Below are 57,671 nucleotides of genomic sequence, written 5' to 3' on the forward strand. Positions count from 1 at the left end.
ACGCAATATCGCCCGCATCAAACGTTTTTCCGGTACGGAAATGACGCCATGGCCACGCACCGATGCCAACCTCATCCTCATTGCCGAAATCATGCTGATGGGGGCTTTCCTCACCATGAACGCGGCCGACCACAAACTGCAGCTCCTAGGCGCCGCCCAATACCCCCGGGCCGGAGCGTTTCCGGTAAGTGCGTGGCTGCTGCCGCTGCTTCCCGATAATACGACATCGCTCATCGCGATTGAACGGGCCTGTTGGTGGTTCCATATCGTCGGGGTGCTGGTTTTCCTCAACTACCTCCCCTACTCCAAGCACCTCCATATCCTACTAGCATTTCCCAATACGTACTTTTCGAACCTGTATCCCAAGGGCCGCTTTACCAATATGGACAGCGTAACCAACGAGGTGAAGGCCATGCTCGACCCGGCCTACACACCCAGCGAGGCGGATGTTCCCGCGCGCTTCGGTGCTAAAGACGTGCAAGACCTGACATGGAAAAACCTGTTGGACGCTTATACCTGTACGGAATGTGGGCGATGTACATCCGTGTGCCCCGCAAACTTGACCGGCAAGCTACTATCGCCCCGGAAAATCATGATGGATACGCGCGATCGGATGGTGGAAGTGGGTAAAAACATCCGTAAGGGCAAAGGTGCGGCCGACGATAGCAAGTCCCTGATCGACGATTACATCACCCGCGAGGAAATCTGGGCTTGCACCACGTGCAATGCCTGCGTGGAAGCCTGCCCCGTAAACATCAACCCGCTGGAAATCATTGTAGAACTACGGCGCTATGCCGTGATGGAGGAATCAAAAGCGCCTGCTAGCTTGAATACGATGTTTGGGAACGTAGAAAACAATGGGGCGCCCTGGAAATATGCGCAGGCCGACCGTGGAAATTGGAGGGATTTATGAAAGAACTGCACATACCAACGATGGCCGAACTGGTGGCCAAAGGCGAGACGGCCGAAATCCTTTTTTGGGTGGGCTGCGCAGGTAGTTTCGACGAGCGCGCGCAACGGATTATGCGTGACATCTGCAAAATATTGCAACACGTGGGCATGCGATATGCTGTTCTGGGTGTAGAGGAGAGCTGCACGGGTGATCCGACCAAGCGGGCGGGCAATGAATTCCTTTTCCAAATGCAGGCGATGGCCAACATCCAGGTGCTCGACGGTTATGAAGTGAAGAAAATCGTTACCGCCTGCCCCCATTGCTTCAACATCATCAAGAACGAATACCCCGATGTGGGTGGTCACTACGAGGTCATCCACCATACGCAGCTGATACAGCAATTGATCGACGACGGGAAGCTGAAAGCCGCCGGAGGAGAATCCTTTAAGGGCCGGCGTATCACATACCATGATCCCTGCTACCTCGGGCGGGGCAACGATGTCTACGAAGCACCGCGGAAGGCACTCGAAAGCCTAGATGCACAACTGGTGGAGATGAAACGTTGCCGCAGCAATGGCCTCTGCTGCGGGGCAGGCGGGGCACAGCTATTCAAAGAGCCCGAGAAGGGCAACAAGGACATCAACGTGGAGCGTGTGGAAGAGGCGCTCGAAACCCAACCCGAGATTATCGCTGCCGCTTGCCCTTTCTGCATGACCATGCTGCGCGACGGCGTGAAGGCCAAAGAGAAAGAGCAGGAGGTGGAAGTGCTCGATATCGCCGAAATAACGGCGAGGGCGAATGGGTTGTGACCTCCTAATGCAACAACCAGAACATGACGTAGACCGTAATCATCGCGGTGCAACCGATGATGAACGTACCCATCGTGTGCAATTTATAACCCGTTTTCACCTCCATTTTAGTGATTTGGGTAAGTACCCAGAAGAAACTATCATTGACATGGGAGACGACCAGTGAGCCTGCCCCAATGGCAATGACGACCAGCGCCTTATCGAGCTCGCTTACGAAGCCCAATGCACCCATCAGTGGAGCCGTCACCGATGCCGCAGTGATTAACGCCACGGTAGACGATCCTTGCGCACTCTTCAAAGCGGCCGCCAACAAGAAAGGAAGTAGAATGCCGAGGTTAGACGATGTGAGCATATCGCCCAACGTGGTTGCTATTCCCGAATTTTGCAGCACTGCCCCGAAAATGCCGCCGGCACCGGTCACCATAATAATCGTCGCTGAATCCGTCAATGCGTCATTGACCCAACCATCCGTAGATAACATGTTTTTATCTAATTTCTTCGGCAAAACGAGGCAGCAGCCAAAACCGACCAGCAACGCAATTACCGGTTCGCCGAAAAAATCGAGGAAGCGGCCCAAATACACCTGCCATCCTTCTGCCGCCATATAGACCGAAAGTGACTTCCCGACGATTAGTAAAATGGGAACGAAAATCGGAAGCGAGGCGCTGAAAAGGCTAGGCCGATGGGTATCCACTTGGTCGGGTTCCTCCTCGATTTCGCCCGGATCGAGGTCTACCTTTGCCGCTACCTTGTGGGCAAACAGCAAAGCTGCGACCAAGGCCACACCGGCCGCAATCATACCGAGGCCCATCACAATGCCCAAATCGGCATCGAGTATTCCCGCAGCCGCAATCGGCCCGGGGGTTGGTGGCACCAGCGCGTGTGTACATGACAACCCCAGCCCCAGGGCAATCGCCGTACCCGCCAAAGAAAGGCCGGCCTTTTTGGTCAGACTCTTATTCAACGATGATAGCAAAACGAAAGCGCTGTCGGAGAAGACCGGGATGGAAATGATGTACCCGATGACCCCCATGGCGGTAATCACCCGCTTTCTTCCGATGATCGCCAACATGTTATTGGCAAGTACCATGGCACCGCCGGATTTTTCCAGGAATGCCCCGATCAAAATCCCCAAGATGATGACCAAGCCTATTTTACCGATGGTGCCGCCAAAACCATCTTGGATGGCGTCGACGACGCCGACAGGCTCCATACCACTGGCCAGCCCGGTGACGATACTGACAAGCAACAGGGCTAAGAACGGATGTAATTTCAATTTGGTGATGAGCAGCACGATGGCGGCAATGCTTAATAGAATGGTGATAATGGCCATAAAACTGGTCTATATTTACGCTACACTGGGTATCTCCCGCAAAATACAGAAAAGAATCATTGGTTCTTTGCAAAATTTGCAAAAAAGGGCCCACTGATCCGCGGGAATCGAAGTAGCTAGGGCCACCCCTAGCGGCATGTATCCGTTGGGTTGCGTGACTGGAGTGGTGGATTACGGTGCTTTTTTGGTATCGATGATCTTGAAGAAAGCTTCCTTGGGCCGATTATCGCGGTCGAATACCAGCGGATAGTTTGTCCGCCCGCGAACCGGCCAGTGATTGAGCCATGAGTGCCCATCGTTCACGCCCCAGAAAGTTACCCGGCTGATGTGTTCTCTATGTTTCAGGAAAAGGCGAAACAAACGCCCGTAATCAGCGGCCAATTGCTGTTGCACGCTATCGGGCAGGCCATTTACATAGGGATTTAATGCCGGGTCGTTGGCCACCATTCGTCGGTTTATATCGGCTCCTTGGAAGTTGCGCGGCAATACTTCCAGGTCGAGTTCCGTAATAGCCACCTCGAGGCCTAGGGCCGAATATTCAAGGATACTCTGCTCAATGTCATCCAGCGGTATTTTACCGATATGCCAATGTCCCTGTATACCCACCCCGTCTATACGTACGCCGGCAGCTTGTAACTTCTTGATCAACCGGATGGCACCGGCACGCTTCCGTGGCCGTTCGATATTAAAATCGTTATAATATAGCTTGGCTTTGGGAGCAGCTTCGGCCGCCATTCGAAAAGCTTCTATGATGTAATCCTCACCCAGGACGTTGTAAAACACGGATTCGCGCCATGAACCGTCTTCATTAAGGGCCTCGTTGACAACGTCCCAGCTGTCAATCGATGACGTATAACGTTGCGCGACGGTGCGAATATGCAGCTCCATAAACTGCCGGAGGGAGTCCGCCTGCGTAATTGCCTGAACGAAGGCCGGTAGCTGGCTGTGCCAGATTAACGTATGGCCTACCGTATACATACCCGCTCGGTTTCCGTATGCTACAAACCTATCGGCTGCATCAAAATCAAACTGTCCCCACCGTGGATGGATGACCTGGGCTTTCATGGCATTTTCGGCTGTGATAGCATTGAACTGCTGTTTGATTAGCTCGTCGGTCGAACCGTCGGTTGCATTGATTTGACGGGTATTCAATGCGGTACCGATTAAAAAATCACCTCGGAAGACATTTTTCAATGAATCGTTCGGTAGGGATTGCTGCCCATTGAGTGGGCCACTTAGGGATACCGACACAAGTATGGCCACCAAACCTAACCAACACTTCCTTTCTTTTTGCATATCGGTATACTCCGGTAAACTGATCCGAGGCTCACGTTCTGATAAACAGCGACGGGACCGTTGGGTAATTGGCGATGGCTTTGGTGAGGCTGGGCCTGAAGATTTTCTCGAAGAATGATTTATGGGGCCTCGCAAATACCAGTAGGTCCAACCCATCCGCCTTCGCCTCCTGCGTTACGGCGTTGATATCGACTTTTTCGACAAGCATCGCTTTGCAAGAAACTGCCCAATGGGGGAATGCCGCTTCCACCTTACGTTGCCAGCGGGCAAGTTCCTTTTCGGGCCTAGCCTCATCTTCCGTATAAAAATGCAGCATAGATAAGTGGGGTTTGAGATTGATCGCTTGCTGCAACGCCATCAAGGCATCGAGTTCATGGTCATCATAGGCCGTAAAAAAACCCACCCGCCGGAAGGAAAAATCGGGCGTATCGATCGGAACCACCAATACGGGCACCGGTGACTTCTTGATTACTTCAAAAGTGGTACTACCCAGAATGCTTTCCGTAATGTTGGTAGCCCCTTTGGTGCCCATGACCACCAACGAATGCTCATTCCGTTTGAGTTTGTCGGTCACCACATCGATCATGAACCCTTTGACACACTCGCCTTCGATGTCGATTCCGGGGAACTGGCTAGTCAGACTTTCCAGTAGGTTCTTCATCGCCGTTGTGGATTCGGTTTCCGCTAATTTAATCTGCTTCACACTGTTGCCATCTTCGCCAAAGCCCGAATACAACGCAATATAAACATGCAGCAATCGTACCTTTTGCTTTGAGGCGTTGGCCAATGCACATGCATATGCAGCAGCAACAAATGCATTTTCCGAAAAATCGGTGGGGACTAATATCGAGTTCATCAACTTTATACCTATTAATGATAATAAAACGCAATCAAACTTAGATAAAGTTGGGCTGATATGCAAACGCAAAAATTATCCCCAAGCGCTCTTGAATCCGTGTGCTTCAAGGACATCTTTGGGCACACCGTCCCAAACACCGGGTTTGTTGCCAACGTAGCCGATATCTTTCACCCCGATCTCGCTGGTGAAGAAACCCGATGCGGTGAGGTTACGCATTAAACTGAAAAACGATACGCCTGGGGCCATCTCCGGTTTGGCTTTTGCCGGATAGGCAATCTCGTCTACCATTTGCAATTGGCGTTCCGGGTCGCAGTTCACAAAAGCGTTGCCATAGCGCCGCTGGCACTGCATGTCGAGCCATTTGAGGCCGCCCCGCATGGGGACCTTGTAACTAGGGATATCTTTCACCATGAATTCGATAAAGTCGGGTACCCCCGCATCGGTGGCACTGCCCGAAACGTCGTCGGCCGGTATGATGATATCGGCCAGCACCCCCAGGGTGGCCAACTCATGGGCTGAAAAAAACTGTTCTTCGGCCAGCTTCATGTTGCGCTCATGCTCGACATCCGTTACGCCCGGCAGTTGCTCGCCCACTTTCGTTGCACCTTTCTTTGCCGTTTTAGGACCACAGGAATCAAGCATCAATGCCCCACCCGCCGCTGCCGCTAAGCCAAGTGCCTTTAAGGTGTCTCTTCTGTTCATATCTGTATCTTTGGTTATCCGATATTCAGTTTATTACGTTGTTCTAAAATATAATCCGCCGTGCGCATAGACAGGGCAAGGATAGTCCACGTGAGGTTTTTGTCGCCCTGCTGCACAAACGGACCCGCGTCGACCACGAACACGTTCTTGCAATCGTGCGACTGCCCCCATTTGTTCAGCACCGATTTCTTTGGGTCGTCGCCCATGCGTGTGGTGCCACCCTCATGGATGATCTTACCCGGTGCTTCCAAACCATACGAGGTTTCCGGTCCCGGCATCGAGGATATGCCCTCTGCTCCCATCTCATGCAGGATTTCGCGGAAGGTTTCCTGCATATGCTTAGCCTGTTCAACCTCCTCATTGGCCCATTTGTAATGGAAGCGAAGCACGGGGATACCGTATTTATCGACGCGTGTGGGGTCGATCTCGCAATAATTATCATACCGGGCCAATGCCGTACCCCGGCCAGCCATGCCCACGCCAGCGCCGTAAAAACGCCGGTAGTCGTCTTTCAGCTCTGCACCGTATCCGCCCTGTTCGCGCTGGCTACCATCTCGGGCGGGCACGAGGTGGCGCATACCGGGCACCCCGTTCGTAAAGCCGTACGACGGCATATGCAATCCCCCACCGTATTCGATGTGGTATCCACGGGGGAAGCTGAGTTTTCGGTTATCCCCCCACCAAGGCGAATAAATATGCACACTGCCCACCCCATCTTCATTGTAACGTTTTCTATCGAGCAGCTGCGGAAGGAAGCCACCTGCACTGGCGCCGGTGGAGTCGTGCAAATACCGCCCTACCAGCCCACTGCTGTTGCCCAGACCGCCGGGATGAGCGGCCGATTTTGAGTTCAGCATGAGCCGTGCACTTTCGCATGCGCTCGCTCCCAAAACCACCAACTTGCCCTGCACGGCATGCTCCTGGAGATCGCGGGTATCCACATAGGAAACACCGGTGGCCCGTCCTTCGTCGTCGGTAAGCACCTCACGGACCATCGCATTGTCCACCACCGTCAGCTTACCCGTTTTCATTGCCGGTATGACCAGGCACGACGACGATGAGAAGTCGCCATACACCCGGCAGGAGCGGCCACATTGCCCGCAGAAAAAGCAGGTGCCGCGGCCTTCCACCCCCGGCAGGGCTTCGGTGAGCACCGAACCGCGGCCCGCGATAACCGGCACGCCGGCCTTCTGCGCTCCTTGTTTGATATACAATTCATTGAGCCGCGGTTTGGGTGGTTTCAGGAAAATGCCATCAGGCTCGTTCCGGATCCCTTCAACCGTACCATAGATGCCAATCATCCGATCGACACGGTCGTAATAAGGTTTGATTTCGTCATATGTAATGGGCCATTCCTCGGTAACGCCATCGGTCGGTTTGAAATCGTCGGGACCCATACGCAGCGAGATGCGACCCCAGTGGTTGGTACGGCCACCGAGCATCCGTGCCCTGAACCAATCGAACGACGTACCCGGCACATGGGTGTAGGGCTCTCCATCCAGCTCCCAACCGCCATAGGCCGCGTCGAAGTCGCCAAAGGGCCTCACCGTACTCGCACCTCTACGAGGCGACTCCCACGGCCATCGCATTTGAAGTGCATCTTTCGCCGGGTCGAAAAAGGGGCCCGCCTCCAGCATCAACACATTTAGCCCGGCATTGGCCAATACGTAACCGGTCATCCCGCCGCCTGCACCGGAACCCACTACAATCGCATCGTATACGGTCGGGTTCGTTTTGATCTGATATGAAATCATTACAATAGGGTCTATTTAACTGCTTATGTTTAGTTCTTTGCCCGTGCCCTGCCGGCACGTCATTATTTGTGACCAAATATAAAATTAATTGGCAATAAACCCCAAGAAAAGCTAAAACGATTATGCTTTTTTAAGGTAAGCAACGGTATTTGAAATGCGAATCAATAATTCGCTTTTAGGAAATCAGCCAGTTTAGCCACGGCCAACGCACGGTGACTGATGGCATTTTTCTCTTCCGGTGCCATCTGGGCAAATGTTTTTCGGTAGCCTGTCGGCGTGAACAGTGGGTCGTAACCAAAACCACTATCGCCTTGACGTTCATAACCGATCGTCCCCTCGACCATCCCTTCGAAAAAATGCTCTTCATCCCCTATCCGGAGTGATATGACGGTACGGAACCGCGCCGTGCGGTCGGATCGGTATCCCAGCCGTTGCAGTAACAGGTCGATATTTTTTTCCATATCGCGCGTGCCGGAATACCGGGCGGAATACACACCGGGTTCATTGCCCAATGCGGTTACTTCAAGACCGGAATCGTCCGCGAAACAGTTGCATCCGTAACGCTCGTATAGGTAGGTGCTCTTTTGAGACGCATTCGCTTCAAATGTATCGCCTGTCTCGGGGATATCGTCCGTACATCCAAGATCGGCAAGTGTACGGATGTCGAATTTATCGCCCACCACGGCACGTACTTCTTCCAGCTTGTGGGCATTATTGGTAGCAAAAACCAGTTGGATCATATCAACAATCGTTTAATGGCGGTCCAAAAAGCGCGCTTCTTCTCGGCATCGGCCAGCATTTCGCCAAACGCGTATGTATGGAATATGTTTAGACCCTCTTGTTCGGGCCAGGCAAACGGGGTACCGAGATTAATGACCACTTTGGGTTTAAAAAAGAGTGTCAGTTGCTCAACCGATGGTGGCCCCGCCAAGGTGGCGAGGTTCAACAACGCCACATCGTCTTCGGCCAGGTTCAGGGCCGCCAAGGTTTTGATGAACGCCGCCATAGCGGCTTCGGGCATCCAATCGTGTTGCTGTTCGTGCGTCAAAAACAGGTAGTTGCGCTTATTTTGGCCAAAATAATCGAACGACGGCACGGCTTGCCGTGGCTCGGGCTCGGACGTCGCTTTTTGTACGGCCGCCAGGGCTTCGGCTGCGTTTCCATCGACCGCAAAAAGCGCCTCCGTCATCAAATAACGGAGTGCGATGGGATCAACGGTATTGATTGTCGACTGCGACATTCTTTTGCTTTTTTGCCGTTTGCTAATCTGCGTTAATCTGAGTCATCTGCGCTCCATCCTCAAGCCAACTACTGCCCCAATACCCAGGCGAAGATAAGTGGTGCAACAATGGTGGCATCGGACTCAACGATGAATTTCGGCGTGTTGATATCCAACTTGCCCCACGTGATTTTCTCGTTGGGCACCGCTCCGGAGTACGAGCCGTACGACGTGGTCGAATCGGAGATCTGGCAGAAATAACTCCAGAAAGGGATATTTTCCATCTCCAAGTCCTGGTACAGCATGGGCACCACGCATATCGGGAAATCGCCCGCGATGCCGCCACCAATCTGGAAGAAGCCTACGCCCTTGCCACCGGAGTTCTTGATATACCAATCGGAAAGGTACGCCATGTATTCGATACCGCTTTTCATGGTCGAGGCTTTCAGTGCACCCTTAACGACATAAGAAGCGAAGATATTCCCCATGGTGCTGTCTTCCCAACCGGGCACGACGATGGGCAAGTTCTTCTCGGCGGCCGCCAGCATCCAGGAGTTTTTTGGATCGATCTCGTAATATTGCTGCAACACACCGCTATTGAGCAATTTATACATGTATTCGTGCGGGAAATACCGCTCACCGGCCTGCTCGGCATCCGCCCAGATCTTGTGGATATGCTGCTGGATACGCCGAAAGGCTTCTTCTTCGGGGATACAGGGATCGGTAACGCGGTTATAGTGGTTTTCCAACAGCTCCCATTCGTCCTGCGGACTAAGGTCGCGGTAATGGGGCACGCGTTTGTAGTGCGAATGGGCAACAAGGTTCATGATATCCTCTTCGAGGTTAGCGCCGGTGCAGCTGATGATGGATACCTTATCCTGCCGGATCATCTCAGCCAGTGAAATGCCCAACTCGGCGGTACTCATCGCCCCGGCTAGGGTAATCATCATTTTACCGCCCGCATCGAGGTGGGCTTCGTAACCTTTGGCGGCGTCAACCAATGCTGCGGCATTGAAGTGCAGGTAATTCGTTTCGATAAATCGGGAAATCGGCCCTTTCGCTTTGCTCATATCGTGTTTGTTGGTATACATGTTTATTCTCCGGCACAAAGGTAGGACTTTCGGCATGAAGTTAGAAGTCCGAAGGTGACTAACCCATTAGACTTCCCAGCGCTCGCATTTACGGAGGAACGCCGGGTCGATATCGGCGCCGATGCCCGGCTGCTCGGGCAACGATAGCTGATAACCACTAAACTGCACGCCCCCGGTCACCGGGTCTTCGAGGTGACCGAGCATGCAAGTATCCATATCGAAGAACTGCACATTGGGCGCGGCATACGCAAAATGTACCTTGGCCGACAGGGCCAAACGGCTTTCCAGCATACCGCCGATCATGCACGGGATGTGGTGGTTTGCCGCAGCCTGCTGGATACGCAGCGCCTCGGCGATGCCGCCGGATTTGGAAAACTTAATGTTGATGTAGTCGCAGGCATCTTGCGTAGCCAAGCGGACGGCATCCCGGTGGTCATAGCAACTTTCATCGGCCATGACAGGGATGGTGGTTTGCGCACGCAGTTGGGGTAGCAGGTGGTCGTTATAGCTCCGCATGGGCTGTTCGCAAAACTGGATATTGAACGGCTGCAACCCTTGAAGTGCAACAACGGCGTCTTCATAGGTCCACCCTTGGTTAGCGTCTATCCGGATGGGCAAGGCCATCCCCACCTGTTCCCTAATTGCGCGGATGCGCTCGATATCCTCCACCGGCCCTTTCCCTAACTTCACTTTTAGCACCGCTGCTCCCTGTTCTTTAAAGGCCGATGCCTTGGCTGCCATTTCCGGGGGGCTGGCAATACCCACCGTGATATCGGTAATGATATCGCGCACGCTGCCCCCCAGGAAACGGTATAGTGGCATACCTGCATGCTTGGCCGCAATGTCATACAACGCCATATCAAAGGCACTCTTGATGGTCGTGTTGCGCGCAATGAAGGCATCAAGTTCGGCTAACCGCTCGCCGATAACCAGCGGATCCTTCCCCTCCCACAGCTGGGCGAAATCGCGCGCGAGCACCACGCAGGTATCCTGCGTTTCGCCAACGATCATCGGGAAGGCCGAACATTCGCCAACGCCGTAGACACCTTGGTCGGTATGGATACGGATAAATGTATTCTGTGCATAATCCATGGTACCTGTAGCGATAACGAAAGGCTCCATAGGAATACTGAGTCGATAAATTTCGGTGTGGGTGATCTTCATTTTCTTTCCAATTGCGAGCGTCGAAAATAATGTTTTTATCTGATATAACACGAGGTGTCGCAATCCGTTCGCTTTTGTCGTAAACATCCCCCTACTATGTCGCAACAACCACCTACGTGTTATGGTTGACTTTCGTTATTTTTGAACCAAACAAAACAAAACGAGTATGAAAAAGCTACTGTTATTAGGTGCGGCGTTTATCGCGTTATCATTTACGCACCCAACGATGACGACCAACACGGTAAAACCACTGGAGCGTGGGGCTACCTCCGTGCAGAACGACAAGGCGTTTTTACTGGATTACTACCGTAAAACGGAAAACCGGCTAGAAGAACAGTTGAAGGGGCTAAGTAGTGCACAGTTGCAGTTTAAGCCTTCGGCCGATAAATGGTCCATCAGCCAATGTGTGGAACATATTATCAAAACGGAAAAAATGCTTTTCGACATGGCCAAGGAAGCGCTGGCTAAGCCGGCAACCCCCGAACGGAAAGCCGAAGTGACCGTAACGGACCAACAGCTCATGGATGGCATCACCGATAGGAGCCAGAAGGCCGAAGCGCCGGAAGCGTTGCGCGGTGAGGGGATCTATAAAGATGTAAAGACGGCGATGGCCGACTTCCGCGCACAGCGTAAAGTGATACTTTCGTACCTCAAAGGTGTTTCGGTCGACGAACTGCGCAACCACATCAGCGACTCGCCGTTCGGGTCGATCGATGGTTACCATTCCATGTTGTTCATCGCTGGCCATACTGCACGGCATACCCTCCAGATTGAAGAAGTGAAGGCAAATGCCGCTTTCCCGAAATAAGCGACCCTACCCCTGAGGGCAGATGTGGAAAACCTAACCCACATCATCTACAATCACTTGGAACCCTAATGCCGCCACTGGTGTCGTAGGCATTAGGGTTTCCCGTCAAAAAAACATAAGTTTGTTTGGGTTTTTTGAGGCAAGCGATGTATTTGATTTTTGACACCGAAACGACCGGTCTTCCCAAACGATGGGATGCACCGATTACCGACACAGATAACTGGCCCCGTTGCATACAGATCGCCTGGCAGTTGCACGACGCCATGGGCGGGTTGGTTGAGCATCAGAGCTACCTCGTTAAACCCGACGGTTTTAACATTCCGTTTGATGCCGAGCGGATACACGGCATCAGCACCGAACTGGCGGAAGAGCAGGGACAACCGTTGATCGACGTGCTCCACAAATTTAACGAGGCCTTGGCCAAGGCGAAATTCGTGGTTGGCCAGAACATCGGCTTCGACATCAACATCATGGGGTGCGAGTTCTACCGGATGGCTATCGATTCGCCGATGGCACAGTTGCCCGTGCTCGATACCTGTACCGAGGTGACGGCCGAATTGCTGCGGATACCGGGTGGCCGTGGCGGTAAATTCAAGTTACCTAACCTTACGGAGCTACACCAGTACCTTTTCGGGACACCCTTTGCCGAAGCGCATAACGCGACGGCCGACGTGGAGGCGACCTCCCGCTGTTTCCTCGAATTGGTAAAACAAGAGGTTTTCACGCCTGCCGAATTGCAGGTAGACACAGGCTATTTCGTCGAGTTCCGCGACCGGAATCCGCAGCCCATAGCACCCATCGGCCTCACCCACGTAAACCTCAAGGCGGCTTCGGATGAAATCCGCAAGCGGCAGCAACGTGAGCAGCAAACAGCTATACCCACGCACGACCTGGAAGCCAACAAGCGCGATATGGCGGCGGTGGATTTTGTGCACCTACACAACCACACCCAATTTTCCGTGTTGCAGTCCACCATTTCCGTGAGCAGTTTGGTCAAAGCAGCGGCGACCCACAAAATGCCGGCCGTGGCGATTACCGACCACGGCAACATGATGGGTGCATTCCAGTTTGTCAGTGCCGTCCTCAACCACAACAAAGCTGCCGAGGCCAAAAACAAGGCCGCAACGGAGGCGGGCGAAACGCCCACCGAAACGATCATCAAGCCGATTGTTGGTTGTGAGTTCTTTGTCTGCGAAGACCACGCCGACAAATCCCGGAAAGACAACGGCTACCAGGTTGTTTTCCTGGCCAAGAACAAAGCGGGCTATCACAACCTGGCAAAAATGGCCTCCATCGCTTATACCAAGGGGTTCTATTACGTACCCCGCATCGACCGCGCCATCGTGGAGCAATACAGGGAAAACCTCATCGTCTTGTCGGGCAACCTGTACGGCGAAATCCCCAACAAATTGCTCAACATGGGCGAGAACCAGGCCGAGGAGGCGTTGGTTTGGTGGAAAAATACCTTCGGCGACGATTTCTACATCGAAGTGATGCGGCATGGCCAGGAAGACGAAGACCGGGTGAATGAAGCCTTGGTTGGTTTGGCATCCAAATATGCCGTGAAAATCGTAGCCACGAACAACACGTATTACATCAACAAGGCGGATGCCCATGCGCACGACATCCTGCTCTGTGTGAAAGATGGTGAAAAGCTCGCCACGCCCAAAGGCCGCGGCCGCGGCTTCCGCTACGGGCTCCCCAATGAAGAGTATTACTTTAAACCGGGCGAGGAAATGAAGCAAGCATTTGCGGATCTTCCGGAAGCTATCCTCAATATCCAGGAGCTTGTCGACAAAGTCGAACCTTACTCCCTGTACCGTGATGTATTACTTCCCAAATTTGAAATACCGGAAGAATTCCAGGTGGCCGAAGACGAGGGGGACGGTGGCAAGCGGGGAGAAAACAAGTACCTGCGGCACCTCACGTACGTGGGGGCCGAAAAGCGATATCCCGAAATTACGCCGACAATCCGTGAACGCCTCGACTTTGAGCTGGCTACGATTGAGCGCACCGGATACCCGGGGTACTTCTTGATTGTGCAGGACTTCATTGCCGCTGCCCGCGATATGGGTGTATCGGTCGGTCCGGGCCGCGGCTCGGCCGCCGGGTCGGCGGTAGCGTACTGCCTAGGCATCACCAACATAGACCCCGTTGCTTACGACCTGCTGTTCGAACGGTTCCTCAACCCCGACCGTATATCGATGCCCGATATCGATATCGATTTCGATGATGAGGGACGGAGCCGTGTGATGGATTACGTCATCGGGAAATACGGCGCCAACCAAGTTGCCCAGATTATCACGTATGGTACCATGGCGGCGAAATCGTCCATCCGCGACACCGCCCGGGTACTGGACCTCCCGTTGTTTGAAGCGGATAAAATCGCGAAACTCATCCCCAACCTGAAGCTCAATAAAATCTTCAACATGGATGCGAAAGCACTTAAGGGTGCACTCCGCGGGGATGAAATGGAAAATGTACAGCAATTGGTATCCATGGCCGAAGGGACTGGATTGGAGGCCGAAACGATCCGACAAGCAAAAGTACTGGAAGGTTCCCTCCGGAATACCGGTATCCATGCCTGCGGAGTCATCATCACGCCTGACGACATCACCAATTTCGTTCCCGTAGCGACGGCAAAGGATTCGCAGCTATATGTCACCCAATTTGACAATGCCGTGGTGGAGAGCGCCGGATTGCTCAAGATGGACTTCCTGGGCCTGAAGACCCTCACGCTCATTAAAGATACCGTGAAGATCGTCAAGCATCGGCACGGTATTGAGCTCCATCCCGATGAATTTCCCATTGACGACCCGCAGACGTATGAGTTATTCCAGCGCGGCGAGACGGTTGGCATCTTCCAATATGAGTCGCCCGGCATGCAGAAATACATGAAGGAACTGAAGCCCACGGTATTTGGCGACCTGATAGCAATGAACGCGCTATACCGTCCCGGCCCTATGGAGTATATACCCAGCTTCATCCGGCGGAAGCACGGCAGCGAGCCCATTACATATGATTTAGATGCATGCGAGGAATATCTTAAGGAAACCTACGGCATTACGGTATACCAAGAGCAGGTGATGCTCCTTTCACAGAAACTCGCCGGATTTACGAAGGGCGAAGCGGACGTACTCCGCAAGGCAATGGGCAAAAAGCAGCGCGACGTACTGGATAAAATGAAACCGAAGTTCGTTGAGCAGGCGGCCGCCAACGGCCACGCTGCGAAGGTGTTGGAGAAGATATGGAAAGACTGGGAAGCGTTCGCCAGCTACGCATTCAATAAGTCGCACTCTACATGCTACGCCTGGGTGGCCTACCAAACCGCCTATTTAAAAGCCCATTACCCGGCAGAGTACATGGCGGCAGTGCTTTCGAATAACATGAACGACATCAAGCAGGTGACGTTTTTCATGGAAGAGTGCAAGCGGATGGAGCTTCAGGTGCTTGGACCGGATGTCAACGAATCTTACTACAAATTCACGGTAAACAATCAAGGGGCTATCCGTTTCGGTATGGGGGCTGTGAAAGGGGTGGGTGCTGGGGCCGTAGACACCATTGTAGAAAGCCGTAAAGGCAAACCCTATTTATCTATATTCGATCTGGCGCGCCGGGTAGACCTACGCGCGGCCAATAAAAAGGCTTTTGAAAGCCTCACTTATGCCGGCGGATTCGACTGCTTCACGGATACCCATCGGGCACAGTATTTCTACGCCGACGATGGGAGCACGATTCTTGAGAAAGCGTTGAAATATGGTGCGAAGCACCGGGAAAGTGAAAATTCGGCGCAGGTGAGCCTGTTCGGTGGTGGCAGCAACGTGGAAATACCGGAACCGACGCTACCTAGTTGCCCGCAATGGGGTTTGATTGAAAAACTCAAATACGAGAAAGATGTCATCGGCATCTACCTCACCAGCCATCCCCTCGATACTTACCGATTTGAAATCACGCATTTCTGCCAACATCAGGTCAAGTTTCTTACCCTCATCGACAAAGCGAAGCAGGCGGAGGTGGCCGACGAGGTCCGGGAAGAGTTTAACAAAATCAAGAACCGCGAACTCACGATCGGCGGGATGATTACGGCGGCTAGCCACCGGATCACAAAGAACGGCAAACCGTTCGGCGTCATGGTTGTTGAAGATTATTCAGACGCTTACGAAATAGCGCTCTTCGGCGAGGAATACGTAAAAATGAAGGGCTACCTCAACGAAGGCTATTTCGTACAGATACGGGGTATGGTTGCCGAGCGTTACCGCCAGGTTGGCAACTGGGGGTTCGAAATCAAGAGCATGCAATTGCTTTCGGATTTACGCGATAAACTCGCCAAAAGCCTCACCATACAGGTGCCACTCCATGAATTGAACGATGGCTTCGTTGAACGCATACAACAGCTTGTGCACACGAATATCGAACAGCATGAGAGTAAAACCTGCCAATTGCGGTTTGCCATCCGCGACATGGAGTCGGAAATCAGCATTGAAATGCCTTCTAAAGGACTGAAAATCAACCTAAGCAATGATTTCATTGATACGCTTACAAAAATAAATGGGGTGCATTACAAGTTAAATTAATGTCAGATTGTCGCGGTTTATGCTCTGGCAACGATTTTGATCGCTACCTTTGTCGGGTATCGTAAAGCTATTAGCGAACAGCAACAAAGAGCAAATAACAAAAAAGCAAATATAACGAGTAAGCATTATGGCATTAGAAATCACAGACAGCAACTTCGATGAGGTTGTACTTCAATCAGACAAGCCTGTATTAGTAGATTTTTGGGCGGAATGGTGCGGCCCCTGCCGCATGGTGGGGCCCATTGTGGAAGAACTGGCCAAGGAATACGATGGCAAAGCGGTGGTTGGCAAAGTAAATGTCGACTACAACCCCGATATATCCGTCAAATACGGCATCCGCAATATCCCTGCGCTTCTGTTTTTTAAGGATGGCCAGATTGTGGACAAGCAAATCGGTGCAGTACCCAAATCAGTATTGGCAGACAAGTTGGTTAAACAACTTTGATATAAGGTACGGACCCTATGGTATAGCCCGTGGTTGAATAACCACGGGCTATGTTTTTTTCATGAATGGCACCGCATGCAGGTTTCCTGTATTTTCTGTATGTTTGTGAAGTATTTAAGTTATGCTAAAACAGACTTTACAACAGAAGCTACTACAGAAACTTTCACCGCAGCAAATCCAATTCATCAAATTGCTGCAGGTGCCTACCGTATCATTGGATACGCGTATCAAAGAAGAGCTGGAAGAGAACCCCGCATTGGAAGATATCAGCCTAGCCAATATGAACGATCCGGTTGAAGAATATCCGGACAAGGACCCCGACGACGACAACTTCAATGACGACGACCAATCGGGCGAACTCGATGAATTCAATGTAGATGACTACCTGCAAGCAGACGATATAAACGACTATGGATCAAGCCAAAGCAACGGCGGCGATGACGAAGACGACCGTAAGGAAATACCCATTGCCATCCAAAACTCTTTCTTCGAGAACTTACAACAGCAGCTCGACCTGTTGGCCCTGTCGGACAAGGATTTTCTTATCGGACAGCAGATCATCGGTAGTTTGGACGACGATGGTTACCTACGGCGACCGATATCTTCCTTGATAGACGACTTGGCGTTCGCCCAGAATGTCATCGCGGAAGAGGAGGAAGTGGCCGAAATACTGAAAATCATCCAAGGGTTCGATCCAGCGGGAATCGGCGCCCGCGACTTACAGGAATGTTTATTGATTCAGCTCCGGAAAAAAGACTTGGAAAATCCGGTGATCAAAAAAGCGGTTAACATTGTTGAAGACCACCTCGACGAATTCACCAAAAAACATTACGATAAGTTGGAGCGGGCGCTTAATATCGATTCGGAAGAACTCAAGGAAATTGTTAACGAGATCCTAAAACTCAATCCGAAACCGGGAGACTCCGGTGCAGTGGCTGGCAAGCAGCTGCATATCATTCCCGACTTCCACATCGCCAACAACGATGGCGTACTACATCTCACCCTGAACGCCCGCAATGCGCCTGAACTCCGCGTGAGCCGCTCATATCAGGAGATGTTTGACCATTACGACAAGGCGGCCCAGAAAGATAAGAAAATGAAAGAGGCCGTTCAGTTTGTGAAACAGAAGCTCGACTCGGCGAAGTGGTTTATCGATGCCATTAAGCAACGGCAACAGACTTTGTTGAAGACGATGAATGCCATCATGAACTATCAATATGAATATTTCCTATCGGCCGATGAGCGGAAGCTTAAGCCAATGATCCTCAAAGATATTGCCGACCGCATCGATATGGATATTTCAACAGTTTCACGGGTGGCCAATTCGAAATATGTGCAGACGGAATTCGGGACTTTCCTGCTGAAATCATTCTTTTCAGAGGCCATCCAAACGGATAGCGGCGAGGAGGTATCCAATAAGGAAGTAAAGAAGATATTGGAAGAATGCATCTCTACGGAAAACAAACGGAAGCCACTTGCCGACGAGAAGCTTACTGAGATATTGAAAGAAAAAGGATATACGATTGCACGCCGCACCGTTGCCAAATATCGGGAAGCCATGGGCATCCCCGTGGCGCGGCTTCGAAAGGAGCTGTAAATGGTTCGTCGATTTGATGATGTACTAATTTGATGATTTGGAAATAGATAACCCATAAATATAAAATCCAAAAACTTTTGATTATGATGAATAATTCATTTCTGATTGCAGCAGGTACAGCGCTCGCCTTATGGGGTTGCGGGGGAAGCCAACGCGGAGACACCACGGAAGTAACCGTAGTAACACCGGAACTGACACAGGCATGGAAAACAGATACCGTGTTCACCGGCTCGGAATCGACCCTTTACGACCCGTCGACCAACGTTATCTATGTTTCCAATGGCAATACCAATGCTGGTGACAAAGACAACGACGGATTTATCTCGGCAATCAATACGGACGGCACTATCCGCGACCTGAAGTGGGTGGAAGGCAACCTCCATGCTCCGAAAGGCATGGCCATCCTCGATGGCAAGCTTTATGTAACGGACATCGATGAGGTAAAAATCATCGATGTGGCATCAGCAACCATTGAAAAAACAATCCCTGTAGAAGGTGCCGTATTTTTGAACGACGCAGCCACCGATGGCCAACAAGTGTATTTCTCCGATACCCGTACAGGCAGTATCTATGCGCTCGCTGCCGACGGAAGCTACACGGCAATATCCGAGAATGCCGGTGTGAATGGATTGGAATGCCACGATGGCCACCTCTACGCGCTGGACGGTGAAGGCTTGAAAAAATTCAGCAAAGACGGCGAATACACACAAGAAGTCATCAACAGGGAAGTGACTGGTGGCGATGGCCTCGTCATCCTCAATGATAGCACGTTCGTAGCCAGCCGGTGGCATGGCGAAATCTTCTTTATACGCGGGGATGAAACGACGGTGCTGCTCGATACGCAAGCTGAAAAATCCAACACCGCCGACATCGGCTTCGTACCAAGCCAAAAACTGGTGATCGTACCGACATTCCTGAAAAATGAGGTCGCTGCCTACGAACTGGCTTACTAGGCGGATGGCCTGGCCTTTTTTACTGTTGTAAATAGTCGTACCTTTGCGCTGATAAAGGAATGCATAATGACCAACGTGAAAATCGGGACGGTACAGATGAGTTGCGTGGCCGACAAGGCCACGAACCTCAATAAGGCCATTGACCAGATTCGGATAGCGGCGGCCAAGGGGGCCCAGATTATCTGCCTTCAGGAACTGTTTACTTCGCTTTATTTCTGCGACGTGGAAGACTACGACAACTTTGAGTTAGCCGAAGCCATTCCGGGCCCGTCCACAGAGGCGTTACGAGCTGTGGCTTCAGAATTGAGTGTGGTCATCGTAGCATCCCTTTTCGAAAAACGTGCAGAAGGCCTTTACCACAACACGACAGCCGTGATCGATGCCGACGGCACGTATTTGGGTAAATACCGCAAGATGCACATTCCCGATGACCCCGGCTTTTACGAGAAATTTTATTTCACACCGGGCGATCTTGGTTACAAGGTTTTCAAGACCCGGTATGCGACCATCGGCGTACTTATTTGTTGGGATCAGTGGTATCCGGAAGCGGCACGGATAACGGCATTGATGGGGGCAGAAATCCTATTCTATCCAACCGCCATTGGCTGGGCTACCGACCAGGACGAAGAAACCAACGTGGATCAATACAACGCCTGGCAAACCATCCAGCGGAGCCATTCGGTGGCCAATGCGCTACCGGTGGTCAGTGTAAACCGCGTAGGTTTCGAACAGGATGGGGCGATGAGGTTCTGGGGAGGAAGTTTCGTGACCAATGCACAGGGAAAATTACTATATCTGGCATCCCACGACGTGGAAGAGACGGAGGTCACAGAGGTTGATCTGATGCAATCGGACTTTTTCCGCAAGCATTGGCCATTTTTGCGCGACCGGCGGATTGACAGTTATCAGCCCATCACCAAACGGTTTATTGACGAATAACCCAAAAATGGCATTCCAGCTTGTTTCCAAAAACATGTTGTTCCTTTGTATAAAATGACTGCTACACCCAAAAAGCTTGGATATCATTTTCCCGCCGAGTGGCACCCCCACCGCGCTACGTGGTTGAGCTGGCCACATAAGGAGGCGAGCTGGCCCGGCAAACTGGAGGCGATATATGCGCCTTATTGCGCCTTTATCCGGGAAGTGTCCGTCGGCGAACAGGTCTGCATCAATGTTGCTGATCTTACGATGGAAACTACAGCCGCAGCGCTGTTGGCGACGGCCGGCGTGGATATGGCAAACATCCGTTTCTATCACCACCCCACGGACGATGCCTGGTGCCGCGATCATGGGCCTGCTTTCTTAATAAACCATGACAGCAGCATTGAAAAGGCCGTCGTGGATTGGGGATACAACGCTTGGGGAAACAAATACCCACCCTACGAGCAAGATGATGTGATTCCGACGCTCGTAGGTAAAGCATTGAACCTGCCGGTTTTCCATCCGGGCATCGTCATGGAAGGAGGATCGGTCGATTTCAATGGCCAGGGCACGGTCCTTACCACGAAGGCATGTTTGTTGAATAAAAACCGTAACCCGCAGCTCACACAACAACAAATTGAAACCTATCTCCATGAATACTACGGTATTTCACAGGTACTGTGGCTGGGCGATGGCATTGTCGGAGATGATACCGACGGCCATATCGACGACATCACGCGGTTTGTGAATGCCGACACGGTAGTGACGGTGATTGAAGAAGACCGTACCGATGAAAACTATGATATTCTACAAGAGAACTTACGGTTGCTGAAGGGAATGCGACTGGAAAATGGCAAGCCACTCCATATTATAGAGTTACCCATGCCCGCATCGGTGGTTTACGATGGGCAACGGTTACCGGCATCATACGCCAATTTCTACATCGCGAATGCCGCCGTCATCGTTCCAACATACCGTGATGAAAGAAATGACCAAAAGGCATTGGATATTCTAGCGACGTGTTTTCCAGACCGGAAAATTGTAGGTATTGACAGCACGGATATCATCTGGGGCCTTGGCAGTTGGCATTGCCTCAGCCAACAGGAACCCCGGTGACGGTATGCACCGTTCGCAATGAGTTTTTACCCAAATACCAATCGATAAATGAATAAGACGCTACTTTCCTATCTGACCACCCTATTTGTGTTAGTCACCACGACGAACGCGTTAGCGCAACGCGAGCGCGATGAACGGCCGACGATCGAGAACTTCAAAGGCATCCAGTACACCGGAGATGACTCAACGTTCTACATCAACTTCCGCTTCCGGATGCAAAGCCGACTGAAATATACTTCCATTGCAGGCGATGATCTAGGTGCGGAGAGCCTGGAGGCGCGGATCAGGCGATTGCGCCTACGGATGGACGGATACATTTACAACCCTAAGTTTTCGTACAGCATCCAACTGGGGTTTAGCCGCAGTGACCAAGATTATGAGGACACGGACGTACCTAATCTCATACGCGATGCCGTGGTGTTTTACAACTTCACCGACAATTTTTACGTGGCCTTCGGCCTCAACAAGCTTCCGGGCAACCGGCAGCGGGTCAACTCCTCGGGCGAACTGCAATTCAGCGACCGTTCCCTGGTCAATGCAACCTTCAATGTAGATCGCGACTTTGGAATCAAGGCGTATTACTCGCCCAAAATAGGGTCGGTTCCCTTCCACTTCAAGGGAGCCATCAGCACGGGCGAAGGACGAGTGGCTAACATGACCGATGATGGCCTGGCTTACACGGGCAGGGCCGAGTTTTTGCCTTTGGGCGAATTCACCAATGGCGGTGATTATTATGAAGGCGACCTCGAGTACGAGGAAACACCAAAGCTTTCCATTGGCGGGGGGTACAGCTTCAATGATCGCACCATGCGCGTGCACGGCCAAACTGGCAAATACCTTGGCGCGCCCCTTACGCTGAAAACATCCTTCTATGATGCGATCTTCAAATACCGCGGCTGGGCTTATCAGGTGGAATATATGAAACGCGCCGTGGACGACCCCATAACTGTCGACCGTGACAGTGAAATGATTTACGCATTTAAAGGCCAAGGCGTAAACCAACAACTTTCTTACCTGATCAGCAAAGACGCCGGATATGAACTCGCTGGGCGGTATACCTGGTTGGACCCCCATGATGACATCCGTGCGTACGAAGCACAAACCGAAGTCGTTGAATTGGGCTTAACTAAGTATTTCCGTGCTCATCGCCTGAAAATGCAAATCAATGCAAATTACCAGGTCAAAGATGGCATATACCGAACCACGCATGACGGCAATAGCTGGGGTGGGACGTTTCAGATCGAGTTGGGGATTTAATAAGATGGAATATTACATCATAGCCGGAGAGACGTCGGGCGACCTGCACGGTGCCAACCTAATCAACGCGCTGAAAGATGCGGACACCGATGCGCAGTTCCGTATCGTTGGCGGGGACCGCATGCAGCAGGCATCGGGCGAGCATGCTGTGATACATACGTCGCAAATGGCGTTCATGGGTTTCGTTGAGGTGCTAGCCAACATCCGGGCGATCGCACGGAACCTGCGTACGGTAAAAGCAGACATCACCGCCCATCGGCCCGATACACTCGTCCTGATCGACTTTCCAGGGTTCAATCTCAAAATTGCCGAGTTCGCCAAAAAAGCGGGCATTCCCGTATGCTACTACATTTCGCCGAAAGTATGGGCTTGGAACCAGCGACGGGTATTGAAAATCAAGCGCGTTGTCGATAAGTTATTCTGTATCCTCCCCTTCGAAGTGGATTTCTACCGCAAATGGAACATGGAGGTGGACTATGTGGGGAACCCGCTTCTCGATGCGATAGCGAATCACACGGTAGATTCCCGCTTTGCCGAAACACACCGGTTTACGGACAAGCCTATCATTGCCCTGTTGCCCGGCAGCCGCGCCATGGAAATCCGGCGGATATTGCCAATCATGGCCGACGTGTCGCGGTTATTCCCAGGCCACCACTGTGTGGTTGCGGGGGCCCCAAACTTCGACCGCGAGTTTTATGAGCAATACATGGCCGGATTGACACTGCCGGTGGTTTTCGACGCCACGTATGATTTACTTAAACATGCCGAAGCCGCGGTGGTGACCAGTGGAACGGCCACCTTAGAGACCGCCCTATTGCGGGTACCCCAGGTTGTGGTCTATAAAGCGAATCCCGTGTCCATTTTAATTGCACGGATGGTCATCAAAGTCCGGTTCATTTCGCTGGTCAACTTGATCACCGATATGTTGGCCGTTCGTGAACTCATCCAGAAGGACTGCAACGCCGACCGCATTGCCGACGAACTGGACCTTCTGATCAACAATAAGGAATACCGGGATAATATTTTGGAGAACTATGATTTACTGATGGAGAAAATGGGGGTCCCGGGAGCATCCGGACGCACGGCCAAGTTGATCATTGAATTTTTGAAAGAAACACCGAGGCAATAACGGGACAGGCCACCCCACATATCAACCGATCACTTCCCTATAAAAATCGAGGCTTTCTTTGATAACATCCTCCGCTACGAACACATCGACATCGCATGCGCCAATATCGTTGAGGAGGGCGAAACCGATACGGTCACCGGCATTTTTCTTATCATTTTTCATCAGGGTAATCAACTGTCCGTAAATTCCCGTTTCGTACCGATAATCAGGAAAATACTGACGAAATGTATGGATGATGTCAGCAAGTGCCGCCTCGCCCAATCCATTCAGGCGCCGTGCGAGATAAGCCTCACAGATCATGCCCACGGCGATTGCTTCGCCATGCAGCAACGGGTCATTGTCGTGGGTCAATGAATAGCCTTCGATGGCATGACCAATGGTGTGTCCGAAATTCAATATTTTGCGCAAGCCCTTTTCGTGGGGATCTTGAGTAACCACGTTATTTTTGATAGCCACCGAATGTTTGATATCTTCCAAGTCCATCGCAACGCCCTTTACTTTCACACTTTCGTAAAAAGCCCTATCCGCAATAAGCCCATGTTTAATCACTTCGGCAAAACCAGACACCAATTGGCGATTAGCCAAGGTTTCCAGAAACTGGGTTGCGATAAATACAGCTTTGGGCTGGGTAAAGGTACCGATGATATTCTTCACGTGATCCATATCAACGCCCGTTTTGCCTCCAACCGAGGCGTCTACCTGCGATAGCAAAGTGGTGGGAACCTGTACAAAGTCTATCCCTCGTTTGAACGTAGAGGCAGCAAAGCCCCCCATATCGGTAACAACGCCGCCGCCTAGATTGATCAACAGGCTCTGTCTATCGGCCCCGAAATCGAGCATCATTTTCCAGATACCCACGCAGAAATCGATGTTTTTATTTTCCTCGCCGGGATCAACCTCAATGATATCGCACCCCCATAGCGAGGATACCGCTGCCTGTAGCACCGGTAGGCAATGTGCGCTGGTATTCCTATCGGTAAGTATGAATACGCTGGAATAGTGATGTGTTTGAAGGAAGTTATCCAAAGCGGCCAATGTATTGTCGAAAAACACCTCATAGCCGATACTTGCTATACTGTTATTGCTCATCTAAATTATCTTGCTTTCATCAGTTTCAATTCAAAATCCTTTACCCGATCGTAGTACGGAATGTCCGAACGCCGTGCAAATTGGATAAAGTGCATGATAATGCTGTCACGCTGGTGTTGCGGAACGGTGGGAACGATATCCTGACCTTGGCCATCCAAGATGCTTAACCCCTTTACTTCTTTTATCGAGTCCGGAAACTGTTCTACATGCATCAATACGGCAGCATATTTCTGGATACCCTTGGAATATGCCGCCAATGCCGATGGCACCTCAACGGTATCGGATTCGATTTTCTCGACTACTGCCGATGCCCCCTTGGAAACATACGTGTCCATAGGAATCATCAAAATATAAGACTTCGCATCGTTGCCACTCCCTTGGCAACCACAAAAGAGGCCAACTAACGTGATTAAAAATACTGTTTTCATGATTATTCAATAAGGCGCACCTGTTTTCCATCAAACTCAACGGTATCGCCCGGTTTGACCTTCAGTCGCTTCCGGTAGTCTACCTGGCCATTCCAACGAACCAGTCCAGCCGTAACCACCGCCTGCGCCTCGCCGCCATGTTCGACCCAATTGAGTGCCTTAAGCAACTGTATCAACTGAATATATCCGCCCGTGATTCGATAGGTATCCATGCCGCAAACTTAGATAAATTGTTTGAGAAAACATTTATTCGCAGAACCTGGCTTTCTTCAGTGCTCATGATTACGAAGCAGTTTATCGATCTCTCCGCTGCCGTTGAGAGTCGATTTTTAAAGCGGAAACGTACTGCTTGATTGGGCACAAACCAACATATTGAAAACAAACGGCCATCCCGTCAATTGCGTCGATCGTTGCAATCCGCACAACCATATCAAAGTATCATTATCATTTTATCAATAAAAGCATAATTTAATAGCTAATTACTAATGAAAATGATAAAAAATTAAAAAAAAACCAATATTTTAAAGAATAATTACTAATTTAGCAAATTAAATACAGCTAACTAAATAGGATGACGGATATATTGACACAACGGGAAGGGCTTTACCAGTCTGATTTTGAGCGGGATGCATGTGGGGTGGGTTTTGTAGCGAACATCAAAGGTACCAAAACGCACACGCAGGTGCGGGACGCGTTGACCATGTTGGAAAACATGGAGCACAGGGGCGCATGCGGTTGCGATCCGGAGAGCGGAGATGGAGCGGGTATCATGCTCCAACTGCCCCATGAGTTTCTGTGGGAAGAATGCATATCGTTGGGCATCCAGTTAAGCGAACCGGGTTATTATGGTACAGGAATGACGTTCCTGCCAAAAAATGCGGAAGCAAACGCGCAATGCAGGCAACTCATCCAGCAAGCGACAGAAGAACGCGGAATGGAGTTTCTGGGGTTTCGAACCGTGCCGGTAAATCCGGAAGGTATCGGCAGTACAGCTTTGAGTGTAGAACCCGAGATCGTTCAATTCTTTGTGGCCCGTCCAGAAGGTGTTGGTACAACGGCAGATTTCGAGCGGAAACTTTTCGTATTGCGACGGCTGATTACCAAAAAGGCACAGGAAATACCGGGTGCCAGCGAAGGTTTCTATATCGCTTCGCTCTCTTGCAAGGTAATTGTTTACAAAGGCCAACTGACGACCTATCAGGTTGCTACGTATTTCCCCGAACTCTCTGATGAGCGTGTGACATCTGCATTCGGGCTGGTACATTCACGGTTTTCAACAAACACGTTCCCATCATGGCAATTGGCGCAGCCTTTCCGGATGCTCGCACATAACGGAGAAATCAATACCCTAACGGGGAATCTTAACTGGTTTTACGCAGGGCTCCGTTCATTGTCTTCTCCCTATTTCACGGAGGAAGAAATGCAAATCCTATTGCCCGTAGTAGACGGCCACCAATCGGATTCGGCCTGTCTGGATAATGTGGCCGAATTGCTACTGCACAGTGGCCGCAGTGTAGCTCACACCATGTTGATGATGGTGCCGGAAGCGTGGGACGGGAATACCCAAATGGATCCACTCAAAAAGGCCTTCTATGAATACCACGCTACACTGATGGAGCCTTGGGACGGCCCGGCGGCGCTGTGTTTTACCGATGGCACAACGATCGGTGCCATGCTTGACCGCAACGGATTGCGGCCGCTACGTTTTGCAGTGACGTCAGATGACCGGGTAATCGTTGCTTCGGAAGCCGGCGCACTACCGGTAGATGAGCGCACCATTATTAAGAAGGGGCGCCAACAACCGGGCAAGATTTTCCTTATTGACATGGAGAAAGGCGAAATCCTTTCGGATGACCAGGTGAAGGGCGAGCTTTCTGCGCGCCAACCCTACGCCGATTGGTTGCACCAATACAAAATCCGGATGGAAGAACTCGCCGAACCTCGGGTTACCTTCACCTACCTGTCCAAGGAGTCCGTATTCAAGTTCCAGCAGATATTTGGCTACTCACGTGAAGATGTGGAACACATCATCACGCCCATGGCTTTGGATGGCAAGGAACCCATCGGTTCTATGGGGACGGATGTACCCTTGGCCGTACTTTCCAATCATCCACAGCATTTATCGAGCTATTTCAAACAGTTCTTTGCGCAAGTGACCAATCCGCCCATCGACCCCATACGGGAGCGGCTCGTAATGAGTCTGGCTACCTTCATCGGTAATGCCGGAAACATCCTGGACGAGGACAAGATGCACTGCCACTGCGTTGCGTTGGAACATCCGATCATAACCAGCCGCGAGCTCGAAAAACTACGCAGCATCGACACCGGCATTTTCCAGGCCAAAACCCTCCAATGTTATTTCAATGCAAACGGGAAGCCAGGGGCGTTACAAGACGGACTGGACCGCTTATGCCGGTATGCCGAAGATGCGGTGCGCGATGGGTTTGAGGTAATCATATTGTCGGATCGTGCCATCGATTCGCAACATGCTGCCATACCCTCTCTGCTGGCCGTTTCAGCGGTACACCACCATTTGATTAAAACGGGCCACCGCGGTGCCGTGGGCTTGGTGGTCGAAGGCGGAGACGTGTGGGAGGTACATCACTTCGCCTGCCTCCTCGCATTCGGTGCCACGGCCATCAACCCGTATATGGCATTGGCCACCGTACGCACGCTCAAAGAGCAGAAATTACTGGATACCACGCTCACGTGGCCGCAATTGGCCAAGAACTATGTGAAAGCCGTGTGTGGCGGACTCCTCAAAATATTCTCCAAAATGGGCATTTCCACGCTCCAGTCGTATCATGGCGCACAGATATTCGAGGTGTTGGGCATCAACAGCGAGGTGGTAGACCGCTACTTCTGCGGTGCGGTGTCGCGTATTGGTGGCCTGGACCTTGACGATATTGCCCGGGAGGTGCTGAGCAAGCACCACCGTGGATTTACCAGTACGCGCAACGCGAAAGACCTATTACCTGAAGGAGGGATCTACCAATGGAAAAGGCGGGGTGAGGCCCACCTTTTCAACCCGCAGACGGTACACCTTCTGCAACAGGCATGCCGTACGGGCGATTATGAAACGTACAAAAAGTACGCCGCCCATATCAACAAACAAGACGAACGACGATATACGCTACGTGGCCTGCTCGACTTCGCAAGGCACCGGTCATCCATCAGCATCGAGGAGGTAGAACCCGCGGAACACATCATGAAGCGTTTTGCCACGGGTGCCATGTCGTTCGGTTCGATATCGCACGAGGCGCATAGCACCCTGGCCATCGCCATGAACCGCATTGGCGGCAAAAGCAACACCGGTGAAGGTGGCGAAGACGAGATGCGCTACACCCCGCTGCCGAATGGCGACTCGATGCGATCGGCCATCAAGCAGGTGGCCTCGGGTCGGTTCGGCGTGACATCCAATTACCTGACGCAAGCGGATGAACTCCAGATCAAGATGGCACAAGGTGCAAAACCAGGAGAAGGCGGCCAGCTCCCTGGACATAAAGTTGACGCATGGATAGCCAAAGTAAGGCACTCCACACCCGGTGTGGGGCTGATCTCTCCCCCACCCCATCACGACATCTACTCGATCGAGGATTTGGCGCAATTGATTTTTGACCTGAAGAATGCCAACCGCGAAGCCCGCATCAATGTAAAGCTGGTATCGAAAGCAGGTGTGGGCACCATCGCCGCAGGTGTTGCCAAGGCCCATGCCGATGTTATCCTTATCGCCGGATACGACGGGGGCACAGGGGCGTCGCCCATCAGTTCGATCAAACATGCCGGGCTACCATGGGAACTTGGCCTAGCCGAAAGCCATCAAACATTGGTGAAAAATGGATTACGTAGCCGCGTGGTATTGCAGACCGACGGGCAATTGAAAACGGGAAGGGATTTGGCCATCGCCACCTTGCTGGGAGCCGAGGAATGGGGTGTCGCTACCGCTGCTTTGGTTGCCGGTGGGTGCATCATGATGCGTAAATGCCATCTGAATACCTGTCCGGTGGGCGTGGCCACCCAAGATCCCGAACTACGCAAGCTTTTCTCAGGGAAACCCGAAGATATCGTCAACCTGTTCCGTTTCCTCGCTGAAGAACTGCGTGAGGTTATGGCCGAGCTGGGTTTCCGTACCATCAACGAGATGGTGGGGCGGGCGCAATTCCTTAAAAAACGGGAAAACATCGATCACTGGAAAATCAATAAGCTTGACCTCACACGTATCCTTCATGTGGCACACAGCCGAAGCGGAGACACCCTATACCAAACGGAACAACAGGACCATGGTTTGGACATGGTTTTGGACTGGGGGTTAGTGAAGCAAGCACGGAAGGCGTTGGATGGCAAGACGCCGGTATTCGGTACATTTAACGTTAAAAATACAGATAGAACCATCGGCACCCTGCTTTCCAACGAGGTGTCTAAAATCTATGGAGGTGAAGGGCTGCCCGACAATACCATCAACTACAAGTTTGTCGGTTCGGCCGGACAGAGCTTCGGTGCGTTCGCGGCAAAAGGATTATCTTTCGAATTGGAGGGAGAAGCAAATGATTACGTGGGCAAAGGGCTATCGGGGGCCCAATTAGCCATATATCCGCATCAGGACAGTCCGCGGATACCGCACGAGCACATCATTATCGGCAACGTGGCGTTATATGGCGCCACTTCGGGCCGCCTCTTCGTGTGTGGCCAAGCCGGAGAACGGTTTGCCGTACGCAACTCAGGAGCTACCGCCGTGGTGGAGGGTGTGGGTGACCACGGCTGTGAATACATGACCGGAGGGCGGGCGCTGATACTCGGCGCCACGGGTCGCAACTTCGCTGCCGGAATGAGTGGCGGTATTGCGTGGGTTTATGACATCGAAGGAACATTCAGGGAAAACTGCAATACCGAGATGGTGGACCTTGACCCGCTGGAAGCCGAAGACGAAAGCGCAATCACGGCATTACTCAAGCAACATATCCACCTCACGGGTAGCAAGCGCGCCGCAGAGATATTAAAGAACTGGAAAACGGAAAAGGCCTGTTTCATCAAAGTATTCCCTCGGGAGTACAAGAACGTACTACGGTCAACATTAGTAGAAGCATAAACGTTATAGACAACATGGGAAAACCAACGGGATTTAAAGAGTTTGAGCGGATGCTTCCGAAGAAGGAGGCCGTCGCCGACCGTAAAAAAACATATCGCGAATTTGTACACGCTTACAGTGATGACGAACTGAACAAGCAAGCCGCCCGATGCATGAACTGCGGCATACCCTTCTGCCACTCGGGTTGCCCCTTGGGCAATGTGATCCCCGAATTCAATGATGCGGTATATGACGGTCGGTGGGAAGATGCGTACAAGATACTGACGTCGACCAATAATTTCCCTGAGTTTACGGGACGCATTTGCCCCGCTCCCTGCGAGTCGGCCTGTGTATTGGGCATCAACCGCCCTCCCGTAGCCATCGAAGAAATTGAAAAACACATCATCGAGATTGCATTCAAGCGTGAATTCGTAAAAGCACGGCCTGTTCATTTGAAGACCGGGAAACGGGTGGCCGTGGTGGGTAGCGGTCCTGCCGGCCTCGCCGCCGCCGCCCAATTAAGCAAGGCAGGCCATGAGGTAACGGTATATGAGCGCGATGACAAACCGGGTGGGCTACTCCGCTACGGCATTCCCGATTTCAAACTGGACAAGTGGGTAATCGACCGGCGGGTGAAGCTGATGGAAGAAGAAGGGATATTGTTCCGCTGCAATGCCGAGGTGGGTAATAATGTGCCGGCCTCCGAGCTTCAAGCTTACGACGCAGTGGTGCTCGCGGGCGGATCTACCATCCCCCGGAATCTGACTATACCGGGCAGGGAGCACAATGGCGTACATTTTGCGATGGAATTTCTCAAACAACAGAACAAACGGGTGGGTAGCTCCCCTTTTACCGAAAAAGATATCCTAGCGACCGGTAAAAATGTCCTCGTTATTGGCGGTGGCGACACCGGCTCAGACTGTGTGGGCACATCGAATCGACAGGGCGCGAAATCGGTGACGCAATTTGAGTTGATGCCACAGCCACCGAAGGAACGTACCGCAGCCATGCCCTGGCCTAACTACCCTATGTTACTGAAAACCACCACTTCGCACGAAGAAGGCTGTGAACGCGAATGGGGCATTGGTACAAAGGAATTTGTAGCCGACGAAAATGGCAACCTTAAAGGAGTACGTATCGTGGACCTCGAATGGGAACACGATCCGCTGGGGCGGCCCACGAAGTTCGTCGAAGTGGAAGGATCCGAACGGGAATTGCCCTGCGAGCTGGTATTGCTGGCCATGGGCTTCCTACATCCGCAGCATGAAGGTCTACTGCAGCAGCTCGGTGTGGAGCTCGACGGACGGGGTAACGTACAGGCGACTGAAGGCGAGTATCACACATCCGTTGGCCGGGTTTTCACCGCCGGCGATATGCGCAGGGGGCAGTCGCTCGTGGTATGGGCCATCTCGGAAGGCCGCGAATGTGCCCGCAAAGTCGACGAATACCTGATGGGTTATTCAGAACTAGAAAGCAAGGATGCCGTGTTTGACTATGCATAGGGCAACTCCTTTTGCATAGTCTAGCAGCTTGCGAGATAGTAATCCATATCCAACTACCTGTAGTTTGTGGTAAACTACAGGTAGTTTTCTTTAAAGAAAAGGTAGACCGTAACAGATGACATACATTGCGGGACAAAAGACATTCCTTTGCCAATGGATTACCTGTAGGCCTTATGCAACAGCATGTAGAGCAGGATTGCCTACGTGTAGTCAGCCGTAAACTACATGTAAATTTCTTCAAACAACGGGTAAGCTGGTGCAAACTACATGTAGTTTGACCAAAAACACACGTCATTATCGAAAAACTACACTGTTTATTTCGGTGCTTTATACAGCAGATAAACGGCCAACAAGCCAAAAATAACATTGGGTATAAATACGGCAATCAGCGGCGCCAGCCCGCCTTTGAGGGAAAACATCGTGGCAAACTGAATGAACACGATATACGTGAAGCTCAGGGCAATACCTATCCCCAAACTGAGTCCTATCCCTCCCCTCACCTTCTTCGAAGACAACGCTACCCCCATGATGGTAAGCACGTAGGCCGCTAAAGGCGTAACGAACCGCTTGTATTTCTCCAGCAGCAAATCCGTCATCATCCCCGTTCCCCTGGTCTCTTCCTTGTCGATGCGAGCATTCAACTCCTTCATATTCATCGCCGTGAAGATATTGTCATAAACTTCGAAGTCGCGCGGTGTCATGTCCAGCACGGTATCCATGCTGGATCCTTTGATCATCTCCTCCTTTAGTGAGTCGATGATACGGATGGAGTAATCGTCTATGCGCCAATTGTTTTTCACGGAGTCCCATGTAATGCGTTCGGCCATCAACTTTTGCGTCATCTCCCCTTCGTCAAACTTTTCGAGGGTAAATTTATAGCCTACTTTGCGATTATTATCGAAATTATCGATATATACATAGGTATCTTCATCAATCTGCATGTGCGTCGAGCTCTTGCTATTGTTCGTCACGGGTTTCACGTAGACGCGCTCAAACCCCACCTTCAGCTTATTGGTACGCGGTATGATGTAAACACTGAAGATAAAATTCAGCAAGAAGATAACGGTCGCAGCCACCATATACGGCCTGATGAAGCGGTTGAAGCTCATCCCACCACTTAAAATAGGCACGATTTCCGTTTGATCGGCCATTTTCGCCGTGAAAAAGATAACGGCGATGAAATTGATCAACGGCGACAGCATATTGAGGTAAAACGGCACAAACCCGGCATAATACTCAAATACGATTTTCGAGAAAGGCGCGTCATGTTTCATGAAGTCATCCAATCGCTCGGAGACATCGAATACAACGGCTACAACCGTAAAAATAGCCATGGTAAACATAAACGTACTCAAGTACTTACCGATGATGTACCGATCTATGGTATTTAAGAAAGGTATCCGTAGCCGTTTCATAACTTCTCCCCCAATTGCGTAACCATTCTATTTTTCCATTCGCGGAAGTCGCCCGCCAGGATATGGGTGCGTGCCTCGCGGACCAACCACAAATAAAAATGGAGGTTGTGCAGCGATGCTATCTGGGCACCGAGGATTTCCTGCGACCGGATGAGGTGCCGTAGGTACGCCTTGGTATACATCCGGTCTGCCAGCAAGTCACTTTCCGCATCGATCGGTGTAAAGTCTGCCTCCCATTTTTTGTTCTTGATATTGATGATACCGTTTTTTGTAAACAGCATGCCGTTACGTGCATTGCGTGTAGGCATCACGCAGTCGAACATATCGATACCCAGGGCAATGTTTTCGAGGATATTGACCGGCGTCCCCACGCCCATCAGGTAACGGGGTTTTTCGGCAGGGAGTATATCACAAACCACTTCTGTCATGGCGTACATCTCCTCCGCGGGTTCACCTACGGAAAGTCCTCCGATAGCATTGCCATCGCGGCCGAATCCAGCAATGGTCTCGGCCGACTTCTCCCGCAGGTCTCGATATACCGAGCCCTGCACAATGGGAAATAAGGTTTGCTCATAACCATATCGCGGTTCCGTGTTGTCAAACCGATCACAACAACGTTGCAGCCAACGATGTGTCATGTCGACCGAACGCTTTGCGTAATGGTAATCGCACGGATACGGGGTACATTCATCAAACGCCATGATGATGTCGGCACCGATAATACGTTGGGTGTCCATCACGTTCTCGGGGGTAAAAAGGTGTTTGGAACCATCGATATGCGAGCGGAACGTAACGCCTTCCTCTTTGATTTTGCGCACTTCAGTGAGCGAATACACCTGATAGCCACCACTATCGGTCAATATGGGGCCCGACCAACCGTTAAAACGATGGAGCCCGCCCGCGGCCTGTAACACGTCCAGCCCGGGGCGTAGGTAGAGGTGATACGTGTTACCAAGGATGATTTGCGCTTTCACGGCATCGACCAACTCGTGCTGATGCACCGCCTTTACGGTACCTGCCGTACCTACCGGCATAAAAATAGGAGTCTCGATGGTGCCATGTGCGGTTTCGATAAGACCTGCACGTGCCTTGGATTGGCTATCTGTTGCCTGAAGCTTGAATTTCATTTCCGCACAAAAATAGCAAAAACAACCCATAGCCACAGTCGGCCGGTTATGATTTTAAATTTAACGTGTTATCTTTGGCAGCATATATGGATGTACTCAACCAAATTACCGAAACACCTTTCTTCCTATTGCTAGGCATATGCGGGTTGCTTTTGGTTTTGCAGTTGTATTTTCTGCTTTTTGTTTACAGTCGGCTCGCCTTTTATAAAAAACCCGAAGCGAAAGAAAATATAGCGGCCCCGCCGTTGTCGGTCATCATCTGTGCCCGTAATGAGGAGGGTAACTTACGGCAAAATCTGCCAAAGATCCTCCATCAAAACTATCATCGGTTTGAAGTGATTTTGGTCAATGATTTCTCCGAAGACGAAACCAAATGGTTATTGAAAGAATTGTGTACGCAGTATAGCCATTTGAGGGTGGTCGAAATTGCGGAGCATGTACGCCTCAAGCATGGTAAGAAGTTCGCCGTAACCTTGGGTATCAAAGCTGCCCAATACGAACATCTGGTTTTTACTGACGCCGATTGCGTGCCCCAATCCGACCAATGGCTCCAATATATGGCTAGTGCGTTCGACGGCGGTGAAGAAATCATACTTGGATATTCTCCCTACACAAAGAAACCGGGATTCTTGAATGCATTGATTCGTTTTGAGACCTTCCATACAGCCATGAGCTACCTATCCTATGCCCTCAAGGGCAACGCGTATATGGGGGTGGGGCGCAACCTGGGGTATACGAAAAGTTTATTCTTCCGGGGGAAGGGTTTTGCCGCGCACATGCATATCCCTTCGGGCGATGACGACCTGTTCGTCAACCAGAACGCCACGCCGCATAATACCGTGATCTGCATCGAGCCGGCGGCCCACGTATGGAGCGAGCCGAAAACGACATTTTCAGCATATGTCCAACAGAAGACGCGGCATGCAAGCGCCTCGAAGGCCTATCGGCCGTCGCATCGGCGGATGCTGGCCACGCAATTGGTCAGCGCCTTCCTGTTCTACGTGTTATCCATCGTTTCATTGGCCTTATACTCTTCATATTGGTACCTCATCGCGGGCATGTTCCTACTTCGATTCTTCATTCAATTGGCTATTTATATTCCAACCATGAAAAAACTACAGGTGGCAGGATTGATATGGTGGCTGCCGTTCTTGGATGCCTTTTACTACGGGTATATTTGTATCAACGGATTCTTCGCGATGTATAAAAAAGAGGTAAGGTGGAAATAACACCGGAACCTTCGAATTGAAAATCTTCAAATTTTGATACGGTTATGTTAGTTCCAGGAGTAGATCTCATTTACCACTATTTCCCGAAGCTCTCGGAAAGGCAACGGGAACAATACCGCCAATTGGGTGAACTGTATCCGCATTGGAATTCGCAAATCAACGTGGTATCACGCAAAGATATCGATAAGCTCTACCTTCACCACGTATTGCATTCGCTTGGCATCGCCAAATTCACCAACTTTGTGCCCGGCACGCGGGTATTGGATGTCGGTACTGGTGGCGGTTTCCCCGGCATACCGCTGGCAATCCTTTTTCCGAACGTATATTTCCATCTCGTCGACTCCATAGGCAAGAAGATCAAGGTTGTCCGCCATGTTGCCGATGAACTGGGCCTATCAAACGTGGAAGCCGACCATATCCGTGCCGAGCAAGTGGATGGCCAGTATGACTTCGTGGTTTCGCGCGCAGTTACCCGACTGGTCGATTTCTACCCATGGGTGGCCAATAAATTCCGCAAAAAGCATCAAAACGCCATTTCCAACGGCATCTTATACTTAAAGGGCGGTAATTTAGAGGAAGAACTGAAAGAAGCTAGGCTTCCTGCCGAAGTATTTGCGTTGTCCGATTATTTCGAGGAGGACTTTTTCGAAACCAAGCAGGTTGTTTACATCCCCGTTTAGCGCGAATTGTTGCCTATCACAGATGGGATGACCGTTACCGTTACGAGCAATTGCCCCACGTGGCGCTGCGTGTGTTCGGCAGCGTGGAACAACAAGCCCACCTGTGTTGTCGGTATTCGCTTTCTACCGAGGTAGCGCACATCGGTCAACGTCGTTTCATCCGTACCTCGGAGCTGTTCAACGGCGGTTTCCACCTGCTTTCCGAATGCGAGTACCAAATCGGCCGAACGGATATGGGGCGCTTCCTGCCCTTCTGTACGGAGATATTCAAACTGTTGTTGAGACAAGGGATTGTTTATTGCATAGGTAAATAACCGGTCGACAACGCCACTGATATGCTGCAAATGGAACCCCACCGAAGCCCTGCCCGCAGGCCGGACCCATAAATAGGTATCATCGAAGCCGTCCATGTATTTCGCCACTTCTTCCCTGGCTTGCAATAACGCGTGGGCGACGGGTTGGAGCAATGGCGGCACCCCCGGTACGGGGCCGCGCATCCAGACTTCAAGCTTTGGCATTTCGTGTTCAGACATAAAGCAAATGTAATGGACATATTCCATTTCAACAACTCAAAAATATGAATGACTTTCTTGCTGAATCGGGGGTATTTCATATATTCGCAATCCAAGATGAGCCTACTTTACCAGATTGCGTTGACCAAGGTAAACGGTGTCGGGCCGGTAATCGGCCGCCATCTCCTCTCCCACTTCGGTGGTGCGGAGGGCGTATTTTCGTCGACGAAGAGTGAGCTCCGCGGAATACAGGGCCTGAACAGCCGGGTAATCGAAGGACTTTCGGACGCAGATGTGCTCAAAGCAGCGGAGAAGGAACTTCATTTTATCGAAAAACACCATATAGAGCCCTTGTTTTGGGGAGACGGCGCCTACCCAAGACGCCTTGCCGAATGTACGGATGCACCGCTTCTGCTTTACTACCGCGGGAATGCCGATCTCAATGCACCACATATGGTGAGTATCGTAGGCACCCGGAATGCCACTGCTTACGGAAAATCCATATGTGCCGACCTCATACCGGCACTTTCCGCATACAACGTTACCGTTGTCAGCGGTTTGGCTTACGGTATCGACAGCTATGCGCACCGGAATGCATTGAACCACGACATACCAACGGTGGGTGTGCTTGGGCATGGCCTGGACCGCATCTACCCCGCGGCAAATAGGGAAATGGCGGCAAAAATGCTTGATTGTGGCGGACTGCTTACCGAATTCCCATCGGGTACCAAGCCCGACCGGCAGAATTTCCCCATGCGGAACCGCATCATCGCGGGCCTGGCCGATGTGACCATCGTTGTGGAAGCGGCAGCTAAAGGTGGGGCACTGATTACTGCCGAGCTAGCCAATTCATATAGCCGCGATGTGTGTGCCTTCCCAGGCAGCCTTCACCAGGAGTTTTCCGAAGGGAGCAACTATTTAATCAAAACGCATCGGGCACACTTAATTACCAGCGCAAAAGACTTGCAATACCTTATGAATTGGGAACCCGCGTCTACGCAGAAGCCCAAACAGCTTCAACTACCTGTATCGCTAAGCGCATCACAGCAGCGCGTATATGATATGATCCATACTGCCCGCGAGCTATCGATAGACGCACTCTCTTTGCAACTTAGATGGCCGCAGAGTAAACTTGCCGTTACGTTACTCGAATTGGAGATGCATGGCATTGTCATTGCCTTGCCCGGCAAAGTCTACCGCGCAACATAAACCATACTGCAAGCCAATGCCTTGCAGTTATAACATCATTTTTATTGGCAGATAATACATTTTTTGCTACTTTTGCCGTGGGTAAGTCTTTTACGACCAGCTCCTCGAGAACCCCCCAGGGTGGGAACACAGCAAGGGTATCGGGTTGTAGCGGTGCGATAGAAGTAGCTTACCCCTTTTTTATTCCATCCACCTATCCCGTTGGGAACACTTGCATATCCACACAACTTTATCTAAGTTTGCATCCCATAATATAAGTTGCATGAGTTGGTTTAGACGTGAAAAGGCCGGGATCAGTACGGCTACCGAACACAAAAAGGAAGCGCCTGATGGCCTATGGAACAAGTGCCCGTCGTGCAAAAAGCCGCTGTTGAACATCGAGCAGATTGAAAACAAGTATGTATGCCACTATTGCGGCTACCACTTACGCATCGGCTCGGCAGCCTACTTTTCGATCCTATTCGACGACAACCAGTTTACCGAGCTTTTCCCCAATCTGCGGTCGGGCGACCCGCTTCGATTTGAAGACACAAAAAAATACACCGAACGGCTTGAAGAAAGCTACGCAAAAACGGGTTTGAATGATGCTATCCGATGTGCCCACGGCAAGGTGGAAGGCCAAGACCTTGTACTGGCGTGTATGGATTTCACCTTTATCGGTGGCTCCATGGGATCGGTCGTTGGCGAAAAAATAGCCCGTTCCATTGATTATTGTCTGGCGCACAAACTCCCGTTCATGCTCATCTCCAAATCGGGCGGTGCCCGCATGATGGAAGCCGCATTTTCGCTGATGCAAATGGCCAAAACGTCGGCAAAACTCGCCCTATTAAATGAAGCCAAGCTACCTTACATCTGCCTGTTGACGGACCCCACAACGGGAGGTGTGACCGCTTCGTACGCAATGTTGGGCGACATCAACATTGCCGAGCCCGGAGCACTTATTGGCTTTGCAGGCCCACGTGTCATCAAAGAAACCATCAAAAAAGACCTTCCGAAGGGCTTTCAGACATCAGAATTCCTACTGGAGCACGGTTTCCTCGATTTCATCGTTGACCGCCGCCAACTCAAGCAAAAAGTTGCGCTATTTTTGGGCATCGTCAAATAGCATATTTTGAAAAATTAACTATATTTGCCAGCGTTCGTTGTACGCAGTTTGGAACCATTGGCAGCAGTGTAAATGGCAAAAGCGAAATACCATTACAATTCCCATACGCTCAAGTATGAAAAAATCAAGACAAGCACCCGCACTTGGGCATTGCGGGCAGTTGGGTTTCTTACCAGCTCGTTTGCTTGTGCCATGCTCCTCCTTTACATCGGTTTTACCTTTATTGATTCGCCAAAAGAAAAGCAACTGCAACGGGAAGTAGACCAGATGGCCCTGCAATACAACATTATGCAGGATCGCATGGAGCAGATCGATGCCGCATTGGAAAACATGCAGCATCGCGACGACAACATCTACCGCGTTATCTTCGAAGCAGACCCCATATCGCCCGACGTACGGAAAGCAGGGTTCGGTGGAGTGAACCGCTACCAAAACCTTGAACATTTCAGCAATTCGAATTTAATGATCGAGACAGCTAAAAAGCTCGATTACATCTCCAAGGCACTCTATGTACAGTCGAAATCGTACGACGAATTGACGGAAATGGCCAAGTCGAAAGCTGAGATGATGGCAAGTATTCCGGCCATACAACCTGTCGACTCAAGAAAAGCGCGCACAGGCATCTCCGGCTTCGGTGTACGGATCCATCCGGTTTACAAAATCAGGAAGATGCATACCGGTATTGATTTCACCGCCCCTTCCGGCACTCCTATTTATGCCACGGGCAACGGAAAAGTGGAGGCGGCAGGCTTGGACGGGGGGTATGGGCGCCGCATTGTCGTGGACCACGGATATAGTTACAAAACACTTTACGGCCACATGAGCCGTATCGCCGTAAAGGCAGGTCAACTAGTAAAACGAGGGGATCTCATCGGATATGTAGGTAATACCGGTACCTCAACAGGGCCGCACCTACATTATGAAGTGCACAAAAACGGTAAACCAGTAAATCCGATTAATTTTATTTACAACGATCTCACCCCCATGGAATATGCTGCTATACTGGAAGCAGCCTCGCAAGAGAACCAATCGTTTGATTAATTACGGCCGCGTTGATCGCGATGTCGCAATAATCCAAATGTAATTGTATCTTTGTGATAGCGGATAATCAAATTAATAGCTTGGTAATATGCCCTACAAGGAGCGCGAAATAAACAAACTTTACTACACCATGGGGGAAGTAACCACCATGTTTGGTGTGAATGCCTCCCAAATACGGTTCTACGAGCGTGAATTTGACATTATCCAGCCGAAGAAAAACAAGAAAGGAAACCGACTCTTCACACCCAACGATATCGCGAACCTCAAAATTATTTTCAACCTTGTTAAAGACAAAGGATACACCCTGCAGGGTGCGCGTGAATACCTGCGGACCAATAAGAATGAGGCACAGGAAAACCAACGGGTCATCGACTCGCTCCAACGCCTCAAAGCATTTCTGCTAGAGGTGCGTGATAGCCTTTAATATCCGGCCGCAAATGCTTCTTCGGCTGGCAATTGTACAAACCGTTCCACCTTTTCGACCATCTCCGTGCTGCCCATGAATACCGGCGTCCGTTGATGCAGTTCTTCGGGTTGGATGTCTAATATCCTGCGGTGGCCGTCAGTTGCCTTTCCCCCGGCCTGTTCAACAATGAATGCCAATGGGTTACACTCGTACATCAATCGCAATTTGCCTCGAGGATGGGACGAAGTTGTCGGATAAAGGAAAACACCGCCTTTGATCAGATTCCGGTGCACATCGGCAACCATTGAGCCGATATACCGGGATGTATAAGGCCTGTTGCCCGCGCTGTCCTCCACCTGGCAATATTTGATGTAATCTTTCACGCCCTGCGGGAACTTAATATAGTTACCCTCGTTGATCGAATAAATCGTACCATCACGTGGAATCTGCATATTGGGATGGGACAGGCAGAATTCCCCAATGGAAGGATCGAGTGTAAACCCATTAACGCCTTTACCCGTTGTATAAACCAACATCGTCGACGATCCGTATACCACATAACCTGCAGCTACTTGATGGATGCCCTTCTGGAGAATCTCCTCCGGTTTTACCGGGCCCTCGTTTGCAATACGGCGGTAAATGGAGAAAATTGTACCGACAGACACGTTCACGTCGATATTTGACGAACCATCCAGCGGATCGATACAGACGATGTACTTCGCGTGTTGCGATATCCTGGAGTTGATGAAAATACATTCGTCGTGTTCTTCCGATGCGACCACACAACATTCGCCACCGCTTCGCAGTGCAGAAATAAATTGTTCATCGGCATATACATCGAGCTTCTTCTGCCCTTCACCTTGTACATTGGTTGTACCATTGTCGCCGAGGATATCAACAAGCCCTGCCTTATTGACCTCCCGGTTCACAATTTTGGCCGCGATACCGATATCACGCAAAAGCCTTGACAACTCACCTTTGGCATATGGGAAATCAGATTGCTTTTCAATGATGAATTGACCCAATGTAATTGTTTTCGTCATAATCGCGAACTAAGTTAGTGTATTTTATGCATTTTAAAACGATGCAAAAATAGCCAAAAAAGCCATCAATCAAACAGAAAACAAAAACTTAGTGTAATTCAATTTCTATCTTACAGCCAATTCAATCACCTCAAGGTTCTCGATACGATTATCGTCTATGCTAAAACGTAAAAGCGTTCGGACCTTATGCCAGCCGTGTTTTCCGGCTGCACCGGGGTTGAGATGCAAGCATTGTAACTTTTGGTCAAACATCACCTTGAGAATGTGGGAATGGCCACAAATAAAGAGCTTGGGAGGCGCCATTTGTATGGCCGATCTCACCTGCGAATTATAACGGCCGGGATAGCCGCCAATATGAGTCATCCATACATCCACCGCTTCGCATGAGAACCGTAAATGCTCGGGGTAAATGGCACGGATATCCTGCCCGTCGACATTGCCGTAAACGCCTTTCAGGGGCTTGAAGGCGGCTAACGTATCGGCCACGGCTATATTGCCAAAATCGCCGGCATGCCATATTTCATCGCACCGATCAAAATGGGTAAAAATGGAATCATCCAGGTATCCATGCGTATCCGAAAGCAATCCAACTCGTATCATACCGTGCAGGCGAAGATAGGCAATCTTATAATGCTAGAAAAAAAGGTTGCAATAGTTCCCTATATGCGGCACTGTGGGTGCCGTGGCGCTCGTAAATAATCAATTCCTTAAAAGCATCGCCTCCATCTGCCCCACCGCCCGGCTGACCCAACGACACGACACGTCTTATCGGTGGGTGGGAAGCAAACGAGCGGATGGTTACGGCGGTCTGTGTACCAAGCCCGTGGTCTTCAGCCGCCTTTTTTCCAATGCTGTCGGCCAAATCAGGTGGCAGTATGACCTGTAAGCTCCCAGTGGGGGCCAACCATCGCTTCGAACGCATCAATAATTCGTCGAAAAAGCCCATATCCGTATGCCTTGCCATCCGCTTCCGCCGATCATCGTTCTGAAGGGAACGTAAAAAAAACGGCGGGTTAGATACAATCAGGTCATAGGGAGCCCTTCCGTCGAAATCAACCAACGATACGGCATGGCTTGTAAGCCTCGATGCAAAAGGTGAGTCTTCGAAATTCCTACGGGCAGTATCGGCGGGCGACGTATCAATCTCTATCGCATCGATGGTTGCCAACGGGAAGCGCTGTGCAAGCATTAACGAAATCACGCCCGTTCCCGTGCCCACATCAAGGATGCGTTTCGGAAAATCAGCAGCCACCATTGCTGCCAACAACACGCCATCCGTATTTATTTTCATAGCGCACCCTGACTGGTCAACTGCAAATTGTTTAAACCGAAATACAGACATATCCGGTCAAAATTAACGTAATAATTTCACGATATCACTATTGAAGCTACCGAAAGAAAAATTGGCTTTTTATTTTGGAAAAAAACGAATATTGGTTACCATTGCAAAAAGCGCTTTCCATACGCATTACCGAATCACGCACAATGTATAGACGATGAAGAATTTCCGATACGGCACTGACCAACTAACGATAGGCAAAGCCATGGCACTTACGCATGGAACGCTCCACGGCACATTATCCGCAAAAGACAGGCATAAAATCGATCGCTCCCAATCGTATGTGAGGGATATTGTAAACCACGATGAAGTGGTATACGGCGTTAACACGGGATTCGGTCCACTTTGTGATACCATCATCAGTCCCAAAGACACGGCCAACCTACAGCACAATCTGCTCAAAAGCCATGCGGTTGGTGTGGGCAATCCCATCCCCAAATCGATTGCCAAAACCATGATGATTATCAAAGCGCACGCGTTGGCCCAGGGGTATTCAGGTATACAACTACGTACCCTTGAACGCATCATCTGGATGGCCGAACAGGAAATTATTCCCGTAGTGCCCGAACAGGGATCGGTGGGTGCTTCCGGTGATCTCGCGCCGCTTTCCCATCTCTTCCTACCGCTTATTGGCTTCGGGCATGTACATTATAAAGGAGAGGTGCTGCCAGCGAAAGAAGTATTGCAAGCACGGGGCATGCCACCCCTTCAACTCGGGCCGAAAGAAGGGTTAGCGCTGATCAATGGCACGCAATTCATTGCAGCCCATGCGGTACACGGCCTATATCGTATGTACAACGCATTGGAGGCCGCCGATATTATAGGGGCCATGTCACTTGAGGGGCTGATGGGATCTTATAAGCCCTTTGATACACGTTTGCATCAAATACGTCCCTTTCCCGGAAATCAGCTAGTTGCCCATCGTTTGTGGCGGCTGCTACATAAATCGGAAATTGCCAATTCGCATCCCGACTGCGGCCGCGTCCAGGACCCTTATTCGCTGCGGTGTATACCACAGGTACATGGCGCGTCGCGTGCTGCATGGCTCCATCTCAAGGACCTCACCGAAATAGAAATCAATTCGGTGACCGACAACCCGATCATACTAGGTCCGCATGACACCATCAGCGGCGGGAATTTCCATGGCCAGCCACTGGCCATTGCCCTCGATTATGCAGCCATCGGCGCCGCCGAACTGGGAAATATCGCTGACCGCCGATGTTACCTGATCATCGAAGGCCGTTACGGGCTCCCTAAACTGCTCATCCGCGATGCCGGATTAAATTCGGGCTTCATGATACCGCAGTATACCGCAGCAGCGTTGGTCTCCGAAAACAAAAACCTCTGTTTCCCAGCCAGCGCCGATAGTATTCCAACCTCGCTCGGCCAAGAGGACCATGTTTCCATGGGTTCTATCAGCGGTCGTAAATTGAACAAAATCATCGATCACCTCGAATACATCCTGGCCATCGAGCTCCTGTATGCGGCGCAGGCCATCGACTTCCGCAGGCCACTCCACTCGTCTGAGATACTAGAAGCATGCCATACATTGGTCAGGAAGCACATACCATTTACTGAGCGCGATCGCATTTTTGCCGACGACATCAACGGTCTCCAACAACTCATCCATAGCGGGGCATTTGTAGCGGCCGCAAACCAGGCTGCAAAGGTACATGACAACCAATTTAATCAAACAGCTTATGACGCTTTCAACATTTCTTAACCGATACGCCAACCACCCCCACTACATTTCCCCCATCGGCGCAGAACTCCATGCAAAAAGCTGGCAAACGGAGGCTCCTCTCCGCATGTTGTTGAATAACCTGAATGCCGAAGTGGCTGAAAACCCGGAAGAATTGGTGGTATATGGCGGCATCGGACAAGCCGCCCGCAACCCCGAGGCCCTGCAACGGATCATTGAACTTTTACTCGCGCTGGATGAAGACCACTCGCTATTGGTTCAATCGGGTAAACCGGTAGGGATCGTCCGTACGCACCTACAGGCACCTCGCGTGCTGATAGCCAACAGTAACCTGGTACCCAAATGGGCCACGTGGGAACATTTCAACCAGCTGCGTGCCAATGGATTGATGATGTACGGACAAATGACAGCGGGTAGCTGGATATATATCGGGTCGCAAGGTATTTTACAAGGCACCTATGAAACGTTTGTGGAATGCGGCCGACAACACTTCGACGGCAATCTCCGGGGCCGGCTACTCGTTACCGCGGGACTCGGTGGAATGGGCGGCGCACAGCCCCTGGCAGCCACCATGGCCGGTGCGGTATTTCTAGGTGCCGATGTCGATGAGTCGCGCATACAAAAGCGTTTGGACACCAAATATATCGACCGAATGACCACATCATACACGGAAGCTATCCAATGGGTACGTGAGGCGATATGCGACAAAAAACCACTCTCTATCGGGTTAGTAAGCGATGCCGGCGATCTTCTTGAGCGACTGTTACGAGACCATATTATCCCCGACATCCTGACGGACCAAACATCCGCACATGATCCAATATCGGGATACATCCCCCATCAAATGACACTAGCCGAAGCGACAGCGCTTCGTCTTACGGATCCGGCAGCTTATAAGAAAAGGGCTATGAAAAGCATGGCACGGCACGTCGGATTCATGCTCGAAATGCAGCGCCGTGGAGCCGTAACATTCGACTACGGCAACAACCTCCGTGAATTTGCAAAGGAAGGTGGCGAACAACGTGCTTTTGACTTTCCGGGATTTACCCCGGCATTTATCCGTCCTCTATTCTGTGCAGGCAAAGGCCCTTTCCGATGGGTGGCATTGTCGGGCGACCCCCAAGATATTTATATAACCGATGAAGCGCTGATGGCGCATTTCCCCGAAAACAAAGCGCTCCACCATTGGCTCCGCCAAGCAAGGGAAAAAGTAGCTTTCCAAGGCCTTCCGGCACGCATATGCTGGCTGGGTATGGGCGAACGGGAGCAAGCAGGTTTATTATTCAATGAACTGGTCAAAACGGGTAGGGTAAAAGCACCGATCGTCATCGGCCGGGACCACCTTGACTGCGGCTCCGTGGCTTCCCCAAACCGCGAAACCGAAGCGATGAAGGATGGCTCTGATGCTGTTTCAGACTGGCCACTGCTTAATTTAATGAGCAACGTTGCCGGTGGGGCTACATGGGTTTCGTTCCACCACGGCGGCGGTGTTGGCATGGGTTACGCCCAGCACGCCGGCATGGTGGTCGTTGCCGATGGGACGGACCGTGCCGCGCAATGTCTGCGCAGGGTACTACACAACGACCCTGCCATGGGCATCTTCCGGCATCACGATGCGGGATATGAAAAAGCAACTGAATGTGGTCGGCAATTTGACATTCTTGTATAAAATGAAGCTGATCGGCCCGTTCTCCCAATTGATAACCCTGCGTGGAATGCCCCTAAAAGGTCCGCTTGCAGACGACCAACTAGAACTTCTCTACGGTGGTGGTATCGTTGTTGATATCGGCCGTATTGTTGCCGTAGGCCGTTTCGAAGACCTCCACAAGCAATACCCGGCTGCCGAGGTGGAGGAAGTCATAGGCCAGCAAACGCTCCTTCCCGGATTTGTCGATGCACACACGCATATTTGCTTCGCTGGAAACCGGGCCCCCGATTATGCCCTCCGGGTGGCGGGAAAAAGCTACTTGGAGATAGCAGAAGCTGGGGGCGGCATATGGGATTCCGTCATCCAAACACGGGCAGCATCGCAGGCGGCACTGGCCCAGCAGACCGCCGCACGGGCAAATAGTGCCTTGCGGGCCGGCGTAACCAGCATGGAGGTAAAAAGCGGCTACGGGTTGGATGTGGAAAACGAACTGAAAATGCTTCGTGCAATTGCCGATGCGCGTACGCTCACCCCCGCAGACCTTTTCGCCACGTGCCTTGCCGCGCATATCAAACCGCGCGATTTTAATGCCAACGACATGGCGTACCTCCATCATGTCCTGGCCGTGCTGTTGCCTATTGTGCGAAGCGAGGGACTGGCTAACCGTACCGATATTTTTATTGAACAAACCGCTTTTAGCCAGTCCGAAGGAAGGTATTACCTACAAAGGGCCGGGCAGATGGGATTCGAACTTACCGTCCATGCTGATCAGTTCACACCTGGCGGTTCCGTCACTGCCGTGGCATGCGGCGCTGTATCAGCAGACCACCTGGAGGCGAGCACCCCCCATGAGATCAAGTTATTGGCCGAGTCAAACACGGTAGCCGTAGCCTTACCCGGAGCATCATTGGGGCTGGGCATGGACTTTGTCCCGGCGCGTAAGCTGTTGGACGCTGGTGCTTGCTTGGCCATTGCGAGTGATTGGAATCCAGGGTCTGCCCCCATGGGCGACCTATTGGTACAAGGGTCGGTATTGAGTGCATATCAAAAACTAACGCTCGCCGAAACCTTGGCCGGACTTACGTTCAGGGCTGCCTATGCGCTGCGGCTCACCGATCGCGGCACATTGGAAAATGGCCGGATTGCCGACATGCAAGCCTATCAAACGGCAGATTATAGGGATATATTATACCATCAGGGCACACTGAAACCGATACAGGTATGGAAGTACGGAAAACCGATTCGATAGCCCCCCGGTTCTACCTCGAACCGACCAAGGAGCTATGGAAAGGCAGGGACGATGGGGACGACCCCGCTGTCCGGCGTTGGCACCAACACCTAAAATTGGTGAACCTTACGGCGCCAACAGCAAACTTGGGGAATGCATTCGCCATTGTGCTTTTGGGCTTCGCCTGTGATGAAGGGGTAAAACGAAACCATGGGCGGATTGGCGCGGCGGAGGGGCCCAGCGCTATCCGCGAGGCACTCAGTAATCTTCCGGTATATTATCCGCACGTAGACATCTATGACGCGGGGGATATCATCTGCGACGACGGTGACCTGGAAACAGCACAACAACAGCTCGCATTGGCCGTAACGAAAATTTTGGATCGCGGCGCATTTCCCATCCTATTGGGTGGCGGCCACGAGATAACCTATGGCCATTATTGCGGTATAGACATGTTTCTGAAAGGCAGAAATGAACAGCATATAGGTATAATCAACTTCGATGCCCATTTTGACAATCGAGGGGTCAGTACAAGCGGCCCCACCTCGGGAACCGGCTTTTGGCAAATTGCACGGCATTGCAAAAGCGCCAAAGCCGACTTCCGTTACCTCGCACTGGGTATCCAAAAAACGAGCAACACACCACAACTATTCGAAACCGCGCACCAAACGCGCACCCAATACATACTTGCAGAGCAGTTCGATGGGTGCGATCATGGGCAGCTCGACGGATTGGTGGAACGCTTTTGCCAATTAAATGAGCGATTATATGTGACCATTGACATGGATGTATTCGCCGCTCCTTATGCGCCCGGCGTTAGCGCTACTGCGTACAACGGCATTCGGCCAGACGCCGTGTTTTTCCATTGTTTAGAAAGGGTACTCGAAACCGGCAAAGTGATGTCGTTCGACATTGCGGAACTGAACCCGGCAATCGACATCGATAGCCGGACAGCGAAACTCGCAGCAACCATTATTTTCCACACCGTAGGATGTTTATCCGAGAAGTATGGCTAGGCTAGGCTTCAAATTTGTACCCCACGCCTTTCACGGTGGCAACATAATCCTCACCGATCTTTTCACGTAACTTGCGTATATGGACGTCGATGGTACGGTTTGTCACTACCACGGCGTCTTCCCAGATATTTTTGAGGATTGCCTCCCGCGTATAGACCTTCCCCGGTTTGGAGGCCAATAGGTAGAGCAATTCAAATTCCTTCTTGGCGAGGACAATTTTTTCACCATTTTTGAATACAAGGAAAGCCTCTCGGTCGATGACAAGATCCTTGACTTCCAGCTTCTCTTCGACAAGCTCTTCGTTTTGCATATTCCGGCGGAGGATTGCGTTGATACGACTTAATAGCGCACGGGGTTTGATGGGTTTCGCAATATAGTCATCCGCCCCGACATTAAAGCCAGCGATTTCAGAATATTCCTCACTGCGGGCAGTGAGAAACACCATGAATGTGCTTTTGAATTCCGGCATAGCACGCATGATGCGGCAGGCTTCTATTCCGTCCATTTTGGGCATCATCACATCCAGGATGATTAAATCTGGCATCACCTTCTTGGCTGTGGCTACGGCTTCCTGTCCATTTGCGGCCGTATATACCTGATAGCCCTCGCGTTTAAGGTTATAGGCTATCAACTCCACAATATCGGGCTCGTCGTCGACTACCAGTATCTTTTGCTTGATGGAACTCATGGTGTTATTTTTTTGCTAAAATATGTACATAAGGGTAATAAATGGTTAAATCAATATTAACAAATCATTAAACCACACCATTCATTAACGCAAAAAACGTATTATTCGAATATCTTTTCCAGAAAAGCCGCCAAGTCGGGCCCACGCAGGTTCTTGGCAATAATGATACCATCGGGATCTAACAGATAGGATGTCGGTATGGCTTGTATACGATATAAACCTACCACTTCACTGCCCCATTGCTGCAAATCAGAAACTTGCGTCCATTCCAAGCCATCCGCCTCGACAGCCCGCATCCATGCTCCCGGATTACCATCTAATGACACACCAAGTACCGTAAACCCTTCGTCTTTAAAGCGATGGTACTGCTCCACAATATTTGGATTTTCTTGGCGGCAGGGCACACACCATGATGCCCAGAAATCCACCAGCGTATATTTTCCCCTGAAATCGGAAAGGTTCACCGGTTGGTTGTTTGGCGTGAGCGATTCAAAGTCGGGCGCAGGTTGTCCGATAGCCAGTAGCTTTAAGCGGGCCATTTCTTCGAGGAATTGCCGCACGCGGGCATTGTCACTCCACCGACCGGCAATACGGTCTGCATAGTCAATCAACTCCGCTTCGGCCAGCTCCGTATCGAGCGTCGTCATGGCATAGAACCCGGCGAGGTCATCGTGCTCGTCGGCAAAACGCACCGCAGCCTCCGTGTAATCGGCCATCTGCTCACGGTACCGCTGCAGAAAGCGCTGTCTTAGCGTCATCAAGGCGGTGTCATCCAATCCGGCAGCCTGGTCGGCAAACGACGCTTCTAGTTCGGACTGTGCCCTTTCTTTTTCAGCGAACGTTATTGCAAACTGCTTTATCTTGTCCGATAGCGGCGACCCCATCACCTCATACGTATCCACTGGCTTCGCAAGGTCTGCATGAAATGTAACCCGGTCGCCGTTTTGGAGAATGAGGTGGTATCTATTTTGGCCCGCTTCCAGGGTAAGCAACCGCGGATGCGACGCCGGTCGCTGAAACTTGAACCTCCCCTGCTCATCGATAAAAACCGAGTCCAGCTTACGCTCGCCTTCATAGAGCGCCACGGTTTGTATGCTTTGGGCGTTGAGTACCTGCCCGTCGATAACAAACACCTCGTCACCGGCGCAAGAAGACAATAAAAGCACCACCCATCCAAAGACTACAATCAATCTCTTCATTACGTTCAATTTACATCATACCCGTCTGAATGTAGGTTTTGGCCTTGCTCAAAGCTCCATCCAAACCACTGATATCTTTGCCTCCCGCAGTAGCGTAGAAAGGCTGTCCACCGCCACCGCCACCGATTTCTTTAGCCAACTCGCGTACAATCGCTGCGGCGTTCCAATTGCGCTCCTTTACCAGCGTGTCGGAAATGACCACCGTTAGTCCCGGCTTTCCGGCAATATCGGTACCCAATACAAGAAAAAGGTTGTCGATGTCGCCTTTCAAGGCATACGACAATGTCTTCACTCCGTCCGCCGATGGCAGGTCCACCCGTGCAATGATTGCCTTTACACCGTTGACATCTTCCGCTTTGGATGCCAATTCGGCTTTTAACTGGAGTGCTTTAGCAACCAATGCCTGCTCCACTTCTTTCTTCAGCGCAGTGTTTTCCTCAAGCAACCGGTCGAGTGCCGAGACCACATCTTTGGGATTATTGAGCAATGCGCCCAATTCGCGGACAAGCCGGCTTTGTTCATCTACAAATTGTTCAGCGGCAGCACCGGTTATGGCCTCCACGCGTCGTACGCCGGCGGCAACAGCACTCTCCGAAATAATTTTGAAAAACCCGATCTGACCGGTTGCGCGCACGTGGGTACCACCACATAACTCCTTAGAAAATTTTTCGTCAAATGTAATTACCCGAACTTCATCTCCGTATTTTTCACCAAATAGCGCTGTTACTCCCGCATCAATAGCCTGCTGGAACGGCACACCGCGTTCTTCTTTCAACGCGATGTTTTCGCGGACCTTTTCATTGACTATCCGTTCGATTTGTATCAAATCCCCCTCTTCTACTTTTGTAAAATGCGAAAAGTCGAAGCGCAAATAGTTGGCATTGACCAAAGACCCTTTTTGATTTACATGCTCGCCAAGTACCTGTTTGAGTGCCGCGTGCAGCAAGTGGGTTGCCGAGTGATTGGCTTCTGTATCCCTTCGTTTTACTGCATCTACTTTGGCCGTAAATGTTCCTTCGAGGTTGTTCGGGAGTTCTTTCGTATAATGGACCCACAGTCCGTTTTCACGCTTCGTATCCGTTACGGCAACGGGCCGGCCGCCAATCCCTATCAATAGTCCCGTATCGCCTACCTGTCCACCGCCTTCGGCATAAAAAGGGGTGGTAGCCAGTACAATTTGGTACTGATCTTTGCCCTTCAAGGTAATTTTTCGGTATTTATGGATTTCCGTTTCACATTCCAGATGGTCATACCCCACAAAATCAACCGCATCACCGGCACGCAAAACCACCCAATCGTCGGCATCGATGGCCGTGGCTGCCCGCGACCGGTTTTTCTGTTCATTCAGGGCTCGATGGAACGCAGGCATATCTACCGTTGCCCCCTTTTCCCTCGCGAGTAGTTCCGTTAGATCGATTGGAAAGCCGAATGTATCATAGAGTTCGAAGGCAAAATCGCCGCTTATTGCCCGATGTTCCGCAACATAGTTCTCAAAACGTTGCACACCGGATACCAGGGTACGGAGGAATGACTGCTCTTCTTCCAACACAACTTTCTGCACGAAATCCTGCTGCGCTATCAATTCGTCAAATACGCCTTCGAATTGCTTGGCCAATAAAGGCACCAACTCATGTAAAAAAGGGTCTTTGAAATGGAGAAATGTATAAGCGTAACGCACGCCTCGCCTTAGGATGCGGCGGATTACATACCCCGCTTTGTTATTAGATGGCAATTGTCCATCGGCAATGGCAAAGGCTACGGCGCGGATATGGTCGGCCATCACACGCATCGCAATATCGGTTTTCTCGCCTTCCCCATAGTTGACCCCCGCCTTGGCTGCAATATATCCGATGATGGGCTGGAACACATCCGTGTCGTAATTGGAGCGTTTGCCCTGTATAACACGCACCAGCCGTTCGAAGCCCATACCCGTGTCTACATGTTTAGCCGGTAGTGGTTTGAGCGAGCCATCTCGTTGCCGGTTGAATTGCATGAATACGAGGTTCCATATCTCGATTACCTGCGGATGGTCTGCGTTGACCAAAGTCTTCCCGTCTACCGCGCGGCGTTCGCTATCCGGCCGGCAATCCACGTGGATTTCCGAGCAGGGGCCACAGGGCCCTGTATCGCCCATCTCCCAAAAGTTATCTTTCTTGCTGCCCATGAGGATACGGTCTTCCGAGACAAATGCTTTCCAGTATCCGTAGGCTTCGTCATCCTTTGTCAAGCCGTCTGCGCTGTCGCCCTCAAAGACCGTCACATACAGCCTGTCGCGATCCAGCTTATACACTTCGGTGAGTAATTCCCAACTCCATGCAATCGCCTCTTTTTTAAAGTAATCGCCGAAGCTCCAATTGCCAAGCATTTCAAACAGCGTATGGTGGTAGGTATCGATCCCCACCTCTTCCAGGTCGTTGTGCTTTCCCGATACCCGGAGGCAACGCTGCGTGTCGGCTACGCGGGGATAAGTTGCTTGTGCCTCCCCTAAAAAAATATCCTTGAACTGGTTCATGCCCGCATTGGTAAACATCAATGTGGGGTCATTTTTTATTACTACCGGGGCTGATGGTACAATTTGGTGGCCCTTACCAGTAAAGAAGGCCAAAAAAGCTTCGCGGATTTCCCTGCTCGTCATCTAAAAAATAGCGTTTGATATATTGCGCAAACTTAGTCAAAATTGGCTGTAATTACAATCTGGTGAGGTGATTCAGGAAGGCGATTATAAGAGAAATTATCTGTTTAACAACGGATAATGGTTAAAATCTGCCAGTAGCCAGATAACTATAAAAATCTGCCTTAAAACAGATAAAACTATACCGATTACTTAAAAATAACTACCTTTACCAAAATCATATTATACGAGACCCATGATAGGTGTCATAACCGGCGATATTATCAATTCTAGAAAAGCTGCCGACCCAAGCGAGTGGTTATCCAGCTTAAAGGCGGTATTGTCGGCCGAAGGACCTAGTCCGAAAGTATGGGAGGTCATGCGCGGTGACAGCTTCCAAGTAGAAATCGTAAACCCAGAGAACGCTCTTCTGAAGGCGTTGCATATCAAAGCGCTTATTAAACGAATAGCAGGGCTGGATGTGCGTATGGCTATCGGCATCGGCACAAAAACATATGATGCACCAAAAATCAGTGAAGCAAATGGGGACGCATTCGTGCATTCCGGGCGACTATTCGATCAATTGAAAAAAAACAAGTTAGCCATCCGTTCACCCTGGGAAGAGGTGGACAGAGCCATCAACATCTGTTTGGAACTAGCTTCGCTAACCATGGATCGCTGGACCCCTAACTCGGCCGAAATCATAGCGCTGGCCATCGAAAACCCCAGTAAAACCCAGCTAGAGTTGGGTAACCTCTTAAAAATCAGCCAAGGGCGCATCAGCGAGCGCCAACAACGTGCCGGATACGATGAAATCATGAAGATGGCGATTTACTTCAGGGAGTCTATATTGCAAAAGACAACGGGATGACGTTATTTCTCACACTACTCCTCGCGCATATCCTGGGCGATTTCTGCTTCCAACCGACCAGTTGGGTAGCGGACAAGAAGCGTTATAAGCATAAATCGACGCGACTTTATGCACACCTTCTCATCCACGCAACCCTCATCGCCCTCTTCCTCCGTTTCGACACTACCTATTGGCTAGGCTTCATCATCATTATCCTATCCCACTATCTCATCGATCTGGCTAAACTATATATGGAGCGAAATCGTTACATCTTGGTTTACTTCCTGATCGACCAGGCCTTACACCTCGCTACATTGGCATTAGTGGTATACCTATACGAACCTTTTAGCATCGCGTGGCAGCATATCATCACGCCGGGCCGTATACTTTTCCTCACCGTCTTGGCTCTTCTCATCTTCGTACCGGCAGTATTGATAAAAATAGTGATTGCTCAATGGAGGCCAGACACCATGGAGGAGCAGGAAAAGGCACTGTTTAAGGACGAAGCATCGCTCATCAAGGCTGGCCGTTTCATTGGTGTGTTGGAGCGCCTCTTTGTATTCTTGTTCGTCGTCACCGACCATTGGGAGGCCATCGGCTTTCTATTAGCCGCCAAATCCATCTTCCGCTTCGGCGACCTACGGCGCGGGAAAGACCGAAAGCTCACCGAATATGTATTAATCGGCACGCTCCTCAGTTTCGGGATTGCTATTCTCATAGGACTTATCTATTTACGTATCGCACCCCGAATCGAATAAAACTGGCGCGCTAATTGCACGAAAGCTCACAAAATCAAAATCATTGCATAAACAAATACAATTAATGAAAAAAGAGTTTACCAAAGTAGGATTACTAGCCGGCATAGGAATCCTTTCAGCCACCCAACTGATGGCACAAACACCCGTTATCAATGATGTAAAACCATTTGCCCCGGAATCCGAATACCGGACATGGTCTATCGGCGCCCACGTAGGCTTGATGAATCAATCCAACCTGATTGGCTTACGCCGTAAATTCGATAAAATGGAACAAAGCCTCGGGTATGGCCTGTACGTGAAGCGCCAAATCCTACCGGGTTTTGGTATCCAAGCTGAATACATAGGGGGCAAAGTGACGGGCGCATATGAAAACAACGATAACCGTTTCGAGACCAAGATGCCTTGGTCTATTGCTATTTCCGGTAATGTCACACTCGCCAACATCAACTGGCGGCACCACCAAGGCATTATCAAACCCTACGTAAACTTCGGTTTGGGGGCCCTTGGTTTTGAGCCGACAACCCAAATCAACGGAACGACGACAACACACGAACAAACCACCAAATTGTTCGTCCCTGGCGGCGCGGGATTGAAGTTTGCGGTGACACCCGATATTGCCATCGATCTCGGCTACCGCCTCAATCTTGTACAATCGGCGAATTTCGACGGTGTAAGCGCCGGTGGTTCGAAAGACATATTCTCTTACACCCATTTGGGTGTTGAGTTTGCCTTGGGCGATAAGAGCAAACCCTTTTTGGGCAACAGCAATCCCGTATCGGCCATGCAGAAAGATTACCAAGCCCAATATGACGAAATCGTTGCACAAAAAGCAGCGTTGGAAGCCCAGCAGGCGGAAAACGCCAGATTACAGGAACAGGTAGAGCGTCTCTACGCCGACCTCGCCGATGACGATGGCGATGGTGTTGCCAACCGCTACGACAAATGCCCAGATACACCTGAAAACACCAAAGTCGATGGTGCTGGTTGCCCCCTCCCCGAGCCAAAAGCCCCAGTTGTGCAGAAAGTTGTTGTGAGCGACGAAGACAGGCGAGTGGTTGACGAGGCCATCCAGAACCTCGAATTCGATTTGGGAAAAGCCACCATCCGTGCCGCGTCACATGCTAGCCTCAACAAGGTAGCGGCCCTTCTTATTGAGAAGAACTTCAGCTTGAAATTGGCAGGCCATACCGACAACACAGGATCGATGCAAACCAACATGCGGCTTTCCAAGGAGCGGGCTGAAGCCGTAAAAGCGTATTTGGTAAGCAAAGGGGCAAACCCATCGCGCATTGAAGCCACCGGATACGGGCCAAACCAACCTATTGCGAGCAACAATACCGCTGCTGGTCGGCAGGAAAACCGCCGGGTTGAGTTTACGCTGTATTAGAAAAGCATATACCATAACGAACAAAGGCTGTCTGGACAATCCACACAGCCTTTTATTTTTCCCCTTTGAATTTCAATAGATTAACCGTACCTTTGCACCGCCTTAGGCAATAGTGCCTATTGTATATAAAATATTCATGAACCCATTTATTGAATTGGGGATCCGTCATGATATTGTTAATGCCATCTCAGAGTTAGGGTTTGAAGCCCCTACTCCTATCCAGGAACAAGCCGTTCCCGTATTACTTGGAGGCAGCAACGATTTTGTCGGATTAGCTCAAACCGGTACCGGCAAAACCGCAGCATTTGGTCTGCCTTTATTAGAATTGTTGGATTTCTCACAAAAACACCCACAGGCACTCGTTCTTTGCCCTACGCGTGAGCTTTGTTTACAGATTTCCAAAGACATTGAGAAGTACGCGAAAAATCTTCCAGATGTACATGTTGTCGCCGTCTATGGTGGCGCGAGCATCGGCGATCAATTGCGTCAGATCCGTCGCGGTGTGCAAATCGTCGTTGCCACACCGGGTCGTATGCTCGATATCATTGGCCGAAAAGCCATTGATTTTTCTAATGTACGTTACGTCGTATTGGATGAAGCCGACGAAATGCTCAACATGGGCTTTCAGGAAGACATCAACAATATTCTGTCGACGACTCCCGAAGACAAAAAAACGTGGCTCTTTTCAGCCACCATGCCTGCTGAGGTTCGCCGGATCGCAAAAAAATACATGACCGATCCGTTCGAGCTGACTATGGGCACCAAAAACACGGGAAATGCAAACATCGAGCACCATTACTACGTTATCCGTGCGCGCGACAAGTATGCGGCCTTCAAACGTATCGTCGATTCCAATCCCGAGATTTTCGGTATTGTATTTTGCCGCACCAAAATCGAGACACAGGAAATTGCCGAATCATTGATCAAAGACGGTTACAATGCAGATGCATTGCACGGTGACCTTTCGCAGCAACAGCGCGACAAGGTGATGAAACGCTATCGCGACCGCAGTTTGCAGCTGTTGATCGCTACCGATGTCGCCGCGCGCGGCATCGACGTAAACGATGTCACCCACGTGATCAACTATTCCTTGCCCGACGAACTCGAAAACTACACCCACCGGAGTGGCCGTACGGCACGGGCCGGAAAAACGGGTATCTCCATTTCGTTGATCAACCTAAAAGAAGTGGGTAAGATCCGGCGTATTGAAAAGGTAATTGGCAAACCATTCATCAAGATGGAGGTGCCGAAAGCTGATGCCGTGGTCGAGAAACAACTCTTCGCATTCATCGATAAGGTAAACGAAGTTGATGTGAACAACAACCACATCGATCCTTACCTGCCCAAAATCATGGAAAGCTTAGGTGAGTTGAGCAAAGAAGACATCATCGCGCGATTCGCGTCATTGGAGTTCAACCGCTTTTTGGAATATTACCAGAATGCACCCGACCTGAATGTAGACGCTAGCGAGGTAC

48 protein-coding genes and 1 other RNA gene (1 of these 49 running past the window's edge) are annotated in these 57,671 nt (G+C 50.9%); 28 read left to right on the top strand and 21 right to left on the bottom strand.

Features of this window, described 5'->3' with window-relative positions; all coding sequences use genetic code 11:
* Nucleotides 1-913: 4Fe-4S dicluster domain-containing protein (locus ACO1NT_RS15470; protein ID WP_449049643.1), on the top strand; the 913-nt coding region annotated here is incomplete at its 5' end.
* Nucleotides 910-1,701 carry a (Fe-S)-binding protein gene (locus ACO1NT_RS15475; protein WP_449049644.1) on the top strand — a complete coding sequence of 264 codons (792 nt, stop codon included), beginning with the start codon at nt 910-912 and terminating at the stop codon, nt 1,699-1,701. The genes ACO1NT_RS15470 and ACO1NT_RS15475, both read left to right, overlap by 4 nt.
* Before the next feature lie 4 nt (nt 1,702-1,705).
* On the opposite strand, the gene ACO1NT_RS15480 is transcribed toward ACO1NT_RS15475, so the two are convergent.
* The 9 genes from ACO1NT_RS15480 to ACO1NT_RS15520 all read right to left on the bottom strand — a co-directional run bounded on the left by ACO1NT_RS15480 (nt 1,706) and on the right by ACO1NT_RS15520 (nt 11,119).
* Entirely contained in the window at nt 1,706-3,034 is a 1,329-nt protein-coding gene (locus ACO1NT_RS15480; protein ID WP_449049645.1) for a GntP family permease, read from the bottom strand.
* 171 nt (nt 3,035-3,205) lie between these two features.
* Entirely contained in the window at nt 3,206-4,330 is a 1,125-nt protein-coding gene (locus tag ACO1NT_RS15485; protein WP_449049646.1) for an endo-1,4-beta-xylanase, read from the bottom strand.
* 31 nt (nt 4,331-4,361) lie between these two features.
* The gene (locus tag ACO1NT_RS15490) at nt 4,362-5,186 is read right to left on the bottom strand and encodes a universal stress protein (RefSeq protein ID WP_449049647.1); all 825 of its coding nucleotides are present in this window, start codon (nt 5,184-5,186) and stop codon (nt 4,362-4,364) included.
* 75 nt (nt 5,187-5,261) lie between these two features.
* Nucleotides 5,262-5,891 carry a gluconate 2-dehydrogenase subunit 3 family protein gene (locus tag ACO1NT_RS15495; RefSeq protein ID WP_449049648.1) on the bottom strand — a complete coding sequence of 210 codons (630 nt, stop codon included), beginning with the start codon at nt 5,889-5,891 and terminating at the stop codon, nt 5,262-5,264.
* A 14-nt stretch (nt 5,892-5,905) separates the two neighbouring features.
* Nucleotides 5,906-7,645 (bottom strand): GMC family oxidoreductase, encoded by a 1,740-nt coding sequence (locus ACO1NT_RS15500; protein ID WP_449049649.1) that lies wholly within the window; start codon nt 7,643-7,645, stop codon nt 5,906-5,908.
* A gap of 161 nt (nt 7,646-7,806) precedes the next feature.
* A complete protein-coding gene (gene rdgB, locus ACO1NT_RS15505) occupies nt 7,807-8,385 on the bottom strand; it encodes an RdgB/HAM1 family non-canonical purine NTP pyrophosphatase (protein ID WP_449049650.1) in 579 nt (192 codons plus the stop codon).
* Nucleotides 8,382-8,885, bottom strand: a complete 504-nt coding sequence (locus tag ACO1NT_RS15510; protein WP_449049651.1) for a hypothetical protein — start codon at nt 8,883-8,885, stop codon at nt 8,382-8,384. The genes rdgB and ACO1NT_RS15510 overlap by 4 nt, the downstream gene beginning before the upstream one ends.
* Nucleotides 8,886-8,953: 68 nt before the next feature.
* Nucleotides 8,954-9,934: a deoxyhypusine synthase family protein gene (locus ACO1NT_RS15515; protein WP_449049652.1), complete on the bottom strand. Its 981-nt coding sequence runs from the start codon at nt 9,932-9,934 to the stop codon at nt 8,954-8,956.
* 87 nt (nt 9,935-10,021) lie between these two features.
* Entirely contained in the window at nt 10,022-11,119 is a 1,098-nt protein-coding gene (locus tag ACO1NT_RS15520) for a mandelate racemase/muconate lactonizing enzyme family protein (RefSeq protein WP_449049653.1), read from the bottom strand.
* Nucleotides 11,120-11,285: 166 nt separating this feature from the next.
* On the opposite strand from ACO1NT_RS15520, the gene ACO1NT_RS15525 reads away from it, so the two are divergent.
* The 9 genes from ACO1NT_RS15525 (at nt 11,286) to lpxB (ending at nt 23,919) form a co-directional block, all read left to right on the top strand.
* Nucleotides 11,286-11,927 (top strand): DinB family protein, encoded by a 642-nt coding sequence (locus ACO1NT_RS15525; protein ID WP_449049654.1) that lies wholly within the window; start codon nt 11,286-11,288, stop codon nt 11,925-11,927.
* Nucleotides 11,928-12,073: 146 nt separating this feature from the next.
* On the top strand, nt 12,074-16,501 hold the full coding sequence (gene dnaE, locus ACO1NT_RS15530) for a DNA polymerase III subunit alpha (RefSeq protein ID WP_449049655.1): 4,428 nt from the start codon (nt 12,074-12,076) through the stop codon (nt 16,499-16,501).
* A gap of 127 nt (nt 16,502-16,628) precedes the next feature.
* Nucleotides 16,629-16,946, top strand: coding sequence for a thioredoxin (gene trxA / locus ACO1NT_RS15535; RefSeq protein WP_325642320.1), 318 nt, complete (start codon nt 16,629-16,631; stop codon nt 16,944-16,946).
* Between the two features lie 121 nt (nt 16,947-17,067).
* Nucleotides 17,068-18,543: an RNA polymerase factor sigma-54 gene (gene rpoN / locus ACO1NT_RS15540; RefSeq protein WP_449049656.1), complete on the top strand. Its 1,476-nt coding sequence runs from the start codon at nt 17,068-17,070 to the stop codon at nt 18,541-18,543.
* An 83-nt stretch (nt 18,544-18,626) separates the two neighbouring features.
* Nucleotides 18,627-19,496 (top strand): YncE family protein, encoded by an 870-nt coding sequence (locus tag ACO1NT_RS15545; protein WP_449049657.1) that lies wholly within the window; start codon nt 18,627-18,629, stop codon nt 19,494-19,496.
* A gap of 66 nt (nt 19,497-19,562) precedes the next feature.
* Complete coding sequence (locus ACO1NT_RS15550) at nt 19,563-20,435, top strand: carbon-nitrogen hydrolase (protein ID WP_449049658.1); 873 nt, start codon at nt 19,563-19,565, stop codon at nt 20,433-20,435.
* 54 nt (nt 20,436-20,489) lie between these two features.
* On the top strand, nt 20,490-21,533 hold the full coding sequence (locus ACO1NT_RS15555; protein WP_449049659.1) for an agmatine deiminase family protein: 1,044 nt from the start codon (nt 20,490-20,492) through the stop codon (nt 21,531-21,533).
* Between the two features lie 48 nt (nt 21,534-21,581).
* On the top strand, nt 21,582-22,790 hold the full coding sequence (locus ACO1NT_RS15560; RefSeq protein ID WP_449049660.1) for a porin: 1,209 nt from the start codon (nt 21,582-21,584) through the stop codon (nt 22,788-22,790).
* A 4-nt stretch (nt 22,791-22,794) separates the two neighbouring features.
* Nucleotides 22,795-23,919, top strand: a complete 1,125-nt coding sequence (lpxB, locus tag ACO1NT_RS15565; RefSeq protein ID WP_449049661.1) for a lipid-A-disaccharide synthase — start codon at nt 22,795-22,797, stop codon at nt 23,917-23,919.
* A 21-nt stretch (nt 23,920-23,940) separates the two neighbouring features.
* On the opposite strand, the gene aroB is transcribed toward lpxB, so the two are convergent.
* From aroB to ACO1NT_RS15580, 3 genes are read right to left on the bottom strand one after another with little or no spacing between them, the layout of a single operon-like run.
* Nucleotides 23,941-25,008, bottom strand: a complete 1,068-nt coding sequence (gene aroB / locus ACO1NT_RS15570) for a 3-dehydroquinate synthase (protein ID WP_449049662.1) — start codon at nt 25,006-25,008, stop codon at nt 23,941-23,943.
* A 5-nt stretch (nt 25,009-25,013) separates the two neighbouring features.
* Complete coding sequence (locus tag ACO1NT_RS15575) at nt 25,014-25,436, bottom strand: hypothetical protein (RefSeq protein WP_449049663.1); 423 nt, start codon at nt 25,434-25,436, stop codon at nt 25,014-25,016.
* A 2-nt stretch (nt 25,437-25,438) separates the two neighbouring features.
* Nucleotides 25,439-25,648, bottom strand: coding sequence for an RNA-binding S4 domain-containing protein (locus ACO1NT_RS15580; protein WP_449049664.1), 210 nt, complete (start codon nt 25,646-25,648; stop codon nt 25,439-25,441).
* Between the two features lie 359 nt (nt 25,649-26,007).
* Between ACO1NT_RS15580 and gltB the strand changes: the two genes are divergently transcribed.
* Together gltB and ACO1NT_RS15590 are read left to right on the top strand one after the other, a co-directional pair.
* Nucleotides 26,008-30,522, top strand: coding sequence for a glutamate synthase large subunit (gltB, locus tag ACO1NT_RS15585; RefSeq protein ID WP_449049665.1), 4,515 nt, complete (start codon nt 26,008-26,010; stop codon nt 30,520-30,522).
* A 14-nt stretch (nt 30,523-30,536) separates the two neighbouring features.
* Complete coding sequence (locus tag ACO1NT_RS15590; RefSeq protein WP_449049666.1) at nt 30,537-32,003, top strand: glutamate synthase subunit beta; 1,467 nt, start codon at nt 30,537-30,539, stop codon at nt 32,001-32,003.
* Nucleotides 32,004-32,317: 314 nt separating this feature from the next.
* Here ACO1NT_RS15590 and ACO1NT_RS15595 read toward each other — a convergent pair whose 3' ends face one another.
* Both ACO1NT_RS15595 and tgt read right to left on the bottom strand, forming a co-directional pair.
* The gene (locus tag ACO1NT_RS15595; protein ID WP_449049667.1) at nt 32,318-33,418 is read right to left on the bottom strand and encodes an LptF/LptG family permease; all 1,101 of its coding nucleotides are present in this window, start codon (nt 33,416-33,418) and stop codon (nt 32,318-32,320) included.
* Nucleotides 33,415-34,545, bottom strand: a complete 1,131-nt coding sequence (gene tgt / locus ACO1NT_RS15600) for a tRNA guanosine(34) transglycosylase Tgt (protein ID WP_449049668.1) — start codon at nt 34,543-34,545, stop codon at nt 33,415-33,417. Before tgt ends, ACO1NT_RS15595 begins: the two co-directional genes overlap by 4 nt.
* Nucleotides 34,546-34,619: 74 nt before the next feature.
* Here tgt and ACO1NT_RS15605 point away from each other — a divergent pair, with 74 nt between their 5' ends.
* Nucleotides 34,620-35,774, top strand: coding sequence for a glycosyltransferase (locus ACO1NT_RS15605; protein ID WP_449049669.1), 1,155 nt, complete (start codon nt 34,620-34,622; stop codon nt 35,772-35,774).
* 44 nt (nt 35,775-35,818) lie between these two features.
* A complete protein-coding gene (gene rsmG, locus ACO1NT_RS15610; RefSeq protein ID WP_449049670.1) occupies nt 35,819-36,454 on the top strand; it encodes a 16S rRNA (guanine(527)-N(7))-methyltransferase RsmG in 636 nt (211 codons plus the stop codon).
* Here rsmG and ACO1NT_RS15615 read toward each other — a convergent pair.
* A complete protein-coding gene (locus ACO1NT_RS15615) occupies nt 36,451-36,987 on the bottom strand; it encodes a DinB family protein (RefSeq protein WP_449049671.1) in 537 nt (178 codons plus the stop codon). The two genes, rsmG and ACO1NT_RS15615, sit on opposite strands and share 4 nt — an antisense overlap.
* Nucleotides 36,988-37,083: 96 nt before the next feature.
* Here ACO1NT_RS15615 and dprA point away from each other — a divergent pair, with 96 nt between their 5' ends.
* The 5 genes from dprA to ACO1NT_RS15640 all read left to right on the top strand — a co-directional run bounded on the left by dprA (nt 37,084) and on the right by ACO1NT_RS15640 (nt 40,745).
* On the top strand, nt 37,084-38,175 hold the full coding sequence (gene dprA / locus ACO1NT_RS15620) for a DNA-processing protein DprA (RefSeq protein ID WP_449049672.1): 1,092 nt from the start codon (nt 37,084-37,086) through the stop codon (nt 38,173-38,175).
* A gap of 79 nt (nt 38,176-38,254) precedes the next feature.
* Nucleotides 38,255-38,352: signal recognition particle sRNA small type (ffs, locus tag ACO1NT_RS15625), an RNA gene on the top strand.
* A gap of 85 nt (nt 38,353-38,437) precedes the next feature.
* Nucleotides 38,438-39,280 carry an acetyl-CoA carboxylase, carboxyltransferase subunit beta gene (gene accD, locus ACO1NT_RS15630; RefSeq protein WP_449049673.1) on the top strand — a complete coding sequence of 281 codons (843 nt, stop codon included), beginning with the start codon at nt 38,438-38,440 and terminating at the stop codon, nt 39,278-39,280.
* Between the two features lie 72 nt (nt 39,281-39,352).
* Complete coding sequence (locus tag ACO1NT_RS15635; protein WP_449049674.1) at nt 39,353-40,321, top strand: M23 family metallopeptidase; 969 nt, start codon at nt 39,353-39,355, stop codon at nt 40,319-40,321.
* Between the two features lie 88 nt (nt 40,322-40,409).
* Nucleotides 40,410-40,745 (top strand): MerR family transcriptional regulator, encoded by a 336-nt coding sequence (locus ACO1NT_RS15640; RefSeq protein ID WP_449049675.1) that lies wholly within the window; start codon nt 40,410-40,412, stop codon nt 40,743-40,745.
* Here ACO1NT_RS15640 and fbp read toward each other — a convergent pair.
* The 3 genes from fbp to ACO1NT_RS15655 all read right to left on the bottom strand — a co-directional run bounded on the left by fbp (nt 40,742) and on the right by ACO1NT_RS15655 (nt 43,061).
* A complete protein-coding gene (fbp, locus tag ACO1NT_RS15645; RefSeq protein WP_449049676.1) occupies nt 40,742-41,770 on the bottom strand; it encodes a class 1 fructose-bisphosphatase in 1,029 nt (342 codons plus the stop codon). The genes ACO1NT_RS15640 and fbp overlap by 4 nt on opposite strands.
* Nucleotides 41,771-41,875: 105 nt before the next feature.
* Nucleotides 41,876-42,370, bottom strand: a complete 495-nt coding sequence (locus ACO1NT_RS15650; protein WP_449049677.1) for a metallophosphoesterase family protein — start codon at nt 42,368-42,370, stop codon at nt 41,876-41,878.
* Nucleotides 42,371-42,395: 25 nt separating this feature from the next.
* Complete coding sequence (locus ACO1NT_RS15655; protein ID WP_449049678.1) at nt 42,396-43,061, bottom strand: tRNA1(Val) (adenine(37)-N6)-methyltransferase; 666 nt, start codon at nt 43,059-43,061, stop codon at nt 42,396-42,398.
* Nucleotides 43,062-43,266: 205 nt separating this feature from the next.
* Here ACO1NT_RS15655 and hutH point away from each other — a divergent pair, with 205 nt between their 5' ends.
* From hutH to hutG, 4 genes are read left to right on the top strand one after another with little or no spacing between them, the layout of a single operon-like run.
* Entirely contained in the window at nt 43,267-44,832 is a 1,566-nt protein-coding gene (gene hutH, locus ACO1NT_RS15660; protein WP_449049679.1) for a histidine ammonia-lyase, read from the top strand.
* Entirely contained in the window at nt 44,810-46,480 is a 1,671-nt protein-coding gene (hutU, locus tag ACO1NT_RS15665) for a urocanate hydratase (RefSeq protein ID WP_449049680.1), read from the top strand. Before hutH ends, hutU begins: the two co-directional genes overlap by 23 nt.
* Nucleotides 46,434-47,708, top strand: a complete 1,275-nt coding sequence (gene hutI, locus ACO1NT_RS15670) for an imidazolonepropionase (protein WP_449049681.1) — start codon at nt 46,434-46,436, stop codon at nt 47,706-47,708. The genes hutU and hutI overlap by 47 nt, the downstream gene beginning before the upstream one ends.
* On the top strand, nt 47,681-48,703 hold the full coding sequence (hutG, locus tag ACO1NT_RS15675) for a formimidoylglutamase (RefSeq protein ID WP_449049682.1): 1,023 nt from the start codon (nt 47,681-47,683) through the stop codon (nt 48,701-48,703). Before hutI ends, hutG begins: the two co-directional genes overlap by 28 nt.
* 1 nt (nt 48,704) lies before the next feature.
* On the opposite strand, the gene ACO1NT_RS15680 is transcribed toward hutG, so the two are convergent.
* From ACO1NT_RS15680 to alaS, 3 genes are all read right to left on the bottom strand, one after another.
* Entirely contained in the window at nt 48,705-49,391 is a 687-nt protein-coding gene (locus ACO1NT_RS15680) for a response regulator transcription factor (protein ID WP_449049683.1), read from the bottom strand.
* A 101-nt stretch (nt 49,392-49,492) separates the two neighbouring features.
* Entirely contained in the window at nt 49,493-50,590 is a 1,098-nt protein-coding gene (locus tag ACO1NT_RS15685; protein ID WP_449049684.1) for a redoxin domain-containing protein, read from the bottom strand.
* A gap of 10 nt (nt 50,591-50,600) precedes the next feature.
* Nucleotides 50,601-53,225 (bottom strand): alanine--tRNA ligase, encoded by a 2,625-nt coding sequence (alaS, locus tag ACO1NT_RS15690; RefSeq protein ID WP_449049685.1) that lies wholly within the window; start codon nt 53,223-53,225, stop codon nt 50,601-50,603.
* A 232-nt stretch (nt 53,226-53,457) separates the two neighbouring features.
* Here alaS and ACO1NT_RS15695 point away from each other — a divergent pair, with 232 nt between their 5' ends.
* From ACO1NT_RS15695 to ACO1NT_RS15710, 4 genes are all read left to right on the top strand, one after another.
* Nucleotides 53,458-54,072, top strand: a complete 615-nt coding sequence (locus ACO1NT_RS15695) for a hypothetical protein (protein WP_449049686.1) — start codon at nt 53,458-53,460, stop codon at nt 54,070-54,072.
* Entirely contained in the window at nt 54,069-54,809 is a 741-nt protein-coding gene (locus ACO1NT_RS15700; RefSeq protein ID WP_449049687.1) for a DUF3307 domain-containing protein, read from the top strand. Before ACO1NT_RS15695 ends, ACO1NT_RS15700 begins: the two co-directional genes overlap by 4 nt.
* Before the next feature lie 64 nt (nt 54,810-54,873).
* On the top strand, nt 54,874-56,196 hold the full coding sequence (locus tag ACO1NT_RS15705; RefSeq protein WP_449049688.1) for an OmpA family protein: 1,323 nt from the start codon (nt 54,874-54,876) through the stop codon (nt 56,194-56,196).
* Between the two features lie 136 nt (nt 56,197-56,332).
* Nucleotides 56,333-57,671: the 5' portion of a DEAD/DEAH box helicase gene (locus tag ACO1NT_RS15710; RefSeq protein ID WP_449049689.1), read on the top strand. It continues 440 nt past the right edge of the window; only the first 1,339 of its 1,779 coding nucleotides appear in the window; its start codon is at nt 56,333-56,335; the stop codon falls past the right edge of the window.

Source organism: Parapedobacter sp. (genome assembly GCF_053550995.1).

Excerpts from the sequence above, each read along its gene's own strand:
- tgt (WP_449049668.1), bottom strand. The coding sequence starts at position 34,545 with ATGAAATTCAAGCTTCAGGCAACAGATAGCCAATCCAAGGCACGTGCA.
- ACO1NT_RS15490 (WP_449049647.1), bottom strand. The coding sequence starts at position 5,186 with ATGAACTCGATATTAGTCCCCACCGATTTTTCGGAAAATGCATTTGTT.
- ACO1NT_RS15685 (WP_449049684.1), bottom strand. The coding sequence starts at position 50,590 with ATGAAGAGATTGATTGTAGTCTTTGGATGGGTGGTGCTTTTATTGTCT.
- aroB (WP_449049662.1), bottom strand. The coding sequence starts at position 25,008 with ATGAGCAATAACAGTATAGCAAGTATCGGCTATGAGGTGTTTTTCGAC.
- ACO1NT_RS15595 (WP_449049667.1), bottom strand. The coding sequence starts at position 33,418 with ATGAAACGGCTACGGATACCTTTCTTAAATACCATAGATCGGTACATC.
- ACO1NT_RS15640 (WP_449049675.1), top strand. The coding sequence starts at position 40,410 with ATGCCCTACAAGGAGCGCGAAATAAACAAACTTTACTACACCATGGGG.
- ACO1NT_RS15575 (WP_449049663.1), bottom strand. The coding sequence starts at position 25,436 with ATGAAAACAGTATTTTTAATCACGTTAGTTGGCCTCTTTTGTGGTTGC.
- ACO1NT_RS15615 (WP_449049671.1), bottom strand. The coding sequence starts at position 36,987 with ATGTCTGAACACGAAATGCCAAAGCTTGAAGTCTGGATGCGCGGCCCC.
- ACO1NT_RS15650 (WP_449049677.1), bottom strand. The coding sequence starts at position 42,370 with ATGATACGAGTTGGATTGCTTTCGGATACGCATGGATACCTGGATGAT.
- ACO1NT_RS15525 (WP_449049654.1), top strand. The coding sequence starts at position 11,286 with ATGAAAAAGCTACTGTTATTAGGTGCGGCGTTTATCGCGTTATCATTT.
- ACO1NT_RS15495 (WP_449049648.1), bottom strand. The coding sequence starts at position 5,891 with ATGAACAGAAGAGACACCTTAAAGGCACTTGGCTTAGCGGCAGCGGCG.
- ACO1NT_RS15680 (WP_449049683.1), bottom strand. The coding sequence starts at position 49,391 with ATGAGTTCCATCAAGCAAAAGATACTGGTAGTCGACGACGAGCCCGAT.
- ACO1NT_RS15500 (WP_449049649.1), bottom strand. The coding sequence starts at position 7,645 with ATGATTTCATATCAGATCAAAACGAACCCGACCGTATACGATGCGATT.
- ACO1NT_RS15520 (WP_449049653.1), bottom strand. The coding sequence starts at position 11,119 with ATGAAGATCACCCACACCGAAATTTATCGACTCAGTATTCCTATGGAG.
- ACO1NT_RS15485 (WP_449049646.1), bottom strand. The coding sequence starts at position 4,330 with ATGCAAAAAGAAAGGAAGTGTTGGTTAGGTTTGGTGGCCATACTTGTG.
- accD (WP_449049673.1), top strand. The coding sequence starts at position 38,438 with ATGAGTTGGTTTAGACGTGAAAAGGCCGGGATCAGTACGGCTACCGAA.
- ACO1NT_RS15655 (WP_449049678.1), bottom strand. The coding sequence starts at position 43,061 with ATGAAAATAAATACGGATGGCGTGTTGTTGGCAGCAATGGTGGCTGCT.
- ACO1NT_RS15560 (WP_449049660.1), top strand. The coding sequence starts at position 21,582 with ATGAATAAGACGCTACTTTCCTATCTGACCACCCTATTTGTGTTAGTC.
- dprA (WP_449049672.1), top strand. The coding sequence starts at position 37,084 with ATGAGCCTACTTTACCAGATTGCGTTGACCAAGGTAAACGGTGTCGGG.
- ACO1NT_RS15580 (WP_449049664.1), bottom strand. The coding sequence starts at position 25,648 with ATGGATACCTATCGAATCACGGGCGGATATATTCAGTTGATACAGTTG.
- rpoN (WP_449049656.1), top strand. The coding sequence starts at position 17,068 with ATGCTAAAACAGACTTTACAACAGAAGCTACTACAGAAACTTTCACCG.
- ACO1NT_RS15590 (WP_449049666.1), top strand. The coding sequence starts at position 30,537 with ATGGGAAAACCAACGGGATTTAAAGAGTTTGAGCGGATGCTTCCGAAG.
- ACO1NT_RS15510 (WP_449049651.1), bottom strand. The coding sequence starts at position 8,885 with ATGTCGCAGTCGACAATCAATACCGTTGATCCCATCGCACTCCGTTAT.
- ACO1NT_RS15705 (WP_449049688.1), top strand. The coding sequence starts at position 54,874 with ATGAAAAAAGAGTTTACCAAAGTAGGATTACTAGCCGGCATAGGAATC.
- ACO1NT_RS15550 (WP_449049658.1), top strand. The coding sequence starts at position 19,563 with ATGACCAACGTGAAAATCGGGACGGTACAGATGAGTTGCGTGGCCGAC.
- fbp (WP_449049676.1), bottom strand. The coding sequence starts at position 41,770 with ATGACGAAAACAATTACATTGGGTCAATTCATCATTGAAAAGCAATCT.
- ACO1NT_RS15545 (WP_449049657.1), top strand. The coding sequence starts at position 18,627 with ATGATGAATAATTCATTTCTGATTGCAGCAGGTACAGCGCTCGCCTTA.
- lpxB (WP_449049661.1), top strand. The coding sequence starts at position 22,795 with ATGGAATATTACATCATAGCCGGAGAGACGTCGGGCGACCTGCACGGT.
- hutG (WP_449049682.1), top strand. The coding sequence starts at position 47,681 with ATGGAAGTACGGAAAACCGATTCGATAGCCCCCCGGTTCTACCTCGAA.
- ACO1NT_RS15555 (WP_449049659.1), top strand. The coding sequence starts at position 20,490 with ATGACTGCTACACCCAAAAAGCTTGGATATCATTTTCCCGCCGAGTGG.
- ACO1NT_RS15480 (WP_449049645.1), bottom strand. The coding sequence starts at position 3,034 with ATGGCCATTATCACCATTCTATTAAGCATTGCCGCCATCGTGCTGCTC.
- rsmG (WP_449049670.1), top strand. The coding sequence starts at position 35,819 with ATGTTAGTTCCAGGAGTAGATCTCATTTACCACTATTTCCCGAAGCTC.
- hutH (WP_449049679.1), top strand. The coding sequence starts at position 43,267 with ATGAAGAATTTCCGATACGGCACTGACCAACTAACGATAGGCAAAGCC.
- dnaE (WP_449049655.1), top strand. The coding sequence starts at position 12,074 with ATGTATTTGATTTTTGACACCGAAACGACCGGTCTTCCCAAACGATGG.
- trxA (WP_325642320.1), top strand. The coding sequence starts at position 16,629 with ATGGCATTAGAAATCACAGACAGCAACTTCGATGAGGTTGTACTTCAA.
- ACO1NT_RS15475 (WP_449049644.1), top strand. The coding sequence starts at position 910 with ATGAAAGAACTGCACATACCAACGATGGCCGAACTGGTGGCCAAAGGC.
- rdgB (WP_449049650.1), bottom strand. The coding sequence starts at position 8,385 with ATGATCCAACTGGTTTTTGCTACCAATAATGCCCACAAGCTGGAAGAA.
- hutU (WP_449049680.1), top strand. The coding sequence starts at position 44,810 with ATGACGCTTTCAACATTTCTTAACCGATACGCCAACCACCCCCACTAC.
- ACO1NT_RS15700 (WP_449049687.1), top strand. The coding sequence starts at position 54,069 with ATGACGTTATTTCTCACACTACTCCTCGCGCATATCCTGGGCGATTTC.
- alaS (WP_449049685.1), bottom strand. The coding sequence starts at position 53,225 with ATGACGAGCAGGGAAATCCGCGAAGCTTTTTTGGCCTTCTTTACTGGT.
- ACO1NT_RS15695 (WP_449049686.1), top strand. The coding sequence starts at position 53,458 with ATGATAGGTGTCATAACCGGCGATATTATCAATTCTAGAAAAGCTGCC.
- ACO1NT_RS15515 (WP_449049652.1), bottom strand. The coding sequence starts at position 9,934 with ATGAGCAAAGCGAAAGGGCCGATTTCCCGATTTATCGAAACGAATTAC.
- ACO1NT_RS15635 (WP_449049674.1), top strand. The coding sequence starts at position 39,353 with ATGGCAAAAGCGAAATACCATTACAATTCCCATACGCTCAAGTATGAA.
- gltB (WP_449049665.1), top strand. The coding sequence starts at position 26,008 with ATGACGGATATATTGACACAACGGGAAGGGCTTTACCAGTCTGATTTT.
- hutI (WP_449049681.1), top strand. The coding sequence starts at position 46,434 with ATGAAAAAGCAACTGAATGTGGTCGGCAATTTGACATTCTTGTATAAA.